At 58.1% G+C, this 56,386-nt stretch carries 51 protein-coding genes, 1 other RNA gene and 3 pseudogenes; 35 read left to right on the top strand and 20 right to left on the bottom strand.

The window, feature by feature from the left end; translation table 11 throughout:
- Positions 1–482 precede the first annotated feature (482 nt).
- Entirely contained in the window at positions 483–1,151 is a 669-nt protein-coding gene (locus tag VDP79_RS00280) for a dienelactone hydrolase family protein (RefSeq protein WP_323016235.1), read from the bottom strand.
- A gap of 15 nt (positions 1,152–1,166) precedes the next feature.
- Positions 1,167–2,045, bottom strand: coding sequence for a M90 family metallopeptidase (locus tag VDP79_RS00275; protein WP_323016234.1), 879 nt, complete (start codon positions 2,043–2,045; stop codon positions 1,167–1,169).
- A gap of 98 nt (positions 2,046–2,143) precedes the next feature.
- Between VDP79_RS00275 and ssrA the strand changes: the two genes are divergently transcribed.
- Together ssrA and VDP79_RS00265 are read left to right on the top strand one after the other, a co-directional pair.
- Positions 2,144–2,510: a transfer-messenger RNA gene (gene ssrA / locus VDP79_RS00270) on the top strand.
- Positions 2,511–2,682: 172 nt separating this feature from the next.
- Positions 2,683–3,966 carry a tyrosine-type recombinase/integrase gene (locus VDP79_RS00265; RefSeq protein ID WP_323016233.1) on the top strand — a complete coding sequence of 428 codons (1,284 nt, stop codon included), beginning with the start codon at positions 2,683–2,685 and terminating at the stop codon, positions 3,964–3,966.
- A 28-nt stretch (positions 3,967–3,994) separates the two neighbouring features.
- Here the strand turns inward: VDP79_RS00265 and VDP79_RS00260 are convergent, their stop codons facing one another.
- A complete protein-coding gene (locus VDP79_RS00260) occupies positions 3,995–4,297 on the bottom strand; it encodes a helix-turn-helix transcriptional regulator (RefSeq protein WP_323016232.1) in 303 nt (100 codons plus the stop codon).
- A gap of 88 nt (positions 4,298–4,385) precedes the next feature.
- Between VDP79_RS00260 and VDP79_RS00255 the strand changes: the two genes are divergently transcribed.
- From VDP79_RS00255 to VDP79_RS00230, 6 genes and pseudogenes are all read left to right on the top strand, one after another.
- On the top strand, positions 4,386–5,231 hold the full coding sequence (locus VDP79_RS00255) for an EcsC family protein (RefSeq protein WP_323016231.1): 846 nt from the start codon (positions 4,386–4,388) through the stop codon (positions 5,229–5,231).
- A 78-nt stretch (positions 5,232–5,309) separates the two neighbouring features.
- Positions 5,310–5,867, top strand: coding sequence for a DUF4339 domain-containing protein (locus VDP79_RS00250; RefSeq protein WP_323016230.1), 558 nt, complete (start codon positions 5,310–5,312; stop codon positions 5,865–5,867).
- Positions 5,868–5,965: 98 nt separating this feature from the next.
- Positions 5,966–7,072, top strand: a complete 1,107-nt coding sequence (locus tag VDP79_RS00245) for a hypothetical protein (RefSeq protein WP_323016229.1) — start codon at positions 5,966–5,968, stop codon at positions 7,070–7,072.
- Between the two features lie 976 nt (positions 7,073–8,048).
- Positions 8,049–8,228: a hypothetical protein gene (locus tag VDP79_RS00240; RefSeq protein WP_323016228.1), complete on the top strand. Its 180-nt coding sequence runs from the start codon at positions 8,049–8,051 to the stop codon at positions 8,226–8,228.
- A 48-nt stretch (positions 8,229–8,276) separates the two neighbouring features.
- Entirely contained in the window at positions 8,277–9,365 is a 1,089-nt protein-coding gene (locus tag VDP79_RS00235; protein ID WP_323016227.1) for an IS3 family transposase, read from the top strand.
- A gap of 31 nt (positions 9,366–9,396) precedes the next feature.
- Positions 9,397–10,206 (top strand): annotated as a pseudogene (locus VDP79_RS00230) (DUF932 domain-containing protein); the annotation flags it as partial.
- Positions 10,207–10,263: 57 nt separating this feature from the next.
- On the opposite strand, the gene VDP79_RS00225 reads toward VDP79_RS00230, so the two are convergent.
- Positions 10,264–10,542, bottom strand: coding sequence for a hypothetical protein (locus VDP79_RS00225; RefSeq protein WP_323016225.1), 279 nt, complete (start codon positions 10,540–10,542; stop codon positions 10,264–10,266).
- A 192-nt stretch (positions 10,543–10,734) separates the two neighbouring features.
- On the opposite strand from VDP79_RS00225, the gene VDP79_RS00220 reads away from it, so the two are divergent.
- Together VDP79_RS00220 and VDP79_RS00215 are read left to right on the top strand one after the other, a co-directional pair.
- Positions 10,735–11,124, top strand: coding sequence for a helix-turn-helix transcriptional regulator (locus tag VDP79_RS00220; RefSeq protein WP_323016224.1), 390 nt, complete (start codon positions 10,735–10,737; stop codon positions 11,122–11,124).
- Positions 11,125–11,503: 379 nt separating this feature from the next.
- The gene (locus VDP79_RS00215; protein ID WP_323016223.1) at positions 11,504–12,631 is read left to right on the top strand and encodes a YagK/YfjJ domain-containing protein; all 1,128 of its coding nucleotides are present in this window, start codon (positions 11,504–11,506) and stop codon (positions 12,629–12,631) included.
- 5 nt (positions 12,632–12,636) lie between these two features.
- On the opposite strand, the gene VDP79_RS00210 is transcribed toward VDP79_RS00215, so the two are convergent.
- The 4 genes from VDP79_RS00210 to VDP79_RS00195 all read right to left on the bottom strand — a co-directional run bounded on the left by VDP79_RS00210 (position 12,637) and on the right by VDP79_RS00195 (position 15,891).
- Entirely contained in the window at positions 12,637–13,614 is a 978-nt protein-coding gene (locus tag VDP79_RS00210) for a hypothetical protein (protein WP_323016222.1), read from the bottom strand.
- A gap of 222 nt (positions 13,615–13,836) precedes the next feature.
- A protein-coding gene (locus tag VDP79_RS00205) for an IS3 family transposase (protein ID WP_323016336.1) occupies positions 13,837–15,047 on the bottom strand; the annotation gives its coding sequence in 2 pieces (ribosomal slippage) (positions 13,837–14,732 and positions 14,732–15,047; 1,212 coding nt in all).
- Between the two features lie 345 nt (positions 15,048–15,392).
- Complete coding sequence (locus VDP79_RS00200; protein WP_323016221.1) at positions 15,393–15,659, bottom strand: BrnA antitoxin family protein; 267 nt, start codon at positions 15,657–15,659, stop codon at positions 15,393–15,395.
- The gene (locus tag VDP79_RS00195) at positions 15,619–15,891 is read right to left on the bottom strand and encodes a BrnT family toxin (RefSeq protein ID WP_323016220.1); all 273 of its coding nucleotides are present in this window, start codon (positions 15,889–15,891) and stop codon (positions 15,619–15,621) included. The genes VDP79_RS00200 and VDP79_RS00195 overlap by 41 nt, the downstream gene beginning before the upstream one ends.
- 260 nt (positions 15,892–16,151) lie before the next feature.
- Here VDP79_RS00195 and VDP79_RS00190 point away from each other — a divergent pair.
- Positions 16,152–17,302, top strand: a protein-coding gene (locus tag VDP79_RS00190) for an IS3 family transposase (protein ID WP_323016337.1) whose coding sequence is annotated in 2 segments (ribosomal slippage) — positions 16,152–16,401 and positions 16,401–17,302 — 1,152 coding nt in all. Because the reading frame shifts where the segments join, the coding sequence is not laid out codon by codon here.
- A 437-nt stretch (positions 17,303–17,739) separates the two neighbouring features.
- Positions 17,740–18,594, top strand: coding sequence for a helix-turn-helix domain-containing protein (locus VDP79_RS00180; RefSeq protein WP_234035509.1), 855 nt, complete (start codon positions 17,740–17,742; stop codon positions 18,592–18,594).
- A gap of 177 nt (positions 18,595–18,771) precedes the next feature.
- On the opposite strand, the gene VDP79_RS00175 is transcribed toward VDP79_RS00180, so the two are convergent.
- Complete coding sequence (locus tag VDP79_RS00175; protein WP_199769688.1) at positions 18,772–19,302, bottom strand: ester cyclase; 531 nt, start codon at positions 19,300–19,302, stop codon at positions 18,772–18,774.
- 294 nt (positions 19,303–19,596) lie between these two features.
- Between VDP79_RS00175 and VDP79_RS00170 the strand changes: the two are divergent.
- A pseudogene (locus VDP79_RS00170) lies at positions 19,597–19,743 on the top strand (IS5/IS1182 family transposase); the annotation flags it as partial.
- Positions 19,744–19,785: 42 nt separating this feature from the next.
- Here the strand turns inward: VDP79_RS00170 and VDP79_RS00165 are convergent.
- Positions 19,786–20,873 (bottom strand): IS3 family transposase gene (locus VDP79_RS00165; protein ID WP_323016219.1). Its coding sequence is split into 2 segments (ribosomal slippage): positions 19,786–20,621 and positions 20,621–20,873, totalling 1,089 coding nucleotides; the frame shifts between segments, so codons are not numbered across the junction.
- 59 nt (positions 20,874–20,932) lie between these two features.
- A complete protein-coding gene (locus tag VDP79_RS00160; protein WP_323016218.1) occupies positions 20,933–21,316 on the bottom strand; it encodes an AAA family ATPase in 384 nt (127 codons plus the stop codon).
- A gap of 142 nt (positions 21,317–21,458) precedes the next feature.
- Between VDP79_RS00160 and VDP79_RS00155 the strand changes: the two genes are divergently transcribed.
- Positions 21,459–22,669 (top strand): IS3 family transposase gene (locus VDP79_RS00155; protein WP_323016336.1). Its coding sequence is split into 2 segments (ribosomal slippage): positions 21,459–21,774 and positions 21,774–22,669, totalling 1,212 coding nucleotides; the frame shifts between segments, so codons are not numbered across the junction.
- Here VDP79_RS00155 and VDP79_RS00150 read toward each other — a convergent pair.
- Positions 22,655–23,245: an ATP-dependent nuclease gene (locus VDP79_RS00150; RefSeq protein WP_323016217.1), complete on the bottom strand. Its 591-nt coding sequence runs from the start codon at positions 23,243–23,245 to the stop codon at positions 22,655–22,657. The two genes, VDP79_RS00155 and VDP79_RS00150, sit on opposite strands and share 15 nt — an antisense overlap.
- Before the next feature lie 956 nt (positions 23,246–24,201).
- Here VDP79_RS00150 and tehB point away from each other — a divergent pair.
- Positions 24,202–24,765: a tellurite resistance methyltransferase TehB gene (gene tehB / locus VDP79_RS00145; protein ID WP_323016216.1), complete on the top strand. Its 564-nt coding sequence runs from the start codon at positions 24,202–24,204 to the stop codon at positions 24,763–24,765.
- 12 nt (positions 24,766–24,777) lie between these two features.
- On the opposite strand, the pseudogene arsC reads toward tehB, so the two are convergent.
- Positions 24,778–25,150 (bottom strand): annotated as a pseudogene (arsC, locus tag VDP79_RS00140) (arsenate reductase (glutaredoxin)).
- A 146-nt stretch (positions 25,151–25,296) separates the two neighbouring features.
- Between arsC and VDP79_RS00135 the strand changes: the two are divergent.
- The gene (locus VDP79_RS00135) at positions 25,297–26,991 is read left to right on the top strand and encodes a SulP family inorganic anion transporter (protein ID WP_323016215.1); all 1,695 of its coding nucleotides are present in this window, start codon (positions 25,297–25,299) and stop codon (positions 26,989–26,991) included.
- Positions 26,992–27,033: 42 nt separating this feature from the next.
- Here the strand turns inward: VDP79_RS00135 and VDP79_RS00130 are convergent, their stop codons facing one another.
- The 3 genes from VDP79_RS00130 to VDP79_RS00120 form a co-directional block, all read right to left on the bottom strand.
- Positions 27,034–30,525, bottom strand: a complete 3,492-nt coding sequence (locus VDP79_RS00130; protein WP_323016214.1) for a DUF748 domain-containing protein — start codon at positions 30,523–30,525, stop codon at positions 27,034–27,036.
- Positions 30,526–30,713: 188 nt separating this feature from the next.
- Positions 30,714–31,451, bottom strand: a complete 738-nt coding sequence (locus tag VDP79_RS00125; protein ID WP_323016213.1) for a hypothetical protein — start codon at positions 31,449–31,451, stop codon at positions 30,714–30,716.
- A 4-nt stretch (positions 31,452–31,455) separates the two neighbouring features.
- Positions 31,456–31,689 carry a hypothetical protein gene (locus VDP79_RS00120; RefSeq protein ID WP_323016212.1) on the bottom strand — a complete coding sequence of 78 codons (234 nt, stop codon included), beginning with the start codon at positions 31,687–31,689 and terminating at the stop codon, positions 31,456–31,458.
- Between the two features lie 93 nt (positions 31,690–31,782).
- On the opposite strand from VDP79_RS00120, the gene VDP79_RS00115 reads away from it, so the two are divergent.
- Positions 31,783–32,976, top strand: coding sequence for an MFS transporter (locus tag VDP79_RS00115; protein ID WP_323016211.1), 1,194 nt, complete (start codon positions 31,783–31,785; stop codon positions 32,974–32,976).
- 11 nt (positions 32,977–32,987) lie between these two features.
- On the opposite strand, the gene VDP79_RS00110 is transcribed toward VDP79_RS00115, so the two are convergent.
- Positions 32,988–33,380 (bottom strand): helix-turn-helix domain-containing protein, encoded by a 393-nt coding sequence (locus VDP79_RS00110; RefSeq protein WP_323016210.1) that lies wholly within the window; start codon positions 33,378–33,380, stop codon positions 32,988–32,990.
- 70 nt (positions 33,381–33,450) lie between these two features.
- On the opposite strand from VDP79_RS00110, the gene VDP79_RS00105 reads away from it, so the two are divergent.
- Both VDP79_RS00105 and VDP79_RS00100 read left to right on the top strand, forming a co-directional pair.
- Positions 33,451–34,299, top strand: coding sequence for an NAD(P)H-binding protein (locus tag VDP79_RS00105; protein WP_323016209.1), 849 nt, complete (start codon positions 33,451–33,453; stop codon positions 34,297–34,299).
- Positions 34,300–34,506: 207 nt separating this feature from the next.
- Entirely contained in the window at positions 34,507–35,226 is a 720-nt protein-coding gene (locus VDP79_RS00100; RefSeq protein WP_323016208.1) for a TerC family protein, read from the top strand.
- 62 nt (positions 35,227–35,288) lie between these two features.
- Here VDP79_RS00100 and crcB read toward each other — a convergent pair whose 3' ends face one another.
- On the bottom strand, positions 35,289–35,690 hold the full coding sequence (gene crcB, locus VDP79_RS00095) for a fluoride efflux transporter CrcB (RefSeq protein WP_323016207.1): 402 nt from the start codon (positions 35,688–35,690) through the stop codon (positions 35,289–35,291).
- 152 nt (positions 35,691–35,842) lie between these two features.
- Here crcB and VDP79_RS00090 point away from each other — a divergent pair, with 152 nt between their 5' ends.
- The 9 genes from VDP79_RS00090 (at position 35,843) to VDP79_RS00050 (ending at position 44,952) form a co-directional block, all read left to right on the top strand.
- Complete coding sequence (locus VDP79_RS00090) at positions 35,843–36,625, top strand: 3-hydroxybutyrate dehydrogenase (RefSeq protein ID WP_323016206.1); 783 nt, start codon at positions 35,843–35,845, stop codon at positions 36,623–36,625.
- A gap of 86 nt (positions 36,626–36,711) precedes the next feature.
- On the top strand, positions 36,712–37,488 hold the full coding sequence (yaaA, locus tag VDP79_RS00085; RefSeq protein ID WP_323016205.1) for a peroxide stress protein YaaA: 777 nt from the start codon (positions 36,712–36,714) through the stop codon (positions 37,486–37,488).
- A gap of 122 nt (positions 37,489–37,610) precedes the next feature.
- Positions 37,611–38,321 carry a GntR family transcriptional regulator gene (locus tag VDP79_RS00080; RefSeq protein ID WP_323016204.1) on the top strand — a complete coding sequence of 237 codons (711 nt, stop codon included), beginning with the start codon at positions 37,611–37,613 and terminating at the stop codon, positions 38,319–38,321.
- Positions 38,318–39,655, top strand: a complete 1,338-nt coding sequence (locus tag VDP79_RS00075) for a malonyl-CoA decarboxylase domain-containing protein (RefSeq protein WP_416233019.1) — start codon at positions 38,318–38,320, stop codon at positions 39,653–39,655. Before VDP79_RS00080 ends, VDP79_RS00075 begins: the two co-directional genes overlap by 4 nt.
- Complete coding sequence (locus tag VDP79_RS00070) at positions 39,646–40,452, top strand: enoyl-CoA hydratase/isomerase family protein (RefSeq protein ID WP_323016203.1); 807 nt, start codon at positions 39,646–39,648, stop codon at positions 40,450–40,452. The genes VDP79_RS00075 and VDP79_RS00070 overlap by 10 nt, the downstream gene beginning before the upstream one ends.
- Positions 40,449–41,990: a malonyl-CoA synthase gene (locus tag VDP79_RS00065; RefSeq protein ID WP_323016202.1), complete on the top strand. Its 1,542-nt coding sequence runs from the start codon at positions 40,449–40,451 to the stop codon at positions 41,988–41,990. The genes VDP79_RS00070 and VDP79_RS00065 overlap by 4 nt, the downstream gene beginning before the upstream one ends.
- A gap of 95 nt (positions 41,991–42,085) precedes the next feature.
- A complete protein-coding gene (gene dctP, locus VDP79_RS00060) occupies positions 42,086–43,084 on the top strand; it encodes a TRAP transporter substrate-binding protein DctP (protein WP_323016201.1) in 999 nt (332 codons plus the stop codon).
- Positions 43,085–43,150: 66 nt separating this feature from the next.
- Entirely contained in the window at positions 43,151–43,639 is a 489-nt protein-coding gene (locus VDP79_RS00055; protein ID WP_323016200.1) for a TRAP transporter small permease, read from the top strand.
- Positions 43,636–44,952 (top strand): TRAP transporter large permease, encoded by a 1,317-nt coding sequence (locus VDP79_RS00050; RefSeq protein WP_323016199.1) that lies wholly within the window; start codon positions 43,636–43,638, stop codon positions 44,950–44,952. Before VDP79_RS00055 ends, VDP79_RS00050 begins: the two co-directional genes overlap by 4 nt.
- Before the next feature lie 21 nt (positions 44,953–44,973).
- Here VDP79_RS00050 and VDP79_RS00045 read toward each other — a convergent pair whose 3' ends face one another.
- Positions 44,974–47,193 (bottom strand): FUSC family protein, encoded by a 2,220-nt coding sequence (locus VDP79_RS00045; protein ID WP_323016198.1) that lies wholly within the window; start codon positions 47,191–47,193, stop codon positions 44,974–44,976.
- 390 nt (positions 47,194–47,583) lie between these two features.
- On the opposite strand from VDP79_RS00045, the gene VDP79_RS00040 reads away from it, so the two are divergent.
- The 7 genes from VDP79_RS00040 to pnp all read left to right on the top strand — a co-directional run bounded on the left by VDP79_RS00040 (position 47,584) and on the right by pnp (position 55,178).
- Positions 47,584–49,305 carry an acetolactate synthase 3 catalytic subunit gene (locus tag VDP79_RS00040; protein ID WP_323016197.1) on the top strand — a complete coding sequence of 574 codons (1,722 nt, stop codon included), beginning with the start codon at positions 47,584–47,586 and terminating at the stop codon, positions 49,303–49,305.
- Positions 49,306–49,316: 11 nt separating this feature from the next.
- Positions 49,317–49,808, top strand: coding sequence for an acetolactate synthase small subunit (ilvN, locus tag VDP79_RS00035; protein WP_323016196.1), 492 nt, complete (start codon positions 49,317–49,319; stop codon positions 49,806–49,808).
- Positions 49,809–49,891: 83 nt separating this feature from the next.
- Positions 49,892–50,908, top strand: coding sequence for a ketol-acid reductoisomerase (gene ilvC / locus VDP79_RS00030; RefSeq protein WP_323016195.1), 1,017 nt, complete (start codon positions 49,892–49,894; stop codon positions 50,906–50,908).
- 100 nt (positions 50,909–51,008) lie between these two features.
- Positions 51,009–51,689 (top strand): phosphatidylserine decarboxylase, encoded by a 681-nt coding sequence (locus VDP79_RS00025; RefSeq protein WP_323016194.1) that lies wholly within the window; start codon positions 51,009–51,011, stop codon positions 51,687–51,689.
- Positions 51,670–52,464 (top strand): CDP-diacylglycerol--serine O-phosphatidyltransferase, encoded by a 795-nt coding sequence (gene pssA / locus VDP79_RS00020; protein WP_416233018.1) that lies wholly within the window; start codon positions 51,670–51,672, stop codon positions 52,462–52,464. Before VDP79_RS00025 ends, pssA begins: the two co-directional genes overlap by 20 nt.
- A gap of 145 nt (positions 52,465–52,609) precedes the next feature.
- Positions 52,610–52,879, top strand: coding sequence for a 30S ribosomal protein S15 (rpsO, locus tag VDP79_RS00015; protein WP_323016192.1), 270 nt, complete (start codon positions 52,610–52,612; stop codon positions 52,877–52,879).
- A gap of 154 nt (positions 52,880–53,033) precedes the next feature.
- Positions 53,034–55,178, top strand: a complete 2,145-nt coding sequence (pnp, locus tag VDP79_RS00010) for a polyribonucleotide nucleotidyltransferase (RefSeq protein ID WP_323016191.1) — start codon at positions 53,034–53,036, stop codon at positions 55,176–55,178.
- Positions 55,179–55,288: 110 nt separating this feature from the next.
- On the opposite strand, the gene VDP79_RS00005 is transcribed toward pnp, so the two are convergent.
- Positions 55,289–56,269 (bottom strand): NAD(P)H-quinone oxidoreductase, encoded by a 981-nt coding sequence (locus VDP79_RS00005; protein WP_323016190.1) that lies wholly within the window; start codon positions 56,267–56,269, stop codon positions 55,289–55,291.
- Positions 56,270–56,386: the final 117 nt, after the last annotated feature.

Genomic DNA, 56,386 nt, shown 5'->3' with positions numbered 1-56,386 from the left:
GGTCGTGTTTCCAGCCCTTTTTCCAGTGCTTCCGGTCGTGGCGGTCATAGTGTCCACGGTCCGCCCAGCCTTGACGATAAGCGGGTACGGGGACGTATACCGGTTCCGGGACCACGACCACGCGGGGCCGATGGTAGTAGCGGGGGGGGCGGGGGCGGATAGTAGGCTGGCCCGCCCCAGATCATGCCGGGAATGCCGATGGAAATCCCGACGTCGATGTCGCCCGCTTGGGCGACCGGCCCCCCGACCAGAGCGCCTGTCAGCAAAACAGCTGCGATGATGCTTTTTCTCATTGGTTTCTCCTGCCAATCGATGACGATGATTGTGGCTGAAGGGACCAGGGGAATGGTGGACACCTTGCGAAGAGTCGCATCAAAAGGCTACCTGAAGACGCATTAAGCGGGAATCGGGCACAAATCCTAACGTTTGTTGCTGCTGGCTGGCGCCGTGCCGCAGGGGTTTCTACCGAATCGGGTGGTGATTCAGGCGTGGCGGGCGAAAAACGTCAATGTCCGTTCCCAGGCCAACTGGGCGGCGTCCGGCCGGTAGGCGGGCGTGGCATCGCGCCCAAACGAATGCCCTGCGCCGTCGTAGACGTGTATTTCTACCCAAGGCTGGGCGGCCCGGATCTGGTCCACGTCCGCCTGTGGAATCGATGGGTCCTGTCCGCCGAAGTGCATCTGCACCGGGATGCGGGCCGAGTCCTGGCAGTGTTTGGCGATGCCGCCCCCGTGCCAGCAGGATGCGGCGGCAAAGGTATTGCCAAGGCACGCCATGCGCCAGGACAGATAGCCGCCCCAGCAATAGCCCGTCAGCAGCTTGACTGTCTGGCCTTGCAGCGCCGCGGCGGCGGCCTCGATGTCCAGGCGGGCAGTATCGTCTGGGATGGCTTTTTTATAGCCCAGGCCGCGCTGGATCTCTTCCGGGCTGTAGCCCAACTGCAATCCGGTGTCGGGCGCGGTCTTGCGGTCGAACAGCGACGGGCAGATCGCCCGGTAGCCCTGAGCGGCGTAGCGGTCCACCACGCTGCGGATATACGGGTTGATGCCGAAGATTTCCGGCAGCACCACGACGCCGGCATGCGCGGTCTCCGGGCCATTGACGTAGGCCGCCAGAGTATGGCCGTCGCAGGCCGTCAAGATCATGTCCATCAGCAGACTCCAGAATCAGAAGGAAGGGGTATCCGTCTGATCGTACTGCATGCCAGCGCTTTCCAGGCGCTGCAGGGGATCTTGCCGGTAGTACTGCGCCAGCAGGCCGTACCAGTCCGGCCAGGCCCGTGCCATGGCCCAAGGGCTGATGAAAAAGCTTTCCGAGCTGACGGCAAAAAATTCCGCCGGGTCCTGGGCTGCATAGGGGTCCAGCGGCAGCGCTGCATACCATTCGGCGGCCTCGTCGGATTCCGGATCCATATCGGGAGGGATGGCGGCCTCGGCTGCGTCAAGACGGTCGTTGAAATCGTCAAAGGCCGTCTCCAGCACCCTGCGCCAGCGGCGGGCATCCAAATCCCGGTGCGCGCGCAGGCCCGGCATGCCGTCGGCGCTCCCCGCCCGCTGGTCCAGCTTGTGGGCGAACTCGTGAATCACCACGTTCGCCTGGGCATCCGCACCGGCGCGGGCATCTTCCCAGGACAGGATCACGGGGCCGCCTTCCCAGGATTCCCCGGATGTTTCCTGTCTGTATTCATGCACCACGCCGGCTTCGTCGGTGTCCGTACGCTGCACCAGAAAGCCGCCCGGATACACCACGATCTGCGTCCAGCCCCGGTACAAAGAGGTGTCCAGGCCCAGGATCGGCAGGGCTGCCTGGATCGCGATGTCGCGGCACATGCCCGGCGTCACGGGCAGGCCGTGGGCGCCGTGGAAGGACTTGTTCGCCAGGATCCAGGCGGTGTGATGGCGCAGTGTCTCGGCGTCCTGTGCGTGCAGGCCGAGCAGAAAGTCGTGCTGCGCCAGCAGCTGCGGCCAGACCTGCGCATCCAGCGATGCCAGGGCCTGGTCGAATGTCCGGCGTCGTGCAGCGCGCCCCGTCAGCCAGTGCAGCATGATCGGCGCCGGGGCAAGGCGGAGATGTGGCGGATGGTCCTCATGGCTCCTGATTGTAATTTCATTATCCGGAAAATGCCGGTACAATGAAGGGTCCTGGGGCCGACATGGCTTCGACGTGGGTCACAAAACAAGATAGTGCATACCGAGCACCAGTTCGCTCGTAAAACCACTGGAAAACTATAAACGCCAACGACGAGCGTTTCGCTCTGGCCGCTTAAGCGGTGAGCCGCTGCACCGACTGGTCCCTGGGTCGGGTGGGGTAAAACCCACTGCAGCGTCATCTACAGGGAATCGGATTCGATCAGGTCACTGGGTCGGTTCTTAAATCAGTGTGAATCGCTGCGGAAGGGCCTGTTGTCCGGCATGAACCAAGGTTAAAACTTTTAAAATAGGCCAACTAAGTATGTAGAGCTACTTGCGGAGGGCTTGCGGACGGGGGTTCAATTCCCCCCGGCTCCACCAGAACACCATCCGATAACATCCAATAAGTACCTTCAAACCCGCATGAACACTAGTTCTGCGGGTTTTTCTTGTCCAAAAACATCCACCCTTGCCCAACAAGATACAGTTGATCTTGGGGGTACTTCTGGGGGAACAACGTATCGTTGATTTCTTTGTGAGGAAAAGTACCCCCATGAGACTATCCGATCTAGACTGCCGTAACGCTAAGCCCCGAGAGGGCAAGTACAAGATGGGGGACAGTGGCGGCCTGTTCCTGGAAATTCGGCCTAATGGTGGCCGTTATTTCCGCTGGCGGTATCGCTTCGCGGGGAAGGACAAGACGCTGACCATTGGCACTTATCCGAAAGTGAGCTTGGCGGAGGCAAGGCGGGCCGCCCAGGCGGCCAGAGATCGTCTTGACGAAGGAGTGGACCCGGGCGCTGAGAAACAGACAGACAAGTTGACGGCGCGGCTGGTAGCAAACACCACGTTTGAGGGCATTGCACGCGAATGGTTGAAGCGGATGCGGGCGCGCTGGGTGCCGACCCACTATGACCGGATTGAACGGCGGATGGAACGCGACATTTTTCCCTTTATGGGGCGGCGTCCAATTGTCGAGATTACGACGCCAGAGGTTCTGGCGGTACTTTTGAAGATTGAGGCGCGGGGCGCGTTGGAGACTGCCCAGCGGGCTAAGCAGAATTGCTCTCAAGTGTTCTGCTATGCGGTAGAGACTGGCCGGGCGACTCAAGACCCCACTGCGTTATTCAGTTCGTCCGCCTTGAGCCAGCCAGAAAAGCATAATCATGCCGCGATTACTGATGCTGATGGTATCGCCGGATTGGTTCGCTCAATTCGTGGGTACCAAGGTTCATATGTGGTGCGTGCAGCACTTCAGCTTGCTCCGCTGGTGATGTTACGGCCTGGCGAGTTGCGGCAGGCCGAGTGGGGGGAGTTTGACTTCGAGGGGCGCTTGGACAGCTATGGCGCACCCATGTGGCGTATTCCTGCCGCTCGGATGAAGATGCCCAAAGAGGATAAGGCTCAAGGGGGTGTGCACATGGTGCCGCTCAGTCGGCAGGCGGTCGCAATATTGCAGGATTTGCAGAAGATCACCGGAGGAGGAAGGTATGTTTTCCCGTCGCCCAGGGCGCCTAGAAAGCCGTTATCTGACAACGGCGTGTTGTCGGCGCTCCGCAGGATGGGCTACGGCAAGGATGAGATGAGTGGGCATGGGTTTCGGGCGATGGCTCGCACTGCCATAGATGAGCAGCTTCACATTGATCCGCGCTATGCCGATATGCAGCTTGCTCATGCCGTCAAAGACGGAAACGGTCGAGCCTACAATCGGACGAAATTCCTACGTGAACGTATCGACATGATGCAGCGGTGGGCAGACTATCTTGATGCGCTTGCAGAAGGGCAGGACGGCGTTACGGCAACTCGTCAGCAATCAGACGCGACTCAGGTAGCGTAGGCATATCCGGTCGCGATGCAGTAGCTCTCTACCCACGTAGTTCGTTGATGAATGCCAAAACCTTCGCCTTCTGAGGTCTGATCAGCCTGTGATATGTGACAAGCAAGACTGCCTCATCATCAGCCACGGAATAGAAGTACGAAGGGGGAACGTTCAGCACCTTGGCTATCCTGCTGATAGTGCCGAAGTCCGGCACATGCTTCCCCCGCTCGTACTGGTTCATCCTGGCGCTGGCCGACATCTCGTCTATGCCAGCCAGCACTCCAAGTTTCTCTTGGGACAACCCTGCTTCTGTGCGTGCCTCTTTGAGGCGCTTTCCAACTGCGACCATCTCTTAGCCCCCTAAAGGCTAAGATGCTCTTAGTGTTTAAATTCATTTACACTAAGGATTCCTTAGTTACAGGAATAAGGACCTGAAAATGCAGACTGAAGGCTCTCCAGCCTACCAAGCGATTTCTAGCGATGACCGTCGAGATTTAGAAAAAGCAGTCGAGCTATTGGTTTCTCCGACGCTTACGGCAAGGCTTTCATCGCTGATCGGAAAGCCAGTAGAAAAAATCTTGGAATATGCACCGAAGTGGCTAGAAGGGAAGCTGCAGACAGTGGTGGAAACTGCTTTAAGCAAAGCGGCTGATGCTGCTCTATGGAGTCTAGAAAATAAGAAGCAGGAAGCCTCACCATGGTGGAATAAAACTTATGCTGCTGTTTCCGGCGGTGTAGGCGGGTTTTTTGGTATGGCGGGGTTGACAGTAGAGCTGCCTATATCGACGACCATCATGATGCGAGCCGTTGCTGATGTAGCTAGAGGGGAAGGTTTTGATCTTGATGACCCTTATACCAAAAAGGCGTGTATCGAGGTTTTTGCTCTTGGTGGTGAAAATAAGGATGATGATGAATCCGAAACTACCTACTATGCGATGCGATTGTTTACCGCAGAGGTTAATAACATCTTAGCTAAAGAGCTAGCAGAAATGGCTTCAAAAGAAGCGACAAATAAACTGACATCCACGCAGGCTGGGAAGTGGATGTCTATATTAATCGAAAAGATATCCGCTCGATTTGGAATCGTAATAACAGAAAAAACAGCAGCTCAAGCGGTGCCTGTGATTGGTGCAGCAAGCGGGGCCATGATAAATATGATGTTTACTGATTTTTATCAGGATATGGCCAGCGGACATTTTACGGTGAAAAGGCTTGAGAACAAATATGGATTTGATCTCGTAAGAGAGGAGTTCGAGGCTATAAGAAAGAAAAAATATTTGTAATTATTATTGTTTTTAATATGGTTATTTAAATAAGATTCAATATTAAAATAATCCACCATGAATCGTAGGGAGCGATAAATGAGCGATATTCAATCAGTGGTGCAGTGGTTCTATGAAGAGCGAGGTCAGCGCAAGGGACCTTTTTCAGAGGATCAAATAGTAGAATTAATAAAAACCTCAATAATTACTAGAGGAGTGTCGGTGTGGAAGCAGGGGTTCCCAGATTGGTTAAAGGTGGAAAGTACGGAGTTAGGTCAGCATTTGGATAGCAGCACTCCTCCTCCGTTGTCTGGGGAGCATATAAATAATACTGTTATATGGATTCTTGCGTTTGCTCCAATAATTGGTTACGTTATTGAGTGGGTTGTTTCATATGGCATAAATCAAGGGAATGATCTTTCTGCCGCGAGAGATATGGAGGCCGGAAAGTATTGGTATGTCTCAATTATATTGAGCATTGGACTTTCTCTATTAGATGAAAATTTGCTTAAAAAGGCTGGCCATAATACCAGTAAATTTAAAGGATGGGTTTGGTTAGTCCCTGTTTATATTTATCAGAGGGCAAAGGCTACAAAGCAAAATCTGGCATATTTCACCGTATGGATCGTTTCTTTTTTAATAACAATTTTCATTTAATTTTATAAGTTAATTTTTATTTATGTTTGGTTCTTCAGTGAGAAGTTCTTATTCCGTTTCAGATCATTTGAGAATAAGGTAAATTTAAGGTTGATTTAATGAAAAAAATAAATATCCTTTTGATTTTAATGTCAACTGTTTTTGTTAATCTATCTCAGGCGAATGGCAGCGAGATGCGCTGTGGCTGGATTGAGAGTACTCCTCCATTTGATCTGTCCTTCACAGATGAGAGTGGTACTTGGTCGCTAATGAATGTTCCAGGCGAGGAGAATCTACCGGGTGTGGATAAGGGCACTACTTGTGCATGCATAACTGTAGATGTCGATGTTAATAAATTGGTGGTTTCTAAAGTATATGATGGCAAGTTAATGCAGAATTCTCATTGCAATGTGGAATCAACCAATAGTGAGAATAATGGGGGATTCAGTAAAAATAATAAATCAGATAATAGGATTGATATTTTAGGAATTGGCCTTGGTGATCCGATGGTTTTTGGGGATCATTTAATAAAATCAATTGATAACAATTTTAAAATTGTACCTTTACAAAATGATACTAATGGCTCTTCTACCGGTTGGCTCGCGCAAGTTAGTTCAGCAAGAAGTCCTGAGGAATACACCCCCGATTCTGTTAAGCGGGAGCTTCTCATAAGGTATGGGGCGAATGGTAGTATTGTTGGTATAAGTCGCTTTGAGAGGTTGGCTCAAAAAGACCGTTTTACTGTAGATAATTTTGTTAGCGCATTGATAAAAAAATATGGTAATCCGGTTGGAGGGGTTAGGGAGGAAATAAATAGTAGACCAATAGTTATGATTAATACCATGAGGTGGGGGTTTAATCGGGATGGTAGTCGTCAAGAATCTCCCAAAGATCTCTCTGTATGTGAATCTTCTTTCCCAAATTCGAATTTGAGTTTGAGGGCAAAGCCTCTTGTCACAGCCCCGTATGAATTAGCTATTGGGAATTCTATTTTTTATAATTTTTCCTTAACCCCACCTTTATATATGCCACAGTGTGGGGCAACTATTTATGTGCAGTTTGATAAGGATGAGAATAATATTGTAACGGCTTACAGAATGGCGGCCTACGATATTGCTTCCGTGTTTGATGAGTTCAAGAAAATAAAGGAGGAAAATATTGCGGCAGAGAAAAATAGGATCGAAGAAATAAAAATGCAAGCTGAGGATGTAATGCCAAACTTATAATTAAAATATTTCAGAGAGTCTGCATTTCATAGCAGATTCTCTGAGAGTATTTTGATTATGTAGTACTGCGCGATGTTAGTGGTTGGTTTGCTGTTCCCTGAGGTTTATTGAGCAGGTGGAGGGATTCCCTTGCTGAGTCTTCATTTTAAAGAATCCTTTTCCATAATTATAAAAATCGACTATAAGCGATAATTTATTCATGAAATATGATCCTTGATTTTATAGCGAATTAATTTATTACGACATACCCCCCGATGATTAAAAATCATCGGGGGGTATGTCGTTTGTGGGGATGTGGTAATTTCTCAGGCGTAAATTTTAATTTTAATTGCTGGGGGTCGATAAATCTTCTGAGATCTCATTGATATTAAATCTCCTTAAAAATAAATTTACAGAAATTAAAATATTCACGATTTTTAAGAGAGTGTAATCGAATTATTGGGAGCGGAATTATGGTGCAAATTCCGTACCAGCTTAGCGGCATACCGCAGATGGTCAGTATATGACAACCTGAAATTAATCTTCTAGGCAGATCACATCTAACATTTATTCAGTAAGCCTAAAGATTCGATTCAACGGATCACTGATTCCAAATGGTCATAAGCCAGCACTCCAGATATTTTTACCCCTATATCACCTTTAAGCGCTTCCCCTCGAATGCGTAGGGCAACTTCCCAGTTACCTGCTACTTCCCTTATAAGGCTGATCTGTCCCCTGTCCTTTCTTGCCTCTGCTATAACGCTGATCGCACCACCACTACCCGCGACTACGCGACCAAAGCCTGTAGCGCCATCGGTCCCGCCGCTACGATGGCAAGCTCTGAAACCGGCGCAACGTTTGGTTTGGTCAGGGGCAGATCACAGGCAACAAGCATTAACCGATCTACCGCTTTCTTCCCTCATCACCGCATCTATACCTATGGCCTTGACGGGCTGTAGATATGGGCGTTTCTATTCTCTCTATCAAGGAGAAAATCATGCACCTCGTCGAATCCATCGCCTATGTCGGCCAAACGCCCTGGCATGGCCTAGGCAATGAACTCTCTCGCCGCCAACCGCTCGAAATCTGGGCGCAGCAGGCCGGTATGCACTGGCAGATAGAAGCCGGTGATGTGCTCTACATCGCCCAAGACAGTCACTTGGTAATCCCCCCATAAAGGCGGTGAGATCAGAAGTAGAATTTTCTCATTGAGGAGTTCTACAGCATGAAGAAGTCACGATTCACAGACAGCCAGATCCTGGACGCGATCAAACGGGTAGAGGCCGGCATGACGGTGCCTGAGATGTGCCGTGAACTGGGCATCAGCTCCGCGACGTTCTATAAGTGGCGCGCCAAGTACGGCGGCATGGATGTGCCGATGATGTCGCGGATGAAGGAGCTGGAAGCGGAGAACGCCCGGCTACGCAAGATGTACGTCGAAGAGAAGCTCAAGGCCGAGCTGCGCGCGGAGGCTCTCGAAAAAAAAGTGGTGAAGCCATCTCGCCGCCGCGAGATGGCTCAACGTGTGGTGCAGGAGTGCGGGGTATCGGTCCGGTTGGCCTGCGAGACGTTTGGCATCAGCCAGACGTGCTATCGCTATGAGGGCAAGCACAAGGCTGAAAACGACGAAATCGCCGACTGGCTGCTGCGCCTGACGGACAACCACCGCAACTGGGGATTTGGGCTGTGCTACCTGTATCTGCGCAACGTGAAGGGCTTCGGTTGGAACCACAAACGGATCTACCGCATCTATCGGGAGTTGGAGCTGAACCTGAGAATCAAGCCGCGCAAACGCCTGGTGCGCCAGGCGCCCGAGCCGCTGACGGTACCCGCCGCCACGAATCAGGTCTGGTCGATGGACTTCATGCACGATCAACTGTCCGATGGACGCAGTATCCGGCTGTTCAACGTGATCGATGACTTCAACCGCGAAGCGCTGGGCATCGAGATTGACTTCTCCTTGCCCTCGGAGCGGGTCATCCGTGCGTTAAAACAGATCATTGCCTGGCGCGGCAAACCCTTGGCGATTCGTTGTGACAACGGCCCTGAATACCTGAGTTCAGCGATCACAGAGTGGGCACGCCGGTGGGGCATCAAGCTGGAATACATCCAGCCGGGCAAGCCGCAACAAAATGCCTACGTCGAGCGGTTCAATCGAACTGTGCGCTACGAATGGTTGTCCCAATATCACTGGGAAGATCTGGATCAGGTCCAGCGCGTAGCGACAGAGTGGATGTGGTCCTACAATCACGAACGCCCAAATATGGCCTTGGGCGGCATCACCCCAAAACAGCGGCTGGCCATGGCCGCATAGCCTGCCTACTTCTGGCAATCGCTAAAAATGGGGGGATTACCACTTGGGTTCCATCCATGCTTTCCCTGGCCAGAAGGTGCTGTACCGCTCGGACACCAAGGCCCCGCTGTCCGTGGTTTCCGACCGTTTTCAGGTCGTGCAGCCCGAGGAAATCCTGTCCTTCTACAAGGATCTCACCGAAGCAGGCGGCTACGAACTGGAAACCGCAGGCGTCCTCAAGGGCGGTCGAAAGCTCTGGGCGCTGGCCCGCACCGGCCAGAAGGCGGTTCTCAAGGGCCGCGATGAGGTCAATGGCTATCTGCTGCTGGCCACCGCCTGCGATGGCACGCTCTCGACTACCGCCCAATTCACCTCCATCCGTGTCGTGTGCAATAACACGCTGGCGATTGCTCTGGGCGATGGAGCGGGCGCGGTGCGCGTCTCGCATCGCAGCGTCTTCGATCCTGACTGCGTAAAGCGCCAGTTGGGGATCTCGGTTTCCAGTTGGGACAGTTTCATGGTTCGTATGAAGGCCCTGGCCGACTGCAAGGTTACGGACACTGCCGCCGAGGCGTTTCTGCGCCGTGTGCTGACCTATCCGTCGAGCGCCGACACCAGTCAGCCAGCCATCAACAATCGGGCGCTCAAGAGCGTTCAGGGTCTCTACAACGGGCATGGCATGGGGGCCGAACTGGGTTCGGCTGCTGGCACCGCCTGGGGGCTGCTGGGTGCAGTGACCGAGTTCGTGGATCACCACCGTCGCTCTCGCAGTGCGGATCACCGGCTGGACGCCGCCTGGTTCGGCCAAGGGGCCGCCATCAAGCAGAAAGCCTGGGATGAAGTCCTCAAGCTGGTGGCATGAGGAATCTTGCGGCCTCCGCTGTTCGCTGTACGGAAGACGGTAGGCCGCTAGCCGATATCAGGCAAATTTTACGCAGCGGATCAATGAAATAGTGACGTACCTTGCGGGGTGATCCGGCTCGCTTGTGCCGTGAAGGGGGTAGTGATGAAAGAAATCTTGGCGGTGGTGGGACTTGTTGTCGTGGGTCGTTTTGTCTGTCGGCAGTATTGGCGTTGCCGCCGTAATCAGGTTGACGCTGAGTGTTGGCGGCGGTCCGCCGGTGGTAGCAGCGAGTAGGGCGCTGATGTCGGCTTCGGTTCGAGCAGAGGTTCCGTAGCGCAGGGGAACCAATTTCATGGCGCTGGGGAACCAACTTTCTGTGTGATTCCAGGAAGCTCATATGACGTAGTAGCGGAGTCGATGAGACTTGATGGGCATTAATTGATTTTGTGATTAACCTATTTAAGCGTCTATGTCAATGCCATCTGCGTCGAGGGAGAAGATGGTCGTACGCAGATGCCCTGTCGTGTGAAGCAGCGTGAGGACACAATGCGGGCATCGTCCCTGATTAAAGGGGGCGCGACGTTCTTTCAAAATCTGAAAAGGGGTTTTCTTATGCTGAACGCAATGCGTGAAGTTGATTTTGGTCCGCGTGATACCGATGGGGTGTCCCCCGATTTTTCTATGGGTAATGCTCCCCGGTTAGAAGGGGCGTTTGTGACCGAGCAGTGTCTGCCTGATCGCATTATGCGACTCCGCGAATTGAAGGATCGGACCGGCATGTCTCGTTCGACTTTATATTCGTTGATGAATCCAAAGTCGGATCGTTATGATCCGACGTTTCCACGAAGGGTCCAACTGGGAGCCCGAATGGTGGGATGGCTGGAACAGGAGGTGGTGATTTGGATTGCGCAAAAGGCGCTCATTCGGGCCGCATGATCGTTTGGTGACCGGGAAGTATAGAGGAGGGGGCGAAAGCCCTCTCTGTATTTGTAGGATGGAAAGTGATCACTGGGGAACCAGTTAACTCGGTATTTTTCGAGATAAGGTAATGGCATTCGAGATTTATTTTATTCTGAGAATATCAGTTTATATGACACTAACTTACAGTTTTTGGATTTTTGTTTATTGTTGGAGTTTATTTATTTGATGTAAATTATCCTGATGCCTGATGGTTTGCATTAAAGGTTTTTATGATATCTAAATACAATTAGAATATTTATATTTTAATACTGGGCTTCTGTGATTGTGTGTAGAATTTTAGGTGTGTTGTGATGTTATTCAATAGGAATTATTCATTTATTTTTATGGTGAATCTATGGATATGAAAACTGCTCTGCAGGAAAGGGCAATGTTTCGTGATTATTGTGGTGATTCTTCTGTGTCTGTTAAAACACAGGAATGTCAGGATGCTGGGTGGCTTGTAGAGGCTATTGAGGTTGTAAAAGGAATATCAAATTCAAGTGGAGATCTATTTTCACTCAAAGAGTCTAAGAATCGTATTTCAGGGAAAATGGAATACGTCATAAAGGAAAGAGCAAAATTATCCAACGGTTTATTTTTACTTCTTTATAATCAATTTGCGGCGGAATTGGTGAGGTTATTTCCACGATACATAGTTAATCCGTATCTTAGTTCGTTTGTTGAGAATCAAAAATTTTTTGAAATCTCTAGGCTTGTTGGAACTCCGCATGTTCCTATCAAATCCACGCCTGATCAGGTGAAGGCATTGAATTGCTATGTAGAAGCTATCAGGCAAGACGCCAAGCTGCCTTCATTCAGAAGGTTGGTCAAGAATTTTGAAAGATCATCCAATAAGAACCACAAAAGCTTGATGGGTTATATAGATGACCTTTTTTCAAAATACTCGAAGGTTTTAACTGTTAGGCTTGATCTGGAGTATATGGTTGATGATGTATCGTATCAGTCGATGGGCTTGAGATTGTTGCACCAAGATGTATTCGAGCATCGCGAATCGTTTTTTATTGGTTTGGCCAATCACTTGAAGAAACTGCTTGGGAAGAGCGTACTGATTGGCTATGCCTGGAAGCTGGAATATGGGCCTAGGAATGGCTGGCATTACCACACGTTAATTTTCCTGAATGGCCAAAAAAGCTGTGAGGACATTACTATCGGGAATTTGGTAGGCGATTACTGGAAGTGCGTCACTGGAAATATTGGGCGGTATTACAACTGTAATCGAGACAAGCGAAGATACCAAAATCTTGGGACGCTTGGGATCGGATTGATCAACCATCATGATCGAGATGTTCGCCAGCATCTTGAGGGTGTGGTGGCTAGCTATCTGACGAAGGTAGATCAGTGCGTAAAATTACAATTGCCAGATGGTGCTCGAAGTTTCGGTCGAGGAACGATGCGTGGTTCTGGCAGTAGAAAAGGGCGGCCACGCAGTAAGGCTGCCATCGCCTCTACCGTGGAATCGTAATAGGTTTATTGATTTTTTTGCTTTTTTGTATTATTGAAAGTGGATGCTACCATATCAACCTTGCGAATCCATTTAAGAAGGGTCGAATCCATATTCGACTCAGTAAGTTGTACGCTGAGATTCCGGCTTCTTTGCTCTCGATGCAGTAGAATCGGTATGCTCACGGTTTCCCGTATCCCATTTCTATTTTCAAACCAGGTTCTATCTATGACATCCTCTTGTGAGACCCAGCCCCCTTCAGGGGCATGGGTGCGAATGAGATTTGCGAGGATTTCGTGTAGAACGCCATATCCCTTGGATTTTGCTTTTCCACCTGCCTGCTTGAGTTTGCGGCGCACTGCTTGGTGGTATCCTGCGCTGTCGTTTTCCTCTGCGCACACGCACAATATAGAAGCCTCTGTTAAGTCATCGTCGGCTTGCTTGAAGAGTTGATTGCGGCGGGCGTGATCGCTTTTTCTGCAATAGAGGAATGCTGCTGCAATGAAAGCAAGGTAGTAATCTAGTTTTCTTCCAACCCCTAGGGCAGATTTTTTCTTTGAGTTTATTATTTCAAAGAGGCCGCTTGACTTGAGGAATGATCCTGTTGGGTCGATATTGATATGCTCAAGTAGCTCAGGTGCTTGCGAACTGATTTCCTTGTAGTAAGAGTGTATTAATTTAAGATTAGCTTCGAAGTCATGGAATTCGATGCTGCGTTGATCGGTAATGCGCTCCATGGCTTGTAGCTCCTTACGAACTACAATGGACATATGGTCGTATATCGCGGATTCAAGCCTTTTGCGTAGTAGCATGCCGCTGTCGAATTCTGGGAATGCGGTGTGCAGTGCCTGCCCAGCACAAATTTTCTTCAAGACCTTATATATCTGCACTGTGGATGCATATTTTAGCCGAGCACTGCTTTCCATGGCACGGCGTAGTGTTGGGGTTTGGTACAGCGGATCGGCCTCGATTTCCTTGCCAGATAGGTAGTTGGTGAGTTTCATACGTGGTGGCAGAGGGAGTGACGCGTTTTTCGGTGAGAACTGGCTAGACAGATGAAGAACGGGGTTGGTAGCTAAGACGTAGTGGCGTGATTGTGGTGGTGCCGTAAGTGCCGCTTTTCGCCTCGGCTATTCAGCTTAGTCCCGTGTAGGCTGGTAAGTAGTATAGTAGTCGCCTGTCTACTGTCCGATAGTGGATTTGCCCCCGTATTACCGGACACAGAATCACCCTTGGGTTGATAAATCCTGATGGCGCCTGAACTCCCTGGGGGACCGGTATTTCAGCGCACTGTGGGGGTGCCGCTCGTTGTAATGCTCAAAGGCAATCGCCAAATTCTGCAGCGCCGTGGGCACATCGGGCTTGGGCATGAAGGCGACATAGTCACGCTTGATCGTCTTCACGAAGCTCTCGGCCATGCCATTGCTCTGGGGGCTGCGCACGGGCGTGGTCAGCGGCTTCAGGCCAATGCGTCTGGCGAACTCTCGCGTCTTTGATGCGATGTAGCCCGAGCCGTTATCGCTCAGCCACTCGATCTGCTGCGGCGTCTGATCGGTATTGCCGAACCGGTGTTCCAGCGCCGCCAGCATCACATTGCGCACCACGTCGCCACTATGACCAGCGGTGGTTGCCGACCAACTCATCGCTTCACGGTCGCAGCAGTCCAGGGCAAAGGTCACCCGCAAGGGGCTGCCGTCATCACAGCGGAACTCGAACCCGTCAGAGCACCAGCGCTGATTGCTGCGCAGGACGGCGACCTGCCCATCGTGGCGCCGCGCAGGCGCCAGGGGCTGCCTGCGACGTTCCAGCAGCAGACCATGGTCGCGCATCACTCGGTAGACCCGTTTGGCGTTGACCGGCGGCTCCTGCTGCTGCTCCCGATCTCGCCGCACCAGCGCCCAGACTCGCCGATAGCCGTAGCTGGGCAACTGCCCAATATGCTCATGAATCTCTTCGACCAACTTCGTATCCTGCGTCGGGCGGGCCGTGCGGCCATCGCGCCAATCCGCTGATCGTGCCAGCCTGACTGCCATGTTCGAGCGCGCCACGCCGAGGACTTCACAGACCCGCTTCACCGGTCTTCCCCTGGCAACGAGGGCGAGCGCGCAATCCATTTTTTTGAGCGGCCGTACTCCACCGCTTCGCGCAAAATCTCGTTCTCCATGGTCTTCTTGCCCAGCATGCGCTGCAGCTCCCGGATCTGCTTGAGCGCGTCGGCAAGCTCCGAGGCCGCGACCACCTGCTCGCCAGCATCCACTGCCGACAAGCCGCCGTCCTGGTACAGTTTGCGCCAGTGAAACAGCTGGTTCGGGTTCACACCATGGCGGCGCGCCACCATCGAAACCGTCTGACCAGGCTCGTTGCTCTCGCGCACCATGGCCAGCTTCTGTTCCACCGACCAGCGCCGCCGACGCTCCGGCTGGGTCAGTAATTCCATCACTTCCTGCTTGCTGTTGGTCATAAACACAGTCGTATGCCTACCTGCTATTTTAAGTGGGTGACTGTGTCCGGTGTTTCAGGGGGCCGATCCAGATAGCGTGCAGGGCCATCCGATGACAGCCAGTACGAAACGGGGGTACTTCTGGGGGTACTTTAATGTGTAAATCCGCGAAGAAGCACTAATCATGAGGTTTTTATAGTGCAGTTGGATTCCCCCCGGCTACCTGGATCCCAGCCTGATGGCTGGGATTTTTTTTTAGCTATTTTGAATGATGTAGAGCCTTTTTTTGCGTGCGTGTTGGTGTGGACGGTTTTCAGACGGTAGCAGTGGGGACATGCCCGTCTATGCCGGCGGATGGGACTTCAGCCAGTCCTTTAGGGCGGCGTTCATGCGCGTTTGCCAGCCCTTGCCCGTGGACTTGAAGGCGTCGAGAACCTCGTCGTCGAAGCGGATGGTCGTGGCGGTCTTATGGCTGCCTGCCGGACGGCCGCGTCGGATGAGCTTGTCGCCGACATACTCGTCCGCCCGTTCGAAGAACTCGTCGGTCAGTTCAGGAGCGTCGTCCGGGTCAGTCCAAGCGGTGGGCGTATCGCGTTTGCTCGCGTTCATTTGCTTTCCTCATGCTGATGATGCGGCGGGCCTCGTCGCGAGGCGTCCACACCGTGACAACCATCCGGTTGTCGAGCTTGCCGACGGTGATGTAGCGCGGCTCGCTGTAGTTTTCGCGGGTGTCTTCCAGGGTGAAGTGACGGCCCGCGAATACCTCGTCGGCTCGAGCGAAATCCAGCCCGCGTTCGGTCAGCGTCTTATCGCGTTTCTCGGGGTCGAACTCGATTTCCATAAGATTAATTGTACTAACAAAAAAATCTATGAGCAAGGGATTTTGTTAGTACATTGCCTCTCGCCCATAGGGTCGGAGCGCCACATCCTGTTATCTGCGGTTACCATATCCTCAGGTGTGACAAATGAGGGAGAGGGGGATGCTCACGAGGCATAAAACTCGGCCCTACACCTCGACAGGCAACTGAATCGGCCCGGAACCTCTAGACACCCATATGCCTCATAATGGGGCGATGAGGAGTCATCATGAGCACGAAGGCCATGCAGAAGCGTTTTTCCGAAGAGTTCAAGATCGAGGCTGTGCGCCAGACGACCGAGCGCGGCCACAAGGTGGCCGATGTTGCAGCGCGTTTGGGGATCAGTACCTGGAGCCTGTATCAGTGGCGTAAACAGTACGCTGGTGACGAGGGCAGCCGCCGCGAGGCCGGTGAACAGGCTCAGGAAGTTCGGCGCCTGAAGGCCGAGCTGCGGCGTGTGACCGAGGAGCGCGACATCTTAAAAAAAGCGGCGGCGTACTTCGCGAAGCAGTCCCAGTGAAGTACGCCTTCGTTCGGGACCACACGACCGTCTTTCCGGTGCGACGTATGTGCGCGGTGCTCGGTATCCATCCCAGCGGCTACTACGCCTGGCGCCGTTCTCCACACAGCGCTCGCACTCTGGAGGATCAGCGGCTCGTAGGGCTCATTCGTCAGAGCTGGCAGGACAGCGAGTACATCTACGGCTATCGCAAGGTGACCCACGACCTACGGGATCTGGGCGAGATCTGTGGCAGGCACCGGGTGGCGCGGATCATGCGCGAGCATCACCTGCGTTCTCAGACGGGTTACAAGCGCCGGCGGCCGGGTAACCGAGGCGGGCACCCCAGCTTGGTGGCTGAGAACCTCTTGCAGCAACAGTTCGACGTGGCTGCGCCCGATCAGGCGTGGGTGACCGACATCACCTATATCCGCACTCATGAGGGATGGTTGTATCTGGCGGTGGTGATCGACCTCTTTGCGCGCACCGTGGTCGGGTGGTCCATGGGCAGTCGCATCGATAGCGATCTGGTGCTCAACGCCTTGTTAGCGGCCGTCTGGCGCCGCCGTCCGAAGACTGAGGTCATCATCCATAGCGATCAGGGCAGCCAGTTCGGTAGCCACGATTGGCGTGATTTCTTGAAGTCCCATCGGCTCAAACCAAGCATGAGTCGGCGCGGCAATTGCCATGACAACGCCGTGGCCGAGAGCTTCTTCCAGCTGCTCAAGCGCGAACGGATCCGCCGTCGCGTCTACGCCACCCGGGAGCAGGCCAGGGCTGATATCTTCGATTACATCGAGATGTTCTACAACCCGAAACGGCGCCACAGCCATGCCGGTGATCTCTCACCGGTAGAATTCGAGAACCAGCATTTTTTGAAGACCGGGACCGTCTAGAAAACCCGGGCCGATTCAATGTTATTCACGCTGGCCAACCTGTTTCGGGCGGACCAAATGATACGTCAGTGGGAGAGATCGCACTAAAAACTGGGAATAACGCCTTAAATGGCGAAGAAACGGTCTAAATAGGCTGATTCAAGGCGTTTACGGGAGAAAAGATCGGCTCAAACTGAAAAAATGAAATGACTGAGTCAGCCGAGAAGAATTTCCCCGCTTATTCGCACCTTCCCTAGTATTAAGACTATCACTAACTTAAGTGATACCAACTGTCTGGAGATTCAGGGGGCCAGTCTAGAAACACGTTTCTGGACATATCCATTTTGGCGCCTTTGCTAATTTGTAAGTTTATGAATTACTTTATGTATGGGAAAATAGCTTAAACTTATTGAGCCTCGAATCCACTATAGGAAATCAGGCGATCTATTTTGGACAAGATGATGATATATAACCTACCGGAAGATTTGCTTACGGAGTCACAATGCAATGAGGATATTATTATCCGTCATTATGTCACTAAGGAAGCATCTAATAAGAATAAAATTCAGCTAAACAGAGTCATGGTGAACATATTATTATCTGGAGAGAAAACTGTGTTGACTCCGGAGTTGAGTGTATCGGTCAAAAAAAATCAACTTGTAATGTTGAATTCTGGAAATTTAATGACCTCCGAGGTTATTCCGGATAATAATCCTTTCAGCAGCATTGTTATTTACATTAAAAATGAAACGCTAGAAAAATTATTGTCAAACGTTGAGTTTCCCCGTAAATCTAATCGACCTTCCCCATGCCAAATTTTTAATCAGGATGATTTCATCCGGCATTATGCTCGATCACTTAGGCTCTTGTTAACCAGCGGCCCTATAAGTTCAACCGTAAAATGGGCCAAATTATTAGAACTTTTTGGGTATCTAGAAACAACTCAGATAGAGGGATTACAGTCGTTTTTTTGCAGTGTACATAGCCGATCTCGCTCAGAAGTTGCATTGAGCCAAGTCATTCAAAGTAACATGTACTCTAATCTCTCTTTACAAGAGTTGGCTTTTTTATGCAACATGAGCTTATCTACATTCAAACGAACCTTTATTAGCATATTTAATCAGCCACCAAGAAAATGGTTGAATCATAAAAAAATGACATACGCTCAAAAGCTTATATGTGAGCATAAAGTGCCATTAGCTGAAGTATACTCACAGCTTGGCTATAGTGAATATTCAAGCTTTAGTCATGCTTACAAGAAGCATTTTGGTGTCAGTCCTCGTGAACATATAGGAATGCCTCCGAACTCTTGACGTAAGTAACAACAGATTGCTTTCGTTTTGAAATAAGCCAAGTGATTGTGGTTAGTAGTAACAGCTTTCAGATCTAAACAGATTACTGCTTTTCTAGGAATGGGGGCATCCCACGCATAAAAACAACGTCGTGGGATAATTTTGAAGACTTTGAATAATAGCTGGTAAATTATTCGTTTAGTTTTCAGCAGATTTTAACTCTTGTATCACCGCACCAAAAGTATTTAACCCCCAGTGTTCTGCGTATTGTCCATTTTTAACTCGTATTATGTCAATGACATCAATACTTACATCTCGCCCTGTGGCTTCAATGCCCATAAGACTTCCTGTATGACGGCCAGTAATTCTCTTACGTGTCACCACTTTATCACCCTCAACGATTTGATCGAGTATTTCGACGTTGAGATTGCTAATTGCTGGGTGCAGAACGTTACTAAATGTATTCCACATGCTGTTTGGACCATTATCAGTGCCAGAGGCAGCAGAGTGATTGATGAAGTCCGTAGACATTAATTCATCGAAGGATTTTCTATTTAAATCAACAATTACTTCCTTATTGAAACGTTGAACTATTGTCTTACTATTGTTTTCATTCATAAAAAACTCCGAATTTTTACACTCACTTTGGTCGGCATATGACTTAACTGTAATAAACATTAATATAACAGCCATCATTAGCACACCACCAAGTTTCATTAAATTTCTCATGCCATATCCCTTTTATTTTCTCATCTTTCCGATTTAGTAAGTATATAGAAAATATGGATAATGTAATTGGTCGAAAAGGTCAGAAACTTGTTTAAAAGACTCGAAAGGAAGATAGAGTAAGCCTAACATGGTTAGTCCACAGTGAATCGCCACTGGCATAGTAGCCACTTGGTGTATGACTATAAGTATGCCAAATCACCAGTCGTTGAAATAATGAATCGACTAGGGAAGGTGCGAACAAGTCCCTGATATGAGATCATGTTTGTCATCTGGAGCCATGAAAAAGGGTTCATCATGAGTCATCAGCTCACCTTCGCCGACAGTGAATTCAGCAGTAAGCGCCGTCAGACCAGAAAAGAGATTTTCTTGTCCCGCATGGAGCAGATTCTGCCATGGCAAAACATGGTGGAAGTCATCGAGCCGTTTTATCCCAAGGCTGGTAGGTAATCCCCCCATTTTTAGCGATTGCCAGAAGTAGGCAGGCTACGCGGCCATGGCCAGCCGCTGTTTTGGGGTGATGCCGCCCAAGGCCATATTTGGGCGTTCGTGATTGTAGGACCACATCCATTCCGTCGCTGCACGTTGGACCTGATCCAGATCTTCCCAGTGATATTGGGACAACCATTCGTACCGCACAGTCCGATTGAACCGTTCGACATAGGCGTTCTGTTGCGGCTTGCCGGGCTGGATGTATTCCAGTTTGATGCCCCACCGGCGTGCCCACTCTGTGATCGCTGAGCTCAGGTATTCCGGGCCATTATCACAGCGAATGGTCAACGGCTTGCCGCGCCAGGCAATGATCTGTTTTAACGAGCGGATGACCCGCTCCGACGGCAGGGAGAAGTCAATCTCGATGCCCAGCGCCTCACGGTTGAAGTCATCGATCACATTGAACAGCCGGATGCTACGCCCATCGACCAACTGATCGTGCATGAAGTCCATCGACCAGACGTGATTCGTGGCCGTCGGCACCGTCAGCGGTTCAGGTGCCTGGCGCACCAGGCGTTTGCGTGGTTTGATCCGCAGGTTCAACTCCAGCTCCCGATAGATGCGATAGATCCGTTTGTGGTTCCAGCCGAACCCCTTCACGTTGCGTAGATACAGGTAGCACAGTCCAAATCCCCAATTCCGGTGGCTATCCGTCAGGCGTAGCAGCCAGTCGGCGATCTCGTCGTTCTCGGCCTTGTGCTTGCCCTCATAGCGGTAGCATGTCTGGCTGATGCCAAACGTCTCGCAGGCCAACCGGACCGATATCCCGCGCTCCTGCACGACACGTTGAGCCATCTCGCGGCGGCGAGATGGCTTCACCACTTTTTTTCGAGAGCCTCCGCGCGCAGCTCGGCCTTGAGCTTCTCCTCGACGTACATCTTGCGCAGTCGTGCGTTCTCCGCCTCCAGCTCCTTCATCCGCGACATCATCGGCACGTCCATGCCGCCGTACTTGGCGCGCCACTTGTAGAACGTCGCGGAGCTGATGCCCAGCTCACGGCACATCTCTGGCACCGTGATGCCGGCCTCCACCCGTTTGATCGCATCCAGGATCTGGCTATCTGTGAATCGTGACTTCTTCATGCTGTAGAACTCCTCAATGAGAAAATTCTACTTCTGACTGCACCGCTTTAATGGGGGGATTACCCGGCCACTGGGGAATGAGTGGTCATGAATACCTGTGAGGGCGGTTTGGCTTCTTTAGCGCCGAGGGATGTGAGTAGACGCGTTAAGCGGTGTGGTTCTAGGCCATGTTCCACTTCATCCACCAAAACGATGGATGCCACCTCCGCTGCGACCCGCTGCAGGCCGGCCACCAGGAGACGAGTCGAACCAGTGCCCAGGGACTGTAGTGGGACTCCCTCTTCACTATGAAGTGCGATAGCACCACTTCCTAAAGTAACTGCATGTGCATCGAGGAGAGCTTGGGCTGACTTTCCGACAGAGACACCCAAGTCGTTCGCGGTATCAGTAGCAATTTTTAATGTTGCTGCTAACTGAGTAGCGGCCTGAGTCCCAAACCCCATTCGAGCTTGCCTGGCAGCATCTGCTAATTCTGCTCCCAGGTTTGCGCGTGGATCGGCCCCCTGAAACACCGGACACAGTCACCCACTTAAAATAGCAGGTAGGCATACGACTGTGTTTATGACCAACAGCAAGCAGGAAGTGATGGAATTACTGACCCAGCCGGAGCGTCGGCGGCGCTGGTCGGTGGAACAGAAGCTGGCCATGGTGCGCGAGAGCAACGAGCCTGGTCAGACGGTTTCGATGGTGGCGCGCCGCCATGGTGTGAACCCGAACCAGCTGTTTCACTGGCGCAAACTGTACCAGGACGGCGGCTTGTCGGCAGTGGATGCTGGCGAGCAGGTGGTCGCGGCCTCGGAGCTTGCCGACGCGCTCAAGCAGATCCGGGAGCTGCAGCGCATGCTGGGCAAGAAGACCATGGAGAACGAGATTTTGCGCGAAGCGGTGGAGTACGGCCGCTCAAAAAAATGGATTGCGCGCTCGCCCTCGTTGCCAGGGGAAGACCGGTGAAGCGGGTCTGTGAAGTCCTCGGCGTGGCGCGCTCGAACATGGCAGTCAGGCTGGCACGATCAGCGGATTGGCGCGATGGCCGCACGGCCCGCCCGACGCAGGATACGAAGTTGGTCGAAGAGATTCATGAGCATATTGGGCAGTTGCCCAGCTACGGCTATCGGCGAGTCTGGGCGCTGGTGCGGCGAGATCGGGAGCAGCAGCAGGAGCCGCCGGTCAACGCCAAACGGGTCTACCGAGTGATGCGCGACCATGGTCTGCTGCTGGAACGTCGCAGGCAGCCCCTGGCGCCTGCGCGGCGCCACGATGGGCAGGTCGCCGTCCTGCGCAGCAATCAGCGCTGGTGCTCTGACGGGTTCGAGTTCCGCTGTGATGACGGCAGCCCCTTGCGGGTGACCTTTGCCCTGGACTGCTGCGACCGTGAAGCGATGAGTTGGTCGGCAACCACCGCTGGTCATAGTGGCGACGTGGTGCGCAATGTGATGCTGGCGGCGCTGGAACACCGGTTCGGCAATACCGATCAGACGCCGCAGCAGATCGAGTGGCTGAGCGATAACGGCTCGGGCTACATCGCATCAAAGACGCGAGAGTTCGCCAGACGCATTGGCCTGAAGCCGCTGACCACGCCCGTGCGCAGCCCCCAGAGCAATGGCATGGCCGAGAGCTTCGTGAAGACGATCAAGCGTGACTATGTCGCCTTCATGCCCAAGCCCGATGTGCCCACGGCGCTGCAGAATTTGGCGATTGCCTTTGAGCATTACAACGAGCGGCACCCCCACAGTGCGCTGAAATACCGGTCCCCCAGGGAGTTCAGGCGCCATCAGGATTTATCAACCCAAGGGTGATTCTGTGTCCGGTAATACGGGGGCAAATCCAGCGCGTTCTTCGGTAAGCCGGTTGAGGATAGAGCCTCTTGCCCAAGAGAGGTGGCTGTTTGTGTAGTGCCCAATACGAGCAGGAGCAATAGCCAGACGGTCTTTCCACGCTAGGTTCCGCTCGAATCCCTCGGTCAATGCCCTTTCGGAAAATAGTGTCCAGGAAGGCTCTAAATCATCTGATACCGTTAAACGTAGCGTTAGGGCGGTCTCCATAAACGCTTCAGGTTCGTCCTCGACGGTGTCGGTGAAATTATCGTAGCCCCTAAGGAAAATCCCATAGCTCTCGATGTTCTTTAGGGCGTCAGGCAGATCCCCCAGAGTTATTGATATAACGAGCGGTTGGCCTACATCCAGGTTATGAAAATCAGTGTCGTAAAACACGACATTTCTTCGAGCACCCAGGCATATGTCTATGGCGTCCAAGATTGTTGATTTTCCGCTGTCTCCAGGTCCAATGAGGCAGTTTATTCCCTCGGATGGATTCCAGTCTAAGTGCTGTATCCCACGGAAATTATTGATTTCTACCCTGCGGATTCGTGTCATATTTCCAGGCTTTTCAGAAGGTGGGGCGTTCCTGTACCACACTCGACGAGGAGCATGAGCACGCGAAGAATTTCGCTGCGCAACTGAACTCGCGTATTACGCCTTACTGTCGGAAACTTTACACTAGGTTACGGGGGGAATGGGAAGCCGAATGTGGCGATGAGACGTATCGGAGGTTTCGTGCTGTCGTCCCAGCCTCTATTGGCTCAAACTGATTGTTCACGTTTATTTCTCTGGACGACATGTGATTGGCTTGGCTTGAGCTGAACGTTCGTGCGGGGCGCTGGAGCTCCCAGCACTTCACGACTACTTGTACAAAACAGCATTTTTGGGCCGTTTTTTGCTTTTTGTCGGAAGTGAGTCCTGAAGTGCGATAGGACGGGGAGAGGTGTAACAGGGCAGAGGGCGGGCGTGGAGACGGAACAGGGAATGTACAAAATTCCTGTAATCCATTGAAAAATTGAAGAAACAGCGTTCTACTTCACGACTTTCAGGAAGCTGTGTCCTGCGAGTTACTTCACGACTATTTGTGCAACTTCACGACTTACTTGTACATCTACAACAGCAGTCAAGGAATTTCCCGTGCTTACTGCTGCGGGGCATAAGAAATCCATCCTTCGAAGAACCAATCTGCCCTGGTACTTCAAGCCGAAGAGGCCAGTAAGGACGCTGTCGAGTCGGTGGTTGTGGTGGCTTATGCCACTTCATAGAGCACGACATCTGTCAGTGGTGAGGGCAGTAGCAGTTTTCGCCCTGAAAAGAGCCAAAAAATAGCCATATCATTCAATGGGTTATAAAGAGTGCCATCTTTTGCTTTATTCTCTGACCCAGAAATGGGCGGAGCGCCAGCAAACAGTGCCAACTTATGCTTTATTTCGTGCCACTTTATGCTTAACGCCACAGGCTGGAATTTTTTTTAACCATTTTGAATGATGTAGAACCAAGGATCGCAAGCAATGGAAGATTTGAACAGCCGCTACGGCCTGAATCCGGCCCACAGCGAAGTCGTGCAGGCCTGTCAGGTGATCGCGCCCTGCGCTGCGCTGGATATGGGGTGCTCGAACGGGCGCAATGCCCTGTACCTGCACCAGCAGGGCTTTGATGTGACGGCCGTGGATGCCAATTCCAATGCCATTGGCATGTTGCAGTCCATTGTCCAGCAAGAAGACATCCGCACGATTCAACCACGGGTCTATGACCTTAACGATGCGGCGCTGGATGCGGATTACGGATTCATCGCCTGCACGGTGACCTTGATGTTTCTGGACATGTCGCGGGTGGGCGCTGTGCTGTCCGACATGCAGGATCACACCTTGCCGGGGGGCTACAACCTGATTGTGTGCGCCATGGACACGGCGGAATACCCTTGTCCGATGAATTTCCCCTTCACCCTGAAGCCAGGGGAACTCAGCGCGATTTATCAGGGCTGGGACCTCGTTAAATATAACGAAGATCCCGGCACCATGCATAACGGGGCCCGGCTGCAGTTCGCCACCTTGTTGGCGCGCAAGCCCCTGTAATCTTGTCGCGCATCAAGCCTTGGATGCACCCTGCGGCAGAATCTCCAGTACTGTTTCAGAGGGCCGGCACAGGCGCGTGCCCAGTGACGTGACGACAATGGGCCGGTTCATCAGGATAGGGTGCTGGATCATGAAATCAATCAATTGTTCGTCGCTCCATTTCGGGTCATCCAGGCCCAGTTCTGCGTAGGGCGTACCGTTTTCGCGCAGCACCGAGCGCACCGGCGCATCCATCGCGGCGATCAGCGCCGTCAGTGCGGCGCGATCCAGGGGGCGTTTTCAGGTATTCGATGACGGCGGGCTCTTCGCCGCGCTCACGGATCAGGGCCAGTACATTACGTGACGTGCCACAGGCGGGGTTGTGATAGATGGTGATCTGGTTCATGTCATGGCCTCGGTTCGGAAGGGGGCGGAAAGGGGGCGGTGATCTCGTGTGTGTCGCCTTGGCAACAGCGTTTGAGATAGGACAATCGTAGAATCGCTGCCGGAGCCGATAATAGCGCAAGCCGTATGGCGGATGAAAGGATTGGTATGGACGTAGCCTCTGCCCCGAAACCCAGTTTTCGCGAACTGTACACACCCAAGATCGTAACCGTGCTCAAGCAAGGCTACGGTCTGGCAAGCCTTCGGGCGGATGCGTTTTCAGGTTTGACGGTGGCGATCGTGGCGCTGCCGCTGTCTATGGCGATTGCCATTGCATCCGGAGTAACACCGGATCGCGGCCTGTATACCTCCATCATCGGCGGCTTCATCGTTTCGGCCTTTGGCGGCAGCCGTTTTCAGATCGGCGGGCCGGCGGGCGCCTTCATCGTGCTGGTGGCGGCGGCGGTGGCCCAGCACGGGGTGGACGGGCTGTTGCTGGCGACGCTGCTGTCGGGGCTGATGCTGGCCGCGATCGGGTTTCTGCGGCTGGGCGCTTTCATCAAATACATTCCCTATCCGGTGACGGTGGGATTCACCGCCGGCATAGCAGTCATCATCTTTGCCAGCCAGATCCGTGATCTGTTCGGGCTGCGGCTGGAACACGAGCCGGGCCCCTTGCTGCCCAAGCTGCACGCCTTGGGTACGGCTCTGCCGACCACCAGCCCCATAGCGGTGTTGGTCGCTGCCGTGACGATTGCGCTCATCGTGGTGGTACGGCGGTACCGGCCGCAATGGCCCTCGTTCCTGATTGCAGTCGTGGTGGCGGCGGTGGGCGCCGCCCTGTTCGGCTTGCCGGTAGAAACCATCGGCACACAGTTCGGCGGGATTCCTCAGACGCTGCCTGCGCCCAGCTTGCCTGATATCAGCTATGCCAAGGTGCTGGCCGTGCTGCCCAATGCCGTGGCTTTTACTTTGTTGGGCTGCATAGAAAGCCTGCTGTCCGCCGTCGTGGCGGATTCCATGGCGGGGGGGCGGCATCGCTCCAACTGCGAACTGGTCGCTCAGGGTATGGCCAATATTGCATCCCCCTTGTTCGGCGGCATCTGCGTGACCGGCAATATTGCGCGCACAGCGGCGAATATCCGATCTGGCGCACGCGGGCCGGTTTCAGGCATGCTGCATGCCGTCTTTCTGCTTTTGTTCGTGCTGATCGCAGCGCCGGTGGCTTCCTATATCCCCCTGGCCAGCTTGGCGGGGGTGTTGACGATCGTGGCCTGGAACATGGTCGAGAAACACGCCTTCGCGCGCTTGCTGCGGGTGTCGTGGGGGGATGCGGTCGTGCTGCTGGTGACCTTCCTGCTGGTCATTTTCCGCGATCTCAGCGAGGGGATCCTGATCGGCTTCGCCCTGAGCGCGTTGCTGTTCATGCACCGTATGGCCGGGATGGTGGCGGTGGAACGCGTTCATGCCTGGGCGCCGGACGATATGGCAGACAGCGTCCCCGGGGATGAAAAACTGGCGGTCCCGGCGGATTCGGATATCGCGGTGATCCGCGTGAGCGGGGCGTTTTTCTTTGGCGCGACGTCCGCCGTCGAGGCGGCGCTGGATCGCATCAGTGATCGGCCCAAGGCCTACATCATTGATTTGTCGGCAGTGTCTTTGCTGGATTCCAGCGGCGTCGCCACGATCGAAGGGCTGGCCAACAAGGCGGGCCGTCGGGGCGCTGCCGTGTATATTGTTGCGGCGACCCAGGCTGTCAGGCATACGCTGTTGCGTCACGGCATCCAGGAAACCTCGGCGCGATTCCGCAAGGATGTGGACAGTGCGATCAAAGCGGCCCGGCAGCTGATTGGCGGGGCCTAGCGCGGCGTCCTGGTCCAGGGGAACGACCAGGCGTTCCCCTGCCTACTGCAAGGCAAAATCCACGCGCGTCGCCGGACCGCTGTCCTCGGTGTCCGCTGCGTCGATCTTGGGCGCGACGATGAAGACCCGGTTGGTCAGGTCCTGGGCGGTCGTCAGAATCTGTTCGTACACGGCTTGCGCGCGGGCTTGCGCCAGTGTTTCCAGGGCTTGCTTGTCCAGCGGGACAGCGGCCAGCAGCAGGGCGCTCATCTGTTCGGGCGGCAAGGATTTGGCAAAGCCGATGGCGTTGCGCGGTTTGTCCTTGATCTTGGTGTCGTCGTAGACATCTTCCAGGTATTTAGCGCGGTCGGCGTCGGTCAGCGCAATCGTGCCGGGGGCCGCTTGCTTGCCCCGGCCGCCGACGTCGCGGGCCTTGGCGGCGCGCAGCTTGTCGTCTACCCAGGCCTGGCGCAGGCCGGCTTCGTCGGATTGCGGATCGGCGCGACCGATGATGTCCATCTTCAGGGCGGGGCGGTCGGTCAGCGCCTTGACCAGCGTGGCGATACTGGATTGGGCCGTGTCGTCGAGTACGGCGCTGCCGGGCGCAAAGGTAATCTGCGACAGGTCGTTGTCGCTGCCGAAGGCGGAGGCCAGCAGCTTGAAGGGCGCCGTCACCGCCTTGGCCAGCGTATTCATGATGACTTGCACGACGATGCCGCCGATCGAAAACTGCGGATCGTCCAGCGAACCCGAGATCGGCAGATTGATGTCGATATTGCCATTGGAGTCCTTCAGCAGGGACACCGCCAGCAGCACAGGCAGCTTGATGGCGTCAGGGCTGTCGGATGGTTTGCCGAACGTCAGCTGATTCAGCAGCACCTTGTTGCTGGCCTGCAGTGCGCGGTCCTTGATTTCGTATTGCAGATCGACCGATAGTTTGCCGCGTTCGATGGCGTAGCCGACGTATTTGGAAGAATAGGTGGTGAATCGAGGCAGGTCCACGCCTTTGGCGGAAGCCTTGAGGTCCAGCGCCAGATAGCGTGTGAAAGGCTGCACCGTGCCCGACACGGCAAAGGGCGCTGTGCCGTATACGCGACCGGCGATATTGACTTTGGCCGGTGTGGGTTTGGTCGAGGAGACGGCAGTGAGGGCGCCGTCGATGGACGACAGCTCGGCGCGGTAGTTGGGCCGCACGAAATGGTCGTTGAACGTCATGCGGCCGCGCTTGAGCTTGACGCTGTGGATCGAGATATCGGGTTCGGCAGTCCGTCGGGCGGCGGATTTGGCAGCGGCAGGTTTGCCGGTGTCGGCCTGTTGGCCCCGGCGGGTCTGTGTGTCCTGTGTGATGGAACCGGCTGCCTGGCCCTTGTCCACCAGGATGTCCATGACGTTCAGGCGCGCGTTGCTGTTCAGCAGGATGTTGCCGTAGAAGTCGTCCAGCTGGATGTCGCCCAGCCCCAGCCCCAGTTTCGGCCCCGCCATCGAGACGCGCATATTGCTCAGGCCCAGATGCTTCCAGTTCAGGAATGGCGCTTTGTTGACGCGATCCTGCAGATCGACATTGTTCACCTGGACGGCGCCGCGCCAATCCGCCCGCATCGGTTTGTTGTGTTGGGCGGGGACGAATTCGGCGTCGCCGCGCGCGCTCAGGGAGACGCTGCGCACGGTGGCGTTCAGGCTGGACGCGATATAGGGGGCCAGAGAAGCCACATCGAATTTCGCCAGATCGATCGAGGTTTTCAGCTGCAGCGGCTGTGCCGTCAGGACGCCCTTGAGCGCCAGCGTGCCGTGCTTTTGCAGGCCATCGGCGTGCAGGATGAAGTGTGAAGGTGTGGCATCCAGGGCGAGCCGGTCGGCGTCCAGCGCCAGCGAACCGATGGACAGGTTCACGCCGGGTTTGACGGAATCATCGCGCGCGGCGAACTGCTGCAGGCCCAGTTTGACGTCGCGCGCCAGGACTTGAGTCCCCGCGACATCGACGGCGCCTTCCAGGCTGAGTCGGCCATCCTGCACGGTAATAGGGGCGAAATGGCGTACTGCCGCCGCAAAAGGCGCCAGCGCCAGTTGATCCAATCGGACTTGCGCCTGAACGGAAAGAGGCTGCAGGACAACAGGCGCCTGGATCTGCAGCGAGCTGCCGTCGGCCGGATTGTCCATGTTCAGCTGCACCTGCATGGGTTGATCGGCGGGCTGCGGCCAGGCGATGTGCTGGATGTCAGCGCTCAGGCCGCTGACAGGATAGTCCAGGCCGGAGGGATCGTCGCGCAGGTGAATCTCGCCGGCCTGCATCTTGAAGGCGCCGATGGTGATTGCCCAGCCGGGGGCGGCGGACGGTGCGGCGGTCGCTTGCTGGGCGGTTGGTGGCGCGCCGTTGGCCTGAGCAGAAACCGAGGCGGCAGATTTGGGATCGGCGGGGGCGGGTTCTGGCGTGCTGGCAGTTGCCGGTGTGGCGTTTGCGGCATCAGCAGCGGGTTCAGCGGGCGCCGGTTCGCCCAGTTTGGCAAAGCCCTGGGCGACACGCTGCCAGTTCAGCTGCCGGGCATCGCGATGCGCCTGTACGCGGGGTGTGTCCAGCGTCGTCGTTTCGATGGAGACCGTCCGGGCGCTCAGGTCGGCTGCCAGGTTCTGGATGTTCAGGCTGTTCCAGGCCAACAACGGTGCGCCGGAGGATTCGGTCACATCCAGTTGATGCAGATCCAGGCCGCCTTGTACGCGGATGCGTGGCGCGGCGCCGGAGGGCTGCTCGAACAAGACTTGCAGCCGGGAATCCAGCAGGGCGCTCTTGATCCGGACAGGCAGGGGCAGGGGCCAGAAGTCGGCCCACTGGTCGAGCGCCAGGTCGTCGAGCGTCACGTCCAGGGTGGATGCGGGGATGGCATCGAAAGGCCGCGCCGTCCCGCTCAAGTCAAAGGGACTGCCGTTGATGAGCATGTGCACGGCAGGCAGCACGTCGATTTTCGTGGCGTAGCCAAACGACGAAATGAAGGGAATGCCCAGCGTCAGTTCGTCGATTTTTTGCTGTCGTCCGGTGAGGTGATCTTCCAGGCTGATGGCGCCCCCGGTCAAGGACAGATTGTTCAGGGAAAAGCGCGGCAGTGCTTTTGCTTCCGGCTTGGCATCGGCGGGCGGCTGGGCTGGTGACCGGGTCAGCCGGTCGATGATGTCGGAAAAATTGAAGTGCGTGGCGTCCTGGCGCACCAGCGCAAGGCGGGGCTGATCGATGCGGATGCGGTCGAGCACAGGCGCAAACATCACGATGGAACGCCAGGCCACGCGCAGGTCGATCTCGCCGATCTGCAGCAGCGGTGTCGCCTGCGGCTGGGAGATGACCAGATCCTGGGCGCTGAGCGCCAGCGTAAAGGGGTTGAAGCGGATGTCGCCCACATCCACCTGGCGACCCAGCAGTTCAGCGACGTTCTGGGTGAGCGCATGGCGTACCGCCTTGGGTACCAGCCAGGCCGACAGCGCGGCCAGCATCAGCAGGGTGAGCGCGATGCCCGCCAGAATCTTGACTGCCCGTGGGCTGAGTTTCAGAACTGGCATCCTGAGTGGCATTGTCCGCGCTCCCGACCGATATGATGCGCCCCGTGTCCGGGGGCGAGCATCACAGTCACGCCGGCCGGGGCTTTTGCCCATTATCCCTGCCGGATCCCGGCGCGTCCATGCAGGGGGCGGGATTTTGCATTCTTTAATATTCGGGTGTGGGCGTCTGCGCGCATCCTGATGATGCGCAGGCAGCCTTTTCAGTGAGGGCGCCGGGCGCGTTGCCAGTCCATCAGCGCGTTGGCGGCATGCGCCAGGATGGTCTTGTAGCGCTCAGCCGGCAGGGCCTGGCGCAGGGCGTCGAGCAAGGCCTGCGTGCCGCTTTGCGCCAGCGGCGGCAATTCGCCGTCCAGCAGGCGGATCTGGATGTGGGCCAGTGCGTCGGCCACCAGTCTCCAGCCCAGTTCCGGCATGCGGGTATTCAGGGCCAGCAGCAGGCTGCCCAGGGTCTGCAGGATCGCCTGGGCGGATGCCGGGTCGGCGCTGCAGGCCATGGCATGCCAGAGCGCCAGGTGGATGTCGCGGCGCAGGGTGATCTTGAAATCGATGGCGTTGCCTTCCTGCGCATCCAGCTGTTCCAGCTGTTGCTGCAGGTGGGCTTCCTCGACGGCGTCAGCCTGTGTGCGCATATCCGCGATCAATTGCGTCAGGGACGGGATGGCTGTGATGCCGAAGGCCTGGCTGAAGGCCAGCCCCCATTGATCCAGGCCGGACAGCAGCATTGCCAGCCGCAGGGCGGCGGCATCCGGGGCGGGGGCGGCGGCTTTCCAGGCCAGGCAGTGCGCCAGGATGCCGGCGGTCTGATCCGCCGTGGACTCGGCGGCGGCTTGCTTGAATGCCAGGGTAAAGGCTTCGCGCGCCAGGGCGGCGGCGTGTCGCTGGTCTTCGGGGGGCGCCAGGCGGGCGAGGGCGTCGGTAAAAGAAACGGCGTCCGGCATGGGGCTACATGCCCCTCAGTCTGCTCAGTTGGGCCTGATTCAGGCGTCTGGCTTCCTGTTCGGCATAGGCGGCTTCGCCAGGTTCGTAGGCGCCGTCATACAGGCAGCTGCTGGGGCTTACGGCGCAGAGCGGTTTGCTCAGGGCGGTGCTGACGCCAGTGCTGTCGGATGCGCATCCCGACATCAGGATGGCAAGCACCGATGCGGCGCCCAGGCGGATGAATATTCGTGTGGACATGTCCCTGATCCTGCTGGGGTGAAACAGCCTTTTTATACCATGAGCATTCACGCTCCTATAATGGAAAATTCCTGCAAAGTATGTCCATCCCTCGTGTCTGCCCCCTTTGACGATCCCGATGACCGCCCCGGTCTGTTGCTGAAACTGACCATGGCGCTGGTGGGGGTGTTCGCCTTCATCCAGGTCTATTCGATCCAGTCCATCCTGCCGCAGCTGCAGCGTGACCTGAATGCCTCGGTGGTGGAAATCGGTAATTCGGTGGGGATGACGGTGCTGGCGGTGGCGCTGATTTCCCCCTTCATCGGCCTGCTGTCCGATGCGATCGGCCGCAAAAAACTGATCGTCGGATCGGTGTTCGCCCTGGCGATTCCCACGGCGCTGATGCCGCTGGTGGGGTCGGTTCAGGGGCTGCTGATCCTGCGTTTTTTGCAGGGCTTGGCGGTGCCAGGGGTATCGGTGGTCGCCATCGCCTATATCGGCGAAGAGTTCCGCGGTCCGGCCATGGTGCGCATCGTCACGCTGTATGTATCGGGCAGCGTGCTGGGGGGTTTCTCAGGGCGCTTCATTCTGGGGCATCTGACGGAATACATAGCCTGGCAGTCGGCCTTTGGCGTGATGGCTGTGTTGAACCTGGCGGGGGCGGTGATCGTCTGGCGCGGTCTGCCGGATTCGCGGCATTTCGTGGCCAATACGCGCTTTCGATCCAGCATGACGACCCTGGGGCAGTTGTTGCGCAACCCTTCGCTGCAGACCGCCTGCGCCCTGGGGTTCACGGTGCTGTTTGCGCTGATCGGCTTGTTCACCTTCGTCAATCTGCATTTGGCGCAAGCGCCCTATCATTTCAGTTCCGGCCAATTGGCCAATATCTTTGCCGTCTATCTGCTGGGGGTGGTTGTGACGCCGCTGGCGGGGCGCATTATTCCGCGCATCGGCGTGCGCCGCACGGTGCTGTCCATGTTGGCCTTATCCGCCCTGGGGGTGGCGCTGACCCTGGTGCGGCCTTCCTGGGGCATCGTGGCGGCGCTGGCCATTGCCGCCTGCGGCACGTTCATCACTCAGTCGGCCACCATGAGCTTCATCGCCTATCGCATCACGCAGGGCAGATCCCTGGCCAGCGGTCTGTATTATTCCGCTTACTATTGCGGCGGATTCACCGGGGCCTGGCTGTGCGGGGTGGCGTATGCCTGGGGCGGATGGCATGGCACGGTGGCAGTCCTGCTGCTGGCGCAGGCCTTGGGCGGGCTGATCGCCTGGCGCTTCATGCCCGGGCCTGCGACGGCGGCCTGATGCCTGCCTGATCAGGATGACTTGGCCGTTTGGCGGCCGGCCAGGATCTGCGGCAGGTTGATCTCGATCCAGTCGGCCAGGGCGCCGACTTGCTCTGCTGCTTCCCGGCCCAGCGGAGTCAGGCTGTATTCCACATGAGGCGGGACGACGTCGAAGGCGACGCGATCGACCAGGCCGTCGCTTTCCAGCCATTGCAGCGTTTGCGCCAGCATGCGTTCGCTGACGCCGCCGATGGTGCGCCGCAAAGCGCTGAAACGGTGCGTACCCCCCGACAGGACACGCAGGACCAATACCCCCCAGCGGCTGGTCATGTGTTTGAGCACGTCGCGCGATGGACAGGCCTCGGCCAGCAGATTGCCCCGTTGTACAAGGGGGATAGTTGAATTTTCTATACTTACTTTCATGTGCGTACTTCCTAAAAGTTAGTACAAAGCATACAGTGTCATCCTCACTCAACGCAATGGAAGACACGTCATGACAATCGCCCTTACAGGATCCACCGGCCAGTTGGGCCGTCTCGTGATTCATGCCCTGCAGAGCAGGGCGCCATCCCAAAGCCTGGTCGCCCTGGCGCGGACGCCCTCGAAAGCCGCCGATCTGGGGGTTGCGGTCCGTCAGGCGGATTATGACCGACCCGAGACCCTGGCGGTTGCGCTGGCCGGGGTCGACACCTTGTTGTTGATTTCCGCCAATGAACTGGGCAAACGCACCGAGCAGCATCGCCATGTCATTGATGCAGCCAAACAGGCGGGCGTATCCCGCATCGTCTATACCAGCCTGCTGCATGCCGATACCAGCAGTTTGAGTCTGGCGGGTGAACATCAGGCGACCGAAGCGATGCTGAAGGATTCCGGTATCGCCATGCACGATTTTGCGCAATGGTTGGTACGGCGAAAATTATGCGGGAACGATTGCGGGATCGCCGTGGCAGGCGGCGCCTTGATCGGCAGCGCGGGAGCAGGCCGGATTTCGTTTGCCGCGCGGGCGGATTATGCCGAGGCCGCTGCGGCTGTCCTGAGCAGCGCGGGCCATGACGGCAAGGTCTATGAATTGGCGGGGGACGAGAGCTATACCCTGGCGGATGTGGCTGCGGAAATTTCACGTCAGACGGGCCGTACGATTCCGTACCGGAATCTGCCGGAAGCGGATTATGCCGCGGCTTTGCAGGGGTTTGGCTTGCCCGCCGACTTTGCCAAGGCCATTGCGGGTTGGGACGTTTGCGCGTCGCAAGGCGCTCTGTTTCACACGGGGCGCGAGCTGTCGCGTTTGATCGGCCGGCCGACGACCGCTTTGTCGGCGATCGTGGCGGCCGCCCTGAAGTAGCCTTTTTCCTATATACTTCGCAGATCAAGGGGAGTAGCTCACTTTCTGTGGCATCGTCATGACGGTCGTCTGCTTCAGGCAGGCACCCGGTGTCCGGGCAATCAATTGGTTGCGAGCAAGACCTTGCCGTTATGGGCAAGGTGCATCTCTATCCCGAGAATGGCCTGGCCCGAATGGGTTTCAGGCCATTTTTCATAGAGACTGACCATGATCGAATTTTTTCAGACCCTGCATTGGGGCGCGGTATTCCAGATTATCCTGATCGATATTCTGCTGGGGGGCGACAACGCCGTGGTGATCGCCCTGGCGTGCCGCAATCTGCAGCCCAAACAACGCATGCAAGGCATCCTGTGGGGGACCGCCGGGGCCATCATCCTGCGCGTGGTGCTGATCGCCTTTGCGCTGACATTGCTCAGCGTACCCTTCCTGAAGGTGGTCGGCGGTTTGCTGCTGCTGTGGATCGGCGTCAAGCTGTTGCTGCCCGAAGATGATGCGCATGACAAGATCAAGGGCGGGGCGTCGATCCTGGCCGCCGTCAAGACCATCATCATCGCCGACTTTGTGATGAGCCTGGACAATGTCATCGCCATTGCCGGGGCGGCGCAGAACGCTCACGTCGATCATCAGATCGGGCTGGTGGTCTTTGGCCTGTTGGTCAGCGTGCCCATCATCATCTGGGGCAGCACGCTGGTGCTGAAGCTGATCGATCGTTTCCCGACGGTCGTGGTGCTGGGCGCGGGGCTGCTGGGCTGGATTGCCGGCGGCATGCTGATCACCGATGTGTTCGTGGTCGAGCAGTTCGGCGAACCGGCGATGGTCTGGAAGATCACGGCTGAAATCATCGGCGCCTTGCTGGTGGTAGGCCTTGGCCAGTGGCTGGCGCGTCGCAAAAAGCAGACGCCGGCCGCCGTGACCGCGTCGGAATAAACAACCCGGCCCGTGGTCCCGCTGCCTGGCGGGGCCATGAGCGGCGGGCGGGGCGCCGCAGTCTAGGCAGCGCTCATCATCCGGATCACGGCTACTGTGCCGATGCCCAGCAGCGTCATGGCCAGGGACCCCCCCACATGGGTCAGGATGGATGCCGCCAACCAGCCGAATCGTCCTTCTTGCAGCAAGATGGCCAGTTCGGCTGAAAACGTCGAAAACGTCGTCAGGCCGCCGCAGAACCCGGTGATGATGAACAGCCGCAGCTGCGGCGACAGGTGAGGGGATGTGCCAAAGACGGCAATCGCCAGACCGATGATATAGCCGCCCAGCAGATTGGCGGCCAGCGTGCCGGGCGGCAGCAGCGGAAACAGGGCGTTCAAGGTGCGCCCCAGCCACCAGCGCAGAATGGCGCCGGCGGATGCGCCGGCGGCGATGGCGAAGAGCGGGCTGTAGAGGACGGGCATGTGCTGTGATGACCATAAAAAATGCCACAACCCCCCCGCACCCCACGGCCGGATGTTACTGGCGTTTGATCGGGGCTGCAAGGCAGCATTCAGGACGGCGCGCTACACTGGATTCAGTCATTTTCATGAACTGTTTCAGCAGGAGTCCTCATATGCTCAAAGGCAAAAAAGCAGTCGTCACAGGGTCCACCAGCGGTATCGGCCTGGCCATCGCGCAGGAACTGGCCCGTCAGGGGGCCGATCTGGTGATCAACGGATTCGGCGATGCGGCAGCCATCGAACGAGAGCGCGCCGGCCTGGAAAAGGACTTCGGCATCAAGGCCGTTTACCTGAATGCCGATCTGATGGACGCTCAGGCGGCGCGTGATTTCATCACCCAATCGGTCAAGGCGCTGGGCGGCATCGATATCCTGGTCAACAATGCCGGCATCCAGCATACCGATCTGGTCGAGGACTTCCCCGTCGATAAATGGAACGCCATCATTGCGCTGAACCTGTCGGCGGTTTTCCATTGCACGGCGGCGGCGCTGCCGACCATGAAAAAACAGCAGTCCGGGCGCATCATCAATATCGCCTCGGCGCATGGTTTGGTGGCGTCGGTCAACAAGTCCGCCTATGTGGCCGCCAAACATGGGGTCGTGGGTTTGACCAAGGTCACGGCGCTGGAAAACGCCGGCGCCGGCGTCACCTGCAATGCCATCTGCCCGGGTTGGGTGCGCACGCCGCTGGTCGAAAAGCAGATCCAGGCGCTGGCGCAGCAAAAGGGTCTCAGCATCGATGATGCCGCCCGCGATCTCCTGGCGGAAAAGCAGCCCTCGCTGCAGTTCGTGACCCCGCAGCAGCTGGGGCAGGCAGCGGTGTTCATCGCATCGGATGCGGCGGCGCAGATGACCGGCACCACACTGTCCATCGACGGCGGCTGGACGGCCCGCTGATTTCCGACGGTCCGCGCCGGCCGGACCGGTTTCCTGCGGCGATAGCTTATGCTGTCGCCGTTGTCATTTATGTGCAGGAGCTCTTCATGTTGATGGTTTTGTCGCCGGCGAAAAAGCTGGACTATGACTCGCCGGTGCGCACGACGCAGCACACTGCACCGGTCTTTCCCGCCGATACGCGCGAACTGGTGAGCGTCATGCAGACGCTGTCGGCGGGCGATCTGGCCGGCTTGATGGGTTTGTCTGATGCGCTGGCCAGCCTGAACGCAGAGCGTTATGCCGCCTGGGTCGATGCCCCCGATGTCAGCCATGCCCGCCAGGCGGCGCTGGCGTTCAATGGCGACGTCTACGAAGGCCTGCGGGCGGCGGAATTATCCGATGCCCGTCTGACTTGGGCGCAGGGCCATCTGGCGATTCTCAGCGGTCTGTACGGGGTGCTGCGGCCGCTGGATCTGATCCAGCCGCATCGCCTGGAAATGGGCACCCGGCTGAAAACGGCGCGGGGGCATAGCCTGTATGAGTTCTGGGGCGCCCGGATCGCACAGGAACTCAATCGGCGCCTGGATGCCCTGCCGGGTGAACGGGTGCTGCTGAATCTGGCATCCCAGGAATACTTCAAATCCGTGGATCGGAAAGTGCTGCAGGCCCGTGTCATTGAATGCGTTTTTCAGGACGAGAAAAACGGCGTCTGGAAGGTCATCAGCTTTCATGCCAAACGGGCGCGGGGCCTGATGGCGCGCTATGTCATCGATCACGGCACGGACCGGGTGGCGGGTCTGCGAAAATTTGCGGCAGATGGGTATGCATACGCTGACGAGGCATCGACGGCGGATCGGCTGGTGTTCCGGCGCGCGGCTGGGTGACCCTCGCTTTCCTGCCCGCCTGAGCGTATCAGGGATAACCTAGGTTGTTGATGGACTCCGCAGTGCTTATGCTGGCCATAATTATGAATTATTAATTTCCAGAATCTGCACGGGAGACCCCGATGGCGGCCAGAATTGTCCAGAAGATTCTTTACCAGGAAGTAGCGGATCGCCTGAGAGGCATGATCCAGGCCGGAGAGCTGCAGGCTGGCGCCTGGATTGACGAGGTCCGTCTGACGGATGAGCTGGGCATTTCCCGCACGCCCTTGCGGGAAGCCCTGAAAGTGCTGGTAGCCGAAGGCCTGCTGCGCCTGGAGCCGCGCCGGGGATGTTTCGTCAATGAACTGTCGGCCCGCGATCTGGAAAATATTTTTCCCTTGATGGCGTTGCTGGAAGGGCGCTGCGCCTACGAAGCCGCCAGCAAGGTCACGCAGGCCGATCTGCAGCGCCTGGAAATTTTGCATCGCGATCTGCAGCATTTCGCCGAACTGGGTTCCATCGACGACTATTACACGGCCAATGCCCGCATCCACGAAGCTATCCAGACCTTGGCGGACAATCCCTGGCTGTCGGATCTGATCGATAATCTGCGTCAGGTGCTCAGCCTGTCGCGCCATCGCAGCCTCAGCTATCCGGGCCGCGTGCGTGAGTCTTGCGCGGAACATCTGGCGATTTTTGCCGCGCTGAAGGCTCGGGACCCGGAAGGCGCAGACGCCGTCACACGCAAGCATTTGATGCGCCAGCTCGATGCCCTGCAGGCGCTGGCGCGGCAGGAGCCTGCGCCGTCGGATCGCTCGGCGCCCGACCCCGTCCTGTCGGGAGAGTCGTCATGACTGGATCGAATCCTGGGGTCGGCGCGGGCCAGCCCAATCCGGATGCGGACTCGGGCCGCGCCGCCGTCGCGGCGGATGCTGCCGCCCAACCGGTCATGCCCGAGGCTTCTCCCCGATCAGCCGGCTTGCTGGAGCGTTTGAATCGCTGGCTGGATCGGGATCACCTGCCGGATCCCGCCGCCCTGAGGGCGCTCTACGAAGCGACGCTGACCGACAGCGCAGCGAACCGTCTGGCGCGGCAGTGGGCGGAGCGCTATCTGGCGGCTGATGCGGATGAACGCCGCAGCCTGCTGGCAGGCCTGGTGCATGCCGGCATCGGTCTGGAATCGCATGCTGACCTCAGCAGCCGGCTGTTTCGCCGCCTGTATGCCGAAAGCGATCAGCTGGCCCTGATGGTAGAACTGCGGGCGGACATGCTGCGCTGGCGCAATCAGGTGGCGGGCTTGTCGGCGTTGGAACAGGCCCTGGCGGTGTTGTTGTCGAACTGGTTCGATGTGGGCATGCTGGAACTGCACCACATCAATTGGGATTCGCCAGCCTCTCTGCTGGAAAAACTGATCCAGTATGAAGCCGTGCATGAAATCCGTTCCTGGGACGATATGCGCCGCCGGGTGGCCGCCGACCGCCGTTGTTATGCCTTTTTCCACCCGCGGATGAGCAATGTGCCGCTGATTTTCGTCGAAGTGGCCTTGACCGAGCAGATGGCTGCCGACGTGCAGGTGTTGATCGACCCGGGCCGTCCGCTGGCGGATCTGGGCAAGGCCCGCTGGGCGATCTTCTATTCCATTTCCAATACCCAAAGAGGTTTGCGCGGGATCAGTTTCGGCAATTTCCTGCTCAAACGCGTGATCGAGGAATTGCTGTCCGAACTGCCGAAACTCAAATCGTTTGCCACCTTGTCGCCCATGCCGGGGTTTGCCGACTGGCTGGGCAAGCGCAGCGGCGCCGAGATCCAGGAATATCTGGCCGACAAGACCGAGCGGCAGACGGCTGCCCAGGACCCGGAGGCCGGCGCCCGATGGGTCGATCGCTTGCGCGCCGCAACGCCCGGGGCTGGCGCGGAATCCGTGCGCCGGACGGGTCTGAGGCTGGCAGCGCATTACCTGCAGCAACTGCGCGGCGAGGACCCGGTGGATCCGGTGGCCCGTTTCCATCTGGGCAATGGCGCGCGGATCGAGCGGCTGAACTGGTCGGCTGACCGCTCGGCCAAGGGGCTGGAGCAATCCTGCGGCCTGATGGTGAATTACCTGTACGAGCCCGATCAATTGGATGAGAATCGGGCCCGTCTGGCGGCAGGCAAGCCCCGGGTGTCGCGGGGGGTGCAATGGCTATAGCGCAGAATGACAGGGTTGCGGGCTGCATTCGCGTGCAGCGTGCGGCATCGGCCGCGACGGTGTGGATGGACCATCCGGGGCGGATGAACGCCATCACCGTCTCCATGTGGCGCGAGCTGGCGCAGGCGTTCACCGCCTTGTCGGCGGATACTGCATTGCGCTGTGTCGTCGTCCGAGGGGTCGGCGGGCATTTTGCGGCGGGGGCGGACATCCGGGAATTTCCCCGGGAACGCTCCCGTCCTGATCAGGTGCAGGCCTATCACCGCCGCACCATCGCCCCGGCCCTGCAGGCGATCGCCCAATGTCCCCACCCCGTACTGGCCGTCATCGAAGGGGTCTGCGTCGGCGGCGGGCTGGAAATCGCCAGTGTGTGCGATTTGCGCCTGGCGGCGCATGATGCGCGGTTTGGCGCGCCGATAAACCGCTTGGGTTTTCCCATGGCGCCCGATGAAATGCGCGGCTTGCTGGCGCTGGCAGGCCGGGCCGTCACTCTGGAAATTCTCTTGGAAGGGCGGGTGTTTGATGCCGCGGAAGCCTGGTCCAAGGGCCTGTTGACGCGCGTCGTCGAGGCCGCCGATCTGGATGCCGAACAGGCCGCCACGGTGGCCCGCCTGAGTGCGGGTGCGCCACAGGCGGCGCGCTTGAACAAGCGCATGGCGACCCGGCTGAGCGCCGGCGGCCCGCCTCTGACAGAGGCGGAATGGCAGGCATGCTTCAGCTACGCATCCGGGCCCGATCACAGCGAGGGGGTGCAGGCTTTCCTGGACAGGCGCCCCCCGGTTTTCAAAGGAGAATGAAATTGACATCCAATGCCAATCTTTATGTGATTCTGCAGTCGGGCTTCCCGGCGGATCGTCAGACGGTGGCGATCGAAGCGCCGGAACGCACCTATAGTTGGCAGGATATCGATGCCCTGAGCGGCCGGATGGCCAATCTGCTGCGTTCGCTGGACGTGCCGGCGGGTGCGCGCGTGGCGGTTCAGGTGGACAAGTCGCCGGAAGCCCTGATGCTCTATCTGGCCACCTTGCGGGCGGGTCTGGTCTACCTGCCGCTCAATACCGCCTACCACGAGGCCGAAGTCGCCTATTTCCTGGAGGACGCCGAGCCGGTCGTGGTCGTCTGTTCGGACGGCGCCCGCAGCTGGTGCGAACCGCTGGCGCACAGCAAAGGGGCTGTTCGGGTGTTCACCCTGAATGCCGACGGCCAGGGCAGCCTGGTGCAAGCAGCCGCTGGGCAGGATCCCGCATTCGATACGGTGCACAATGCCCCCGATGATCTGGCCGCGATCCTGTATACCTCGGGCACGACGGGCCGCAGCAAAGGGGCCATGCTGACCCACGCGAATCTGGCATCCAATGCCATGACGCTGAAAACCTATTGGGGCTGGCAGGCCGATGATGTCTTGCTGCACATGCTGCCGATCTTCCACGTGCATGGCCTGTTTGTCGCCTCCCACGGCGCGTTGCTGGCGGGCGCGCGCATGATCTGGCTGCCCAAGCTGGACGTTGATCAGGCCCTGCATTATCTGCCGCGCTGCACTCTGATGATGGGAGTGCCGACGTATTACGTGCGTTTGCTGGCCGATGCGCGGTTCGACCGCGCCGCCTGCCGCAATATGCGGCTCTTCATCTCGGGGTCTGCGCCCTTGCTGGTCGATACCTTCCGTGAGTTCCAGGCGCGCAGCGGCATCCCCATCCTGGAACGCTATGGCATGAGCGAGACCGGCATGATCACGTCCAATCCTTATGATCCGGCGCGCGGCGAACGTCTGCCGGGGACGGTCGGGCCGGCCCTGCCGGGGATCACGGTGCGGGTGGTCGATGATGATGATCAGTCCTTGGCCGTGGGCGAACCGGGGCATGTGCAGGTGCGCGGCCCCAACGTATTCGCGGGCTATTGGCGAATGCCGGAAAAGACCCGCCAGGAATTCACCTCGGATGGCTGGTTTCGCACCGGCGACATCGGTGTGCTGGGCGGCACGGGAATTCCCGACGACTATCTGAGCATCGTCGGCCGCAGCAAGGATCTGATCATTACAGGGGGGTACAACGTCTACCCCAAGGAAATCGAGATGGTCATCGACACCATGCCCGGCGTTCAGGAATCCGCCGTGATCGGTATTCCACATGCCGATTTCGGCGAGGCCGTCGTGGCCGTCGTCGTCCCCAGGGCAGGGGCGGCGGTCGATACGGACGCCATGCTGGCCGAGCTGAAGATCGGCCTGGCGAATTTCAAAGTACCCAAACAGATTCATGTGGCTGATGCGCTGCCGCGCAACACCATGGGGAAGGTTCAGAAAAACGTGCTGCGGCAGCAGTACGCGAGCCTGCATTGACGAGAAGGAGGACACGCAGCCGCGCATGACGAAAGCCGCGCCCGACAGAGGACGGCAAGATACATAACGACAATTAGTCATCAGGAGACAAGATCATGATGAAGCGACACATACTTTGCGCCGCGCTGGGGCTGGCACTGGCGGCAGGTTCAGGAACCGCTCTGGCCGAAACCACATTGCGCGCCTCTCACCAATTCCCGGGAGGGCAGGGAGACCCGCGGGATGAAATGGTGCAGATCATCGCTCGCGAGGTCGAAGCCGCCAATGTGGGATTGAAGATCCAGGTCTTTCCCGCCTCTTCCTTGTACAAGGCGACCGAACAGTGGGGCGCACTGACGCGCGGCCAGCTGGATATGGCGGCTTTTCCGCTGGACTATGCCTCGGGCCGGGTGCCGCAGTTCTCGGCCACGCTGATGCCGGGCCTGGTGCGCAATTATGATCATGCGCAGCGCTTGAACCAGTCCAACTTCATGAAGGACATCAAGGCGCTGGTCGAAAAGCAGGGCGCCGTGGTGATTGCCGATGCCTGGCTGGCGGGTGGGTTTGCCTCCAAGAAAAACTGCATCACCAGCCCAGACACGATCAAGGGGCAGGTGATTCGGGCGGCGGGTCCGGCCTTCGAGCAGATGCTGGCTGCCGCCGGGGCGTCGATTTCCTCGATGCCTTCTTCCGAGGTGTATTCGGCCATGCAGACGGGTGTGCTGGATGCCGCCAATACCTCCAACGACAGCTTCGTCTCGTATCGGCTGTACGAACAGGCCAAGTGCCTGACTGCGCCGGGTGATAACGCCCTGTGGTTCATGTACGAGCCGGTGCTGATGTCCAAGAAGGTCTTCGACAATCTGGAACCCAAGCAGCGCGAGGCGATTCTGGCCGCCGCCCAGAAGGCGGAAGACTACTTCACGGCGGAAGCCAAAAGCGGTGAACAGAAAATGCGCGACATCTACACCAAGGCGGGGGTGGAAGTCGTGACGATGACGCCTGATGACTATCAGGCCTGGATGAACATCGCCAAGCATTCATCGTACCGGCAGTTCGCTGAAAAGGTGCCTGGCGGCGACGTCTTGTTGAAAAAGGCGCTGGCTGTTCAGTAAAGGGGTGGCCGGCGCCGGGTACGATTCGGCGCCGGCTCTGCAGCTGAAGCGACGCCGGGAGGTCGCATGAGTCGAATTTTCATACGTTGGATCGAGGCCCTGTCGCGGGCCTGCGGCGTGGCATCCGTGCTGCTGCTGATCTTCGCCATGCTGGTCGTGTGCCAGATGATTCTGATGCGCTATGTCTTTCGGGCGGCCACGATCTGGCAGACCGAAGCCGTCGTGTTCGGGGCGACAGCGGCGATTTTTCTAGGCGCCCCCTATGTGCTGATGACCAAGGGCCATGTGGGCGTGGATTTCATCCAGCTATTGGTGCGGCCGCAAACACGCCGTTGGATGGATCGGGTGGGCGCCTGGTTGGGGCTGGTGTTTTGCAGCGTGATGACGGTCGCAACGGGCCTGCATCTGTTTGAAGCCCTGGAAGGCGGCTGGACGACACCCAGCGTCGCCGCCGTGCCGTTGTGGATGCCGCTGTCGCCGGTTGTCTTCGGTTTCGGCTTGTTGTGCCTGCAGTATGTCGCGGAAATCATCAAACTGAAGGGAGAGCCATCATGACGCCGACGCTGGCAGGAATCAGCATCATTGTGGGCTTATGCCTGATGCTGGCCACAGGGATGCCGATCGCATTCGCTCTGGGGCTGGCGGCCGTGACCAGCCTGTTCCTGGATATGGGGCCGGACGTGATCTATGTGCTGGCTGAAACCATGTTCGCCGGCATCGCCAATCTGGGTTACGTGGCGATTCCCATGTTCGTCCTGATGGGCGCAATCGTGGCGGGAACGCCGGCGGGAGGGGATCTGTATAAAGCCCTGGATCGTTGGCTGTACAAGGTCCCGGGGGGATTGATCCTGTCCAATATCGGGGCGTGCGCCATCTTTTCCGGCATGACGGGGTCCAGCCCCGCGACCTGCGCCGCCATCGGGAAAATGGGGATTCCCGAAATGCTGGGGCGGGGCTACCCGGCATCCGTGGCCACCGGATCGATTGCGGCGGGGGGTACGCTGGGGATTTTGATTCCGCCATCGGTGACGATGATTGTCTACGGCATTTCGACCCAGACGTCGATCGGGCGGCTGTTTCTGGCTGGCGTCATGCCCGGTTTGCTGTTGACGGCGCTGTTCATGGCGTGGGCGCTGTTCGATGCGCGGCGCAAGGGCTTTCGTTTCGGGGCGAACGGCGGACATTATTCCTGGCGCGACAAACTGGAATCGCTGCCGCGTGTGCTGCCGCTGCTGGTCATTATTCTGGGCATGCTGTTCGTACTGTACGGCGGGGTGGCGACGCCTTCGGAAGCCGCCGGCGCCGGCGCCTTGCTGACGCTGGTTGTAGTGGCCGTGGTGTATCGCCTGTTCCGGATGCGCACGTATACCGGCGTGTTCGGTTCGGCTATGCGTGAAAGCGTCATGATCATGATGATCATGGCCTCGGCAGAATTGTTCGCCTTCGCCTTGTCGTCACTGTTCATCACGCAGTCGCTGGCGGCCGCCATTGCGTCGCTGGAGATCAATCGCTGGTTGCTGATGGGGCTGATCAATGTGTTCCTGCTGGTGGCCGGCATGTTTCTGCCGCCGGTCGCCATCATCGTCATGGCGGCGCCGCTGCTGCTGCCCATCATTGTCCAGGCGGGGTTCGATCCCTATTGGTTTGCCGTCATCCTGACCGTCAATATGGAAATCGGCCTGATCACGCCGCCGGTAGGCCTGAACCTGTTCGTGCTGAACGCCATCGCGCCCGATGTCCCGACACGCGAGATCCTGATGGGGGCTGTGCCCTATGTGCTGGTGATGATGGGCGCGATCGTGCTGCTATGTATCTTCCCGCAGGCGGTCACCTGGCTGCCCGATCTGATCATGGGGGCGGCCATCTGAACCCGCTGCGGCGGCCTGCGGCTATTCCGGCAGGTCAGGGGTGCGCGCGGTCCCGGTTTGCTCCAGGGCCTGCATATTGTCCCGGACCTGCCGGGCGGCCAGCACCATCTGCCGCAGGGGATAGGCCAGCGCGGCGTGATCGCCGTCCGTCTCGATCACCTTGGGCGGGTCCGCCGGGCGGCCCGCCAGAAAATCATCCGTCGCCGCCAGCGCCTGGCGAATGCCATCGGGTTCTGCGTCCAGCAAGGCCAACTGGGGAATCACGGCGGCGATCTGCGAGGCCAAGGTGTGATGGTGAATCATCAGGCGGTTGTAGACCGGCACGCGGCGCTGGCGGCGGGCAGGTTCGTCCATCATGCGGTAGAACGCAGCAGTAAAATTGCTGAACGCGATGTGCACGTTCTTGCGGCATAGTTTCCATTGGGTTTCGGCTTCTTGCGGGTCCGTAGCGGCGGCTGGGTCCGCTTGCCGCGTCAGCCGTGCAGCACGCACGAAATCCAGCCCGCTGCACAGGAATGCCTGGTTGGCCGTGCGCAGGGTGTGCGCCAGAGCGTCCAGGGTGTTGCGTTCCCAGGAGGGCAGGATGTAGCTGCAGCCGAGCGCCAGGACGCAGCCGATCAGCGTGTCCGCCAGGCGTTCGCCGACCACGGTATTGGATCCGGGCACCAGGAAGTGAAAGACCAGCAGCACGAACAGCGTGTTGAACACCGCCGACAAGGTGTAGTTCACCTGGATCAGGCTATAGCCCAGCACGCTGCAGACCGCCAGGATCAACAGATACAGTGTGGGGTCCAGCCCTAGATAGAACAGCAGCAGCGCCAGGCCGCAGCCGATCAACGTGCCCGTCAGGCGCCAGCCGTTGCGCTGGCGGGTCAGGGCAAAGCCGGGCTTCATGATGATCAGCACCGTCAGAATGATCCAGTAGCTGTGGCCAGCCATGCCGGGGTCCAGCGTACGGACCATCGGCGCATAGGCCAGCCCCGTGCCGACGGCCATGGATAGCAGGGCGGCGATGGCGACCCGCACGGCGTAGCGGAAGTGGGCGGATTGGCCGTGCAGATTGTCGGTCAAGAGTTCCAGGCGCCATTTCTGGCGGGTCAGGAAGCGGTTCAGGGACCGGTTGGCCTTGGACAGATCGGAGTGCTGCGGCAGCGGGTTGACCGAGTGATCCGCCATGCGGTCGACCTGGCGCGTCATGTTGCGCACACGCCGCAGCACCTGGACCAGCAGGGCGTAGAGTTCCGGGTTGCGCTGGGGCATGCCTTGTTCGCGCAGCTGCTGCAGCTCGAATTCCAGGGCGCGCAGTTCCGCCTTGGCGCTGTTGCGCACCCGGGTGTGGCGGTTGCGGGCGACGTTCAGGGCCAGGCCGGAGACGTTGGCGGCCAGTTTGTGCATGGCGTCGCGCACGAACAGCAGCACGTCACTGTCAGGCAGCGCCTCGCGCAGCGTAGCGTAGTCGGTCGGCGTCGCCACCATGCTGTCGAGCAGGCCGATCATGTCCACGAACAGGTTCAGCAGCCCTTGGCGCTGGCGGTCTGCGCGGGATCGCGTGCCGCGCGGCAGTTCGCGCAGGACCATGTCGCGGGCCGCTTGGTGGGCCTCGGTCATGGCAGCTTGGCGGCGGATCAACTGGCGGTAGTTTTCACCCAGGTCCAGGTGGATGTCGTAAAAACGGGCGCGGGTGGCGATGTAATCGGCCGTGGCGAACAGGGCGACCGATAAGGCCTGCTGTTCTTCACGATGCCACATCATCCTGTGGACGAGGGCGCTGTAGAGCAGATAAAAGGTCCCGCCCAGGAATGAAATCAAGGTGTGCTGCAGCACGTCGGCCTGCGTCAGCGGTGTGCGCAGCGTCAACGTCATGATCAGCAGGCAGGCAAAGCCCAGCAGGCCGCCGTGCTTGCCGTAGACCGTCAGCATGGAAAAAGCGAAGCACAGCGCCGGCACCACCAGCCAGATCGCCAGGGCGTTGCCGGCGGCCAGGCCTGTGATGGCCGTGGTCGCCGAGCCCAGGCACAGGGCGGCGAACATGCCGTTGATGCCGTAGCGGCGAGGGCCGCCGGGCTGGTCCAGGATGGCGACGCAGGCCGCGCCCACCGCCGCCACAAAACCGCCAGCGACCCAGCCGAACAGGCCTGACAGCACCAGAGCGGGCAGCAGCACCCCCGTGGCCTGCCGCAGGCCGCCGAAGAAGTGATGGCTGTAGAAGAATCGCTGCAGTTGTGGCGTGGGTGCGGGCATGCAGCCGGGATCCGAAAAGCCATGCGGATGGCGGTGAAGGCAGTATAGCTTGCAGCCTATGTTGCAACGCGGTAAATTAGCTCTTCTGCCATCCCGCATCGGGGCTGGCTGATGTGGCGAACCGCCGGGTCACACACCCGGTTTTTTTCGTCTGCCGTTTTTATGTCCCAGGATGCGTCACAAGCGTGGTCCGGGGCGTCCATTTCCACCACACTGCGCCAGATGGCGCGAGTGTCTTGTGCCAAGGGGTGCAGACTGGTCCCCCGATGTATCCGGGCAAAGCGGTTCCGTGAATCGCCCAGCGTCGGATTATGTTGCGGATCTCCAGGACTGGCCCGGGCTGCCGATAGGCCGCTTGGTGCATGACGCAGGTTACGAAAGGAATCCATTATGGAACTCAATGGCGCCGACATCGTCGTGCGTTGTCTGATCGAGGAAGGCGTAGACCACGTGTTTGGCTACCCAGGCGGTGCCGTCCTCTACATCTACGACGCGATCTACAAGCAAGACAAATTCCAGCACGTTCTCGTGCGACACGAGCAGGCTGCGGTTCACGCGGCGGATGCTTATTCCCGATCCTCGGACAAAACCGGCGTGTGCCTGGTGACCAGCGGTCCGGGCGTGACCAATGCCGTGACCGGCATCGCCACGGCCTACATGGACTCGATCCCCATGGTCATCGTCAGCGGCCAGGTGCCGACGCACGCCATCGGCCAGGATGCTTTCCAGGAATGCGACACCGTGGGCATCACGCGGCCCTGCGTCAAGCACAACTTCCTGGTGCGCGATGTCAAGGATCTGGCGGAAACCATGCGCCGCGCCTTCTATATTGCGCGCTCCGGCCGCCCCGGCCCGGTGCTGGTGGACATCCCCAAAGACGTGTCCGTGGCGACCTGCAAATACTCGCCCAAGCGCGGTCCGACCCAGCTGCGGTCCTATGCGCCGGTCACGAAAGGCCATCAAGGCCAGATCAAAAAGGCCGTGCAGATGCTGCTGGCCGCCGAGCGCCCCATGATCTATGCAGGCGGCGGGGTCGTGCTGGCCAACGCTGCCGATGAGTTGCGTAAATTGGTGCGCATGACCGGGGCGCCGTGCACCACCACCCTGATGGGGTTGGGGGCTTTGCCGGGCACAGACGAGAAATTCGTGGGCATGCCCGGCATGCACGGCACCTACGAAGCCAATATGTCCATGCAGAATTGCGATGTGCTGCTGGCCATCGGCGCCCGTTTCGATGACCGCGTGATCGGCAATCCCAAACACTTTGCCCAGGTCGCCCACAAGATCATCCACGTGGATATCGACCCTTCGTCGATTTCCAAGCGGGTGCGGGTGGACGTGCCTATCGTGGGCGACGTGCGCGACGTGCTGCAGGATATGCTCGGCCTGTACGCGCAGTCGCTGGCTGAACAAAGCGTGCCTGAAAGCCGCCTGGATGCCTGGTGGAAGCAGATCGAAACCTGGCGCGCACGCAAATGTCTGGACTATGAAAACTCCGACACAGTGATCAAGCCCCAGTACGTGGTGCAGAAACTGTGGGAAGTCACGCGTGGTCAGGCTTTTGTCACGTCCGACGTGGGGCAGCACCAGATGTGGGCGGCCCAGTACTATCCTTTCCCGGAACCCCGCCGCTGGATCAATTCCGGTGGCCTGGGCACCATGGGCGTCGGCCTGCCGTTCGCCATGGGCGTGCAGATGGCCAACCCGGACCGCGACGTCGCCGTGATCACCGGCGAAGGGTCCATCCAGATGAACATCCAGGAACTGTCCACCTGCAATCAGTATCGTCTGACGCCGAAGGTCCTGTGCCTGAATAATCGCTATCTGGGCATGGTGCGTCAGTGGCAGCAGATCGAATACGGCTCGCGCTATTCCGAATCCTATGTGGATGCCTTGCCGGATTTCGTCAAACTGGTCGAAAGCTACGGCCACGTCGGCATGCGCATCGACAAGCCGGCCGACGTCGAGCCGGCGTTGCGCGAGGCCTTCACCAAATACAAGGACCGCCTGGTTTTCATGGATTTCATCACGGATCAGACCGAGAACGTCTGGCCCATGGTCAAGGCTGGCCGTGGGCTGACGGAAATGTTGTTGGGCGCCGAGGATCTGTGAGGGGATAAACCATGAAACACGTGATTTCCGTTTTGCTGGAAAACGAACCCGGCGCTCTGTCGCGGGTGGTGGGGCTGTTTTCGGCGCGCGGCTACAACATCGAAACCCTGACCGTGGCCCCCACCGAGGACGCCACGCTGTCGCGCATGACCATCGTGACGATCGGCTCCGATGAAATTATCGAGCAGATCACCAAGCATCTGAACCGTCTGGTGGACGTGGTCAAGGTCGTGGACCTGTCCGAAGGCCCGCACGTCGAACGGGAGCTGATGCTGATCAAGGTGCGCGCCGTCGGCAAGGAACGCGACGAAATGAAGCGCATGGCGGAAATTTTCCGCGGCCGCATCATCGATGTCACCGACAAGACCTACACCATCGAACTGACCGGCGTGCAGGACAAGATCGCCGCCTTCATCGGTGCGCTGGACCGTAGCGCCATCCTGGAAACCGTCCGTACCGGCGTATCCGGAATAGGTCGCGGCGAACGCGTCCTGAAGTTGTAAGTCTCGTGGGCTCCGCCTCATAGCGGGGCGCCCGGTTGTACCTAACCTCTCATTTCAGAATTAAAGACATTGGAGTTTCCAACATGAAAGTTTTCTACGACAAAGACTGCGACCTGTCCCTGATCAAAGGCAAGCAGGTTGCCATCATCGGTTACGGTTCCCAGGGCCACGCGCACGCCCAGAACCTGCATGATTCCGGCGTGAACGTCACCGTGGGTCTGCGCAAAGGCGGCGCGTCCTGGAAAAAGGCGGAAAACGCCGGTCTGACCGTCAAGGAAGTCGCTGAAGCCGTCAAGGGCGCCGACGTCGTCATGATGCTGCTGCCCGACGAAAACATCGCCGCCGTCTATCGCAACGACATCGCCGCCAATCTGAAGCCGGGCGCCGCACTGGCGTTTGCCCACGGCTTCAACGTGCATTACGGCCAGGTCGTGCCGCGCGCCGACATCGACGTCATCATGATCGCCCCCAAGGCGCCCGGCCACACCGTGCGCAACACCTACACCCAGGGCGGCGGCGTGCCGCACCTGATCGCCGTGCACCAGGACGTATCCGGCAAGGCGCGCGACCTGGCCCTGTCCTATGCCATGGGCAACGGCGGCGGGCGTGCCGGCATCATCGAAACCAACTTCCGCGAAGAAACCGAAACCGACTTGTTCGGCGAACAGGCCGTGCTGTGCGGCGGTACCGTTGAATTGATCAAGGCGGGCTTCGAGACCCTGGTTGATGCTGGCTACGCGCCGGAAATGGCGTATTTCGAGTGCCTGCACGAACTGAAGCTGATCGTGGATCTGATCTATGAAGGCGGCATCGCCAACATGAACTACTCGATCTCCAACAACGCGGAATACGGCGAATATGTCACCGGCCCGCGCGTGGTGACCGACCAAACCCGTGCCGCCATGCGTCAGTGCCTGGCTGACATTCAGTCCGGCGTCTATGCCAAAAACTTCATCCTGGAAAACGCTGCCGGCGCCCCGGAACTGACGTCCCGTCGTCGCATCAATGCCGAATCCCAGATCGAACAGGTCGGCGGCAAGCTGCGCGCCATGATGCCCTGGATCACGGCCAACAAGCTGGTGGACCAGTCCAAGAACTGATGCTTCCCATGCTGTGAATGATCGGGCGCTCTGTCGGAGCGCCCGTTTTCTATCGTTTGCCGCCGGGCATCTCCCCTTTTGGGTTACTCTTGCGCCTACTATGAAAATCCCTGCATATCCTCACCCAGTGATCGCCCGCGAGGGCTGGGGCATTCTGATCGGCGCCGTGCTTGTGGCGCTGCTGGTCAGCGCCTGGTCGCCATGGGTCTCTATCCCGTTCTGGATCTTTGCGCTGTTTGCGCTGCAATTCTTTCGCGACCCCGCCCGCGAGGCGCCCGATGGGGACGGCCTGGTGCTGTGTCCGGCCGATGGCCGTATCGTGTGCGTGGAAGACGCCGTCGATCCCTACGCTGGCGGTCGCCCGGCGCTGAAGATCAGCGTCTTCATGAATGTCTTCAATGTGCATTCGAACCGGGCGCCGGTCGATGGCGCCGTGCAGTCGATCGAATACTTTCCGGGCAAGTTCTTCAACGCGGCGCTGGACAAGGCATCGCTGGAAAATGAACGCAATGCCATGGTGCTGCAGACGCCGGACGGGCAGACCGTCACGGCGGTGCAGGTGGCGGGGCTGGTGGCCAAGCGCATCCTGTGTCATGCGCAGGCCGGGCAGTCCTTGTATGCGGGGCAGCGTTACGGCTTTATCCGCTTCGGTTCTCGGGTAGACGTATACTTGCCCCCAGGGACGCGGCCGCGTGTCGCCATCGGCGACAAGGTCAAGGCCACCAGCACCGTGCTGGCCGAACTCCCCGTCCCCGCCCGCGATGACGAATCCGCAGCCTGAATCCACTATGCCTGACGAAAGACAGCGCCGCCGCAGTATCTATCTGCTGCCCAACGCGTTTACCACTGCCAACCTGTTTGCCGGCTTTTATGCCGTGGTGCAGGCCATGAACCAGAATTTCGAGGTCGCCGCCATTGCGATCTTTCTGGCCATGGTCTTTGACAGCATGGATGGGCGGGTGGCGCGCTTGACCAATACCCAGTCGGCCTTCGGGGAACAATACGATTCCCTGGCCGATATGATTTCCTTTGGCATGGCGCCGGCGCTGGTGATGTACGAATGGTCGCTGCAAGGCCTGGGGCGCTGGGGGTGGCTGGCTGCATTCGTCTATGTGGTCGGCGCGGCCCTGCGCTTGGCGCGCTTCAATGCCAATATCGGCAAAGTCGACAAACAATATTTCCAAGGCCTGCCCAGCCCCGCGGCGGCAGCCCTGGTGGCTGGTTTCGTCTGGCTGTCCGTTGACAATAAGCTGTCGTTGTCCGATGGCCTGATTCCTTGGGCCGCTTTTGTCCTGACGGTATATGCCGGGGTGGCGATGGTGTCCAGCGCGCCGTTTTTCAGCGGCAAGTCCTTTGCCCTGGGGCGTAGCGTCCCGTTCTGGGTCATGCTGGTGGTGGTGGCGGTATTCGTGTTTGTTTCCAGCGATCCCCCGGTGGTGCTGTTCGCGTTGTTTGTTCTCTATAGCCTGTCGGGTTGGCTGATCTGGGTGTGGCGGGTGCGCCGCGCCCGGCGCCTGGGGCTGCGCATGCGCAACGCGGATGCCGACGATCTGTGATTCCGTGACTGCGCCTGGGCCGCATGACGGCGCGGGCGCTCCAAATCCGCTATAATTTTGCCTGCGCCGCGATTTGCGTGGCGCTTTTTTCATCCCACGGCAGTGCGCCTCGGTGCTGCCGCCTGTTCTCGAGGTTATAAATAGCATGTCTGTTGCTGATATCGTCAAGTCCGACATCGTTGCGCAATTCCAGCGCGCTTCCAGCGATACGGGTTCTCCCGAAGTCCAGGTCGCTTTGCTGACCGCCCGGATCAATGAACTGACCGGCCACTTCAAGGCCCACACGAAAGACCATCACTCGCGCCGCGGTCTGCTGCGCATGGTCAGCCGTCGCCGCAAGCTGCTGGACTATCTGAAAGGTCGCAACCCGGATTCCTACCGCGCCCTGATCGAAAAACTCGGTCTGCGCAAATAATGCCCGGGGACTTTGTTCCCCTTGCGCGAGCCGTGCACGCTGCCTTCATGTCCGCAGTGTGCGCGGCTTTTTGTCATGGGTCGCCGATATCGTTTCCGCTTACGGCGGGTTGTGGGCGCGTGCCTGCAGACGGCCCTTTTAATAGGATAAGAAAATGTTCAATAAAGTGAGCAAGTCGTTCCAGTACGGTCAACATACCGTCGTCCTGGAAACCGGCGAAATCGCCCGCCAGGCAGGCGGCGCCGTGCTGGTGTCCGTGGATGACACGGTCGTGCTGGCGACTGTCGTGGCAGCCCGCACGGCCAAGGCCGGCCAGGATTTCTTTCCGCTGACCGTCGATTACGTTGAAAAAACCTATGCCGCCGGCAAGATCCCGGGCGGCTTCTTCAAACGCGAAGGCAAGCCTTCCGAAAAAGAAACCCTGACGTCGCGCCTGATCGACCGTCCGTTGCGTCCGCTGTTTCCGGAAGGCTTCTACAACGACGTCCAGGTCATCATCCACACCCTGTCGGTCAATCCTGAAATCGATCCGGACATCCCGGCGCTGATTGGCGCGTCTGCCGCGCTGGCCATCTCCGGCATTCCCTTCAATGGCCCGGTGGGCGCCGCCCGCGTCGGCTATGTGGACGGCGAATACATCCTGAATCCCAGCACCACGCAGCTGCACGAACAGTCCCAGTTGGATCTGGTCGTGGCCGGCACTGAAGCCGCTGTGCTGATGGTCGAATCCGAAGCCAAGCAATTGCCCGAAGACATTATGCTGGGCGCCGTGGTGTTCGGTCATGAACAAATGCAGGCCTGCATCAACGCCATCCACGAACTGGTGGCCGAGGCCGGCAAGCCCGAGTGGGATTGGCATCCGGCCCCGCGCAACGAGGTCCTGGCGACCGCCGTGCGCAGCGCTGCTTTCGAACCCTTGAAGGCGGTCTATCAGGTCCGCAACAAGCAAGAACGCACGACGCAGCTGCGTCAGGTGTACGCCGACGTCCGGGCCAAGCTGGCCGAACACGCGACTGCCCGCGGCGATGCCGCGCCGGATAGCGTCGAAGTCGAAAATATGCTGTTCGCCCTGGAATCGGAAATCGTCCGTGGCCAGGTCCTGAATGGCGAGCCGCGCATCGACGGTCGCGATACGCGCACCGTGCGCCCGATCAGCATCCGCCTGGGCGTGCTGCCGCGTGCGCACGGTTCGGCGCTGTTCACCCGGGGTGAAACCCAGGCGCTGGTGGTCACGACTCTGGGCACCAAGCAGGACGAACAGATCATCGATTCGATCATGGGCGAATACCGCGATCGTTTCATGCTGCACTACAACATGCCTCCGTTCGCCACCGGCGAAACCGGCCGCTTCGGGGTGCCCAAGCGCCGCGAAATCGGGCACGGCCGTCTGGCCAAGCGGGCCTTGCTGCCCCTGCTGCCTAGCGCCGAGGAATTCCAGTACACCCTGCGTCTGGTCTCGGAAATCACGGAATCGAATGGTTCTTCGTCCATGGCGTCGGTCTGCGGCGGCAGCCTGTCCATGATGGACGCCGGCGTGCCGGTCAAGGATCACGTGGCCGGCGTGGCCATGGGTCTGATCAAGGAAGGCGGCAAGTTCGCCGTCCTGACCGACATCCTGGGTGACGAAGATCACCTGGGCGATATGGATTTCAAGGTGACGGGTACCGTCGCCGGCGTGACCGCCCTGCAGATGGACATCAAGATCCAGGGCATCACCAAGGAAATCATGCAGGTTGCTCTGGCCCAGGCTCGCGAAGGCCGTCTGCACATCCTGGAAAAGATGCGCGCCGCCATCGACGGTTCGCGCACCGAACTGTCCGATTTCGCGCCGCGCATGCTGCGCGTCAAGATCAATCCGGAAAAGATCCGTGACGTCATCGGCAAGGGCGGCGCCACCATCCGCGCGCTGACCGAGGAAACCGGTTGCCAGATCGATATCGGCGACGATGGCACCATCACCATCGCCAGCGCCGACCTGGATCGTGCGCACGAAGCCGAACGCCGCATCAAGGAACTGACCGCCGACGTCGAAATCGGCCAGGAATACCAGGGTACGGTGCAGCGTCTGCTGGACTTCGGCGCCATCGTCCAGGTGCTGCCGGGCCGCGACGGGTTGCTGCATATTTCCGAAATCGCCAACTACCGGATTGCCGACATCAACGACGTGCTGAAGGTCGGCCAGTCGGTGCGTGTCAAGATCCTGGAAGCCGATGACCGTGGTCGTCTGCGTCTGTCGGTGAAGGCTATTGGCGGCATCGAAGCGCAGGGCGGTCCGGCCGCTCCGGCTGCGGCGGAATAACCGCCAGCCGGCCTGGGCAGCGATGGCGCCCAGGCGCTGCTTGAAAAAAGGCGCCCCGCTTTCGCGGGGCGCCTTTTTTTGTCGGCGGCAATCGTGCCGCTGTGTGGCGCTCAGGCCAGCGTCAGGACGATCTTGCCGATCTGTTCGCCGGCGTCCATCATGGCGTGCGCCCGGGATGCCTCGGCCAAGGGGAAAGTGGCATGGATGATGGGGCGGATCGTACCGGCCTCTAGCAGCGGCCAGACGCGTTCGCGCAGGGCCTGTGCAATCGCCGCCTTGAACGCCACCGGGCGAGCCCGCAAAGTAGACCCCGTGACGGTCAGGCGGCGAGCCATGATCTGCCAGCAGTTGACCGAACCATGAGCGCCGCCCAGTTGAGCGATCATCACCAGGCGGCCATCGTCGGCCAGCGCTTTGAGGTTGCGCGGCAGATAATCGCCCGCCACCATGTCCAGAATGACGTCCACTCCGCGTTCGTTCGTCAGGGTGCGGATTTCTTCGACGAAATCCTGAGTGCGATAGTTGATGCCGTGCGTGCAGCCCAGGGCCTCGATCGCCTGCACGCGTTCATTGCTGCCTGCCGTGGCGTAGACGGTATGGCCAAAGGCGTGCGCCAGTGCGATGGCCGTCGTGCCGATGCCGCTGGCGCCGCCATGCACCAGCAGGGTTTCACCTGCTGACAGCCGGCCTCGGTCAAAGACGTTGCTCCAGACCGTGAAATAGGTTTCGGGCAGGGCGGCGGCCTCGATCATGGACAGGCCCTTGGGCACCGGCAGGCATTGGGCAGCCGGCGCGACGCAGTACTGGGCATAGCCGCCGCCCGCCAGCAGGGCGCAGACTTCGTCGCCGACCTTGAATCCGCCCGACTGCGCATCGCCGCCCACGATCCGGCCGGCTACTTCCAGTCCGGGCAGATCGGATGCACCGGCTGGGGGCGGGTAGCTGCCTTGGCGCTGGAAGACGTCAGGCCGGTTGATGCCGGCGGCGCTGACTTCGATCAGGACTTCGCCTGGGCCTGGGACGGGGGTAGGGCGATCCACGAGTTCCAGGACTTCCGGTCCGCCGGGTGTCGTGATTTCGATGGCTTTCATGGGGGCTCCACTGAATAGTCATCCTGAATTATGCGCTACACTTGCGATCTTCATCCCGGAAGCGTGCCAGAGTGGTTGAATGGACCGGTCTTGAAAACCGGCGATGGGGCGACCCAT

This window comes from Castellaniella sp. (assembly GCF_034675905.1).
Taxonomy (GTDB): Bacteria; Pseudomonadota; Gammaproteobacteria; order Burkholderiales; family Burkholderiaceae_B; genus Castellaniella.
The sequence above is the reverse complement of the archived record's forward strand: the minus strand, read 5'-3'. Positions and strand labels throughout refer to the sequence as shown.

Bases quoted from the DNA above. Each gene is read 5' to 3' on its own strand.
- VDP79_RS00280 (WP_323016235.1), bottom strand. From the start codon at position 1,151: ATGGACATGATCTTGACGGCCTGCGACGGCCATACTCTGGCGGCCTAC.
- VDP79_RS00275 (WP_323016234.1), bottom strand. From the start codon at position 2,045: ATGCTGCACTGGCTGACGGGGCGCGCTGCACGACGCCGGACATTCGAC.
- VDP79_RS00265 (WP_323016233.1), top strand. From the start codon at position 2,683: ATGAGACTATCCGATCTAGACTGCCGTAACGCTAAGCCCCGAGAGGGC.
- VDP79_RS00260 (WP_323016232.1), bottom strand. From the start codon at position 4,297: ATGGTCGCAGTTGGAAAGCGCCTCAAAGAGGCACGCACAGAAGCAGGG.
- VDP79_RS00255 (WP_323016231.1), top strand. From the start codon at position 4,386: ATGCAGACTGAAGGCTCTCCAGCCTACCAAGCGATTTCTAGCGATGAC.
- VDP79_RS00250 (WP_323016230.1), top strand. From the start codon at position 5,310: ATGAGCGATATTCAATCAGTGGTGCAGTGGTTCTATGAAGAGCGAGGT.
- VDP79_RS00245 (WP_323016229.1), top strand. From the start codon at position 5,966: ATGAAAAAAATAAATATCCTTTTGATTTTAATGTCAACTGTTTTTGTT.
- VDP79_RS00240 (WP_323016228.1), top strand. From the start codon at position 8,049: ATGCACCTCGTCGAATCCATCGCCTATGTCGGCCAAACGCCCTGGCAT.
- VDP79_RS00235 (WP_323016227.1), top strand. From the start codon at position 8,277: ATGAAGAAGTCACGATTCACAGACAGCCAGATCCTGGACGCGATCAAA.
- VDP79_RS00225 (WP_323016225.1), bottom strand. From the start codon at position 10,542: ATGAAATTGGTTCCCCTGCGCTACGGAACCTCTGCTCGAACCGAAGCC.
- VDP79_RS00220 (WP_323016224.1), top strand. From the start codon at position 10,735: ATGCGGGCATCGTCCCTGATTAAAGGGGGCGCGACGTTCTTTCAAAAT.
- VDP79_RS00215 (WP_323016223.1), top strand. From the start codon at position 11,504: ATGGATATGAAAACTGCTCTGCAGGAAAGGGCAATGTTTCGTGATTAT.
- VDP79_RS00210 (WP_323016222.1), bottom strand. From the start codon at position 13,614: ATGAAACTCACCAACTACCTATCTGGCAAGGAAATCGAGGCCGATCCG.
- VDP79_RS00200 (WP_323016221.1), bottom strand. From the start codon at position 15,659: ATGAACGCGAGCAAACGCGATACGCCCACCGCTTGGACTGACCCGGAC.
- VDP79_RS00195 (WP_323016220.1), bottom strand. From the start codon at position 15,891: ATGGAAATCGAGTTCGACCCCGAGAAACGCGATAAGACGCTGACCGAA.
- VDP79_RS00180 (WP_234035509.1), top strand. From the start codon at position 17,740: ATGATGATATATAACCTACCGGAAGATTTGCTTACGGAGTCACAATGC.
- VDP79_RS00175 (WP_199769688.1), bottom strand. From the start codon at position 19,302: ATGAGAAATTTAATGAAACTTGGTGGTGTGCTAATGATGGCTGTTATA.
- VDP79_RS00160 (WP_323016218.1), bottom strand. From the start codon at position 21,316: ATGGGGTTTGGGACTCAGGCCGCTACTCAGTTAGCAGCAACATTAAAA.
- VDP79_RS00150 (WP_323016217.1), bottom strand. From the start codon at position 23,245: ATGACACGAATCCGCAGGGTAGAAATCAATAATTTCCGTGGGATACAG.
- tehB (WP_323016216.1), top strand. From the start codon at position 24,202: ATGGAAGATTTGAACAGCCGCTACGGCCTGAATCCGGCCCACAGCGAA.
- VDP79_RS00135 (WP_323016215.1), top strand. From the start codon at position 25,297: ATGGACGTAGCCTCTGCCCCGAAACCCAGTTTTCGCGAACTGTACACA.
- VDP79_RS00130 (WP_323016214.1), bottom strand. From the start codon at position 30,525: ATGCCACTCAGGATGCCAGTTCTGAAACTCAGCCCACGGGCAGTCAAG.
- VDP79_RS00125 (WP_323016213.1), bottom strand. From the start codon at position 31,451: ATGCCGGACGCCGTTTCTTTTACCGACGCCCTCGCCCGCCTGGCGCCC.
- VDP79_RS00120 (WP_323016212.1), bottom strand. From the start codon at position 31,689: ATGTCCACACGAATATTCATCCGCCTGGGCGCCGCATCGGTGCTTGCC.
- VDP79_RS00110 (WP_323016210.1), bottom strand. From the start codon at position 33,380: ATGAAAGTAAGTATAGAAAATTCAACTATCCCCCTTGTACAACGGGGC.
- VDP79_RS00105 (WP_323016209.1), top strand. From the start codon at position 33,451: ATGACAATCGCCCTTACAGGATCCACCGGCCAGTTGGGCCGTCTCGTG.
- VDP79_RS00100 (WP_323016208.1), top strand. From the start codon at position 34,507: ATGATCGAATTTTTTCAGACCCTGCATTGGGGCGCGGTATTCCAGATT.
- crcB (WP_323016207.1), bottom strand. From the start codon at position 35,690: ATGCCCGTCCTCTACAGCCCGCTCTTCGCCATCGCCGCCGGCGCATCC.
- VDP79_RS00090 (WP_323016206.1), top strand. From the start codon at position 35,843: ATGCTCAAAGGCAAAAAAGCAGTCGTCACAGGGTCCACCAGCGGTATC.
- yaaA (WP_323016205.1), top strand. From the start codon at position 36,712: ATGTTGATGGTTTTGTCGCCGGCGAAAAAGCTGGACTATGACTCGCCG.
- VDP79_RS00080 (WP_323016204.1), top strand. From the start codon at position 37,611: ATGGCGGCCAGAATTGTCCAGAAGATTCTTTACCAGGAAGTAGCGGAT.
- VDP79_RS00075 (WP_416233019.1), top strand. From the start codon at position 38,318: ATGACTGGATCGAATCCTGGGGTCGGCGCGGGCCAGCCCAATCCGGAT.
- VDP79_RS00070 (WP_323016203.1), top strand. From the start codon at position 39,646: ATGGCTATAGCGCAGAATGACAGGGTTGCGGGCTGCATTCGCGTGCAG.
- VDP79_RS00065 (WP_323016202.1), top strand. From the start codon at position 40,449: ATGAAATTGACATCCAATGCCAATCTTTATGTGATTCTGCAGTCGGGC.
- dctP (WP_323016201.1), top strand. From the start codon at position 42,086: ATGATGAAGCGACACATACTTTGCGCCGCGCTGGGGCTGGCACTGGCG.
- VDP79_RS00055 (WP_323016200.1), top strand. From the start codon at position 43,151: ATGAGTCGAATTTTCATACGTTGGATCGAGGCCCTGTCGCGGGCCTGC.
- VDP79_RS00050 (WP_323016199.1), top strand. From the start codon at position 43,636: ATGACGCCGACGCTGGCAGGAATCAGCATCATTGTGGGCTTATGCCTG.
- VDP79_RS00045 (WP_323016198.1), bottom strand. From the start codon at position 47,193: ATGCCCGCACCCACGCCACAACTGCAGCGATTCTTCTACAGCCATCAC.
- VDP79_RS00040 (WP_323016197.1), top strand. From the start codon at position 47,584: ATGGAACTCAATGGCGCCGACATCGTCGTGCGTTGTCTGATCGAGGAA.
- ilvN (WP_323016196.1), top strand. From the start codon at position 49,317: ATGAAACACGTGATTTCCGTTTTGCTGGAAAACGAACCCGGCGCTCTG.
- ilvC (WP_323016195.1), top strand. From the start codon at position 49,892: ATGAAAGTTTTCTACGACAAAGACTGCGACCTGTCCCTGATCAAAGGC.
- VDP79_RS00025 (WP_323016194.1), top strand. From the start codon at position 51,009: ATGAAAATCCCTGCATATCCTCACCCAGTGATCGCCCGCGAGGGCTGG.
- pssA (WP_416233018.1), top strand. From the start codon at position 51,670: ATGACGAATCCGCAGCCTGAATCCACTATGCCTGACGAAAGACAGCGC.
- rpsO (WP_323016192.1), top strand. From the start codon at position 52,610: ATGTCTGTTGCTGATATCGTCAAGTCCGACATCGTTGCGCAATTCCAG.
- pnp (WP_323016191.1), top strand. From the start codon at position 53,034: ATGTTCAATAAAGTGAGCAAGTCGTTCCAGTACGGTCAACATACCGTC.
- VDP79_RS00005 (WP_323016190.1), bottom strand. From the start codon at position 56,269: ATGAAAGCCATCGAAATCACGACACCCGGCGGACCGGAAGTCCTGGAA.